The following is a 55,294-nucleotide window of genomic DNA, read 5'->3' on the forward strand; positions in this document are numbered from 1 at the left end:
GAGGCTGCGGGGCAGGACCGGACGTCCCTGAGTATGGCGGAGGCCATTGTGGACTTGTGCTACAACTATACCATAGCGGCCAGTATCCAGGGGCTGACCCGCAGCTATGGAAATGAGACGGCGTTTTGGCCGGATTTCCTCCGGCGCCTGCCGCCCTACTGGGAAGCGGGACAGCGGGGCATCCATCAATTTCTCAAGCCGGACAGCACTGAGCCGGCCCGGCTTCCCGCAGAAAAGGAACTGCCCAAATGGGACACCGCAGCGCGTCTGGTTCAGCATGTGCCCAACCGCGATGGGACAAGCTCTGTGCCCGGGGCCGGGAGGAAGAGAATGAGCTGGCCGTTCTGTGTGGCGTCCAGCCTCTTTGTTCAGATACGCAGCGCGGCCATGTATATTGCACTGTTTACCGCTGTCTCTCTGGTGCTGGATGCCATTGAGGAGTGGTTCGTGTCTCTGGGGCAGCAGGTGCTGAACCCATACATCCTTCCTCTGGTCACCATTGTCGTGTTTGGCGTTCTGGGCTCCCAGATCTCCCAGCGGTTCGGCCTACTGGATATCTGGGACAGCTTCAAGCAGTTTGGCGTGGCGGTGCGGGACGGCGCGGTCCTCCTGCGCGCGTGGTGGAAGGAACGGCGCGATTAAGCATTGCGGCACAGATACTTCAGGTAGGCGGCCAGGGTGATGCCGTCCGTAATGGTGCCGTCGGCTATCTCCTGAGCCATTTCCTGGGGGGTGACCCAGCGGATCCCGTGGATGCCTTCTCCATTGTCGGCCGGAATGGCGGTCTCGCCGATGTGGGCGCAGAATACCTGCACCATTCCGGCGCTCAGACCGCTGTCGGGCTGGACTTCGCCCAAATATTCCAGCTGGTCAGGGGAGAGCTGTACCCCCAGCTCCTCCCGGAGCTCCTTTACCCCGTTTTCCGCGGGAGACAGGTCCTCGGCGAAGCCGCGGGGAAATTCTCCGCCGCTCTCCTTCCTGGGGGGATGGCGGAAGATGGACAGCAGCCCAAACCGCCCGTCACGGCAGGGAATCACCACCACGCCGTTGCTGTCCCGGTAGGGGTAGATGACCCGGGCGTAGGGATAGAGTGCTCCGTCGCTGCGCACACACAGGTCGGCCACCACCAGGTAGTAGGGGGAGTTGTCGTATACAACGCCCAGCGGGGCGCCGGTGGAGCTGGAAAAGCTTCGGAGGGTGTTCTCATCCAGGCAGAGGGGAATCTGCTCCGAGGGCCGAAACAATTCGGGCCGTTGGGCGGCCAGTTGGAGATATTGGGTGATTGCGTCCATAGAGACCTCCTTGAACTAAAAAAGAAGCACCTGCAAAGCAGGTGCTTCTTTTTTTGGAGGTGCCACCCAGATTTGAACTGGGGAGTGGAGCTTTTGCAGAGCTCTGCCTTACCACTTGGCTATGGCACCGTAAAACGGGACGCAAGTCCCGGATAAAAAATGGAGCGAGTGACGAGGCTCGAACTCGCTACCTCCACCTTGGCAAGGTGGCGCTCTACCAGATGAGCTACACTCGCATTTTTTAGGGGTCCCCCGCAAGGTTTCCCTTGCGGGGGATGGTGCCTCCGGTCGGAATCGAACCAACGACACGAGGATTTTCAGTCCTCTGCTCTACCAACTGAGCTACAGAGGCAAATGGCGACTCGGAAGGGACTTGAACCCTCGACCTCCGGCGTGACAGGCCGGCGTTCTAACCAACTGAACTACCGAGCCAGGTAGTCATGGGGGAAGTGGTGGGAACAACAGGGCTCGAACCTGTGACCCCATGCTTGTAAGGCATGTGCTCTACCAGCTGAGCTATGCTCCCGAACAAAGCTGTCTGCTCTCGCGACGGCTTCGTTATTATACTAAACCCTGGGGGTGTTGTCAACAGGAAAATAAAAAATTTTCCCATAAATTTTTTCTGACTTTATTTTTGGCTCTCTGGCAAAAATAAACTGTCTTTTTTTCAGCGCCACAGGATTTCTTGACATTCCTTTTTTCCAGTGACATAATGAATCGACAAAGCTTCTCACAGAAGAGCCCAACAGGGCTCAGGAGAAAATAAGGAGGGTTCCAACCATGGAAAGTCAGGTAAAGCGGATCGGAGTCCTGACCAGCGGCGGCGATGCGCCCGGCATGAACGCAGCGGTGCGTGCTGTGGTCCGTACGGCGGTAAGCCGGGGAATTGAGTGCGTCGGCATTCGCAGAGGCTGGAGTGGACTGATTAACAGCGACTTCATTCCCATGAACAGCTCCAGCGTCAGCCATATTATCAATAAGGGAGGAACCATCCTCTATACAGCCCGCAGCGCAGAGTTCATGCAGCCGGAGGGCCGGGAGAAGGCCATTGCTACCTGTAAGCTGCTGGGCCTGGACGGAATTGTGGCCATCGGCGGCGACGGTACCTTCCGCGGGGCGCTGGCCCTGTCCCGGCAGGTGGCGGAGAGCGGCCACAAGCTGGAGGTAGTGGGCATCCCTGCCACCATCGACAACGACATCGGCTGTTCCCATTATACCATTGGCTTTGATACCGCCTGCAATACGGCCGTGGAGTGCATCGATAAGCTGCGTGACACCATGCAGTCCCACGAGCGCTGCTCCGTGGTGGAGGTCATGGGCCGGCACGCCGGCTATCTGGCCCTGTATGTGGGCATTGCGGTGGGTGCTACCGCCGTTCTCATCCCCGAGCGCCCCGTGAACTTTGAGGAGGACGTGGTGGAGAAAATCCGCCGGGCTCGTCTGGCGGGTACCACCCACTACATGGTGGTGGTGGCCGAGGGTGCGGGCAGCGCCTTCGATATTGCCAAGCAAATCCAGGAGGAGACCGGCATTGATCCCCGTGTCACCGTGCTGGGCCATATCCAGCGCGGCGGCTCCCCCACAGCGCGGGACCGGGAGACGGCCAGCCGCATGGGCTATGAGGCAGTTCTTTCCCTGCTGGAGGGCCGGGGCAATCGTATCATTGCCACCCAGGATGGCCGGATTGTGGATCTGGACATGGAGGCGGCGCTGGCCATGACCAAGCAGTTTGAAATGGAGCGCTACTCTGTGCTGGAGGCTCTGACCAACAGCGAGCGGTAAAGAGAAAAAGGAAACCGGGAGGCCGACAGGCCTCCCGGTTTTTTCTTGCCTAGATGGAAGAGCTTACGCCTGGCCCATGCCCGCCAGCAGCTCCTCCAGTTCCTCTTTTGTATAGTGATAGACCTTGTCGCAGAACTGGCAGGTCAGATCGGCCTGCCCCTGCTCGGCGATGAGAGAGGACAGCTCCTCCCGGCCCATGCTGATGAGGGCGCGGGTCACCCGATCCCGGGAGCAGTAGCAACGGTACTCCACCGGGTGCTTTTCCAGGATCTCCAGTTCAAAGCCCTCCAGCACGGCCCGCAGCAGCCCCTCGCCGTCGGTGCCGCCCTCCAGCACGTGGCTTACCGAGCCCACACGCTGTACTCCGGCCTCAATGCGGGAGATGACGTCCTCGCCTGCGCCGGGCAGCAGCTGAATGAGGTAGCCGCCGGCCACGGTGACGCTCTGGTCCGTGCCGATGAGTACGCCCAAAGCGCAGGCGGTGGGAATCTGCTCACTCTCCACAAAGTACATGGCCAGATCGTCGGCAATTTCCCCGGAGAACAGGCCGATGGACCCTACATAGGGTTCCTTGAGGCCGATGTCCTTGATGACCGTGAGGGTTCCGCTGGTGCCCACGGCTTTGCCTACGTCCAGCTTGCCGGGGTGCTTTTCCATGAGCTCCACATGGGGATTCTGGACATAGCCCCGTACGTTGCCCTCATAGTCGGACACGGACAGCACTGTGCCCAGAGGGCCGCCGCCCTTGATCTGGAGGGTGAGGGCGCCCTTTTCCTCCTTCAGCATGTCTCCCATCATGGAGGCGCCCAGAAGGGCGCGGCCCAGGGCCGCAGTGGCGTTGGGGAGGGTGGTGTGAATCTGACGGGCCCGCTCCACCAGGGCGGTTCCCGTAATGGCGACAGCCTTTACAAGGCCGTCCTGAGTTATCGCTCTGACAATTTCATCCTGCATAGGGTTAAGAATCCTTTCGTGCAACAAAAAAGACCCGCTCCTCCCCGGGGTGCGGGGGGCGCAGTTTTAGATTTCCATAGACCTGCACCTGGCTAAAGCCGGCCTGATGCAGAAATTCAGTCAATTCCTCCGTGGTATAGGCCCGCTCCTGGTGCAGCTCCTCGCCCCGATCCCACTGACCGGACTGGGGGTCCAGACGGAAAATATCCATGAAATAGGAGCACAGATGGCTGCGGTTAGAGTACTCCGCCCGCCAGACACAGTAGCTGTCCTCCGTCTCGTCCAAAAAGACCTGTCCGTCCAGTCCCTTCAGCTTTTCCGGGGTGTTGATATCAAAGAGGAACAATCCGCCGGGCATGAGGAACAGGTGGACCCGCTGGAAGGCACGGCGCAGCTTTTGGGGGTCGGTGACATAGTTGACGCTGTCCAAACAGCAGACGCAGGCGTCAATGGTGCCGTACAGATCCAGCTGCTCCATGCTCTGACACAGGAACATGGGAGGGATGGGGACATCGGTCCCGTCCTTTTCCGCAGCCTGAGCCAGCATTTCAGGGGAGCGGTCCACGCCGATCATCTCATAGCCCCGTCTGGCCAGCTCCCAGGTGAGGGAGCCGGTTCCACAGGCCAGATCCAGCACCGTCCGGCCGGGCAGGCCCCGGCGGGCAAAGTGCTTTTCCACATAGTCTGCCCAGGCGGAGTAATCCACGTCATAGGTCAGCTCGTCATAGCAGCCAGCCAGAAAGCCGTAACTGCTCACCGTTCGCCCTCCTTCAGGCGGGGGATGATGGTGCGATAGCCGTCAGAGCCATAATGAAGGCAGCGGTTGACACGGCTGATGGTCGCGCTGGAAGCGCCGGTGCGCTCCAGAATCTCGCTGTAAATCAGCCCGTCATCCAACAGCATGGCCACCTCCATACGCTGCTCCATGGCCTTCAGCTCTGAAACCGTACATAAATCCTGAAGAAACTTGCGGCACTCATCCTCGCTTTTCAGGGACATGATGGCGCGATACAGGGTATCGCTGGACGGCTTATCCAGAAATTTAGACATAGTAAACTCCTTCCATATTTGGGGTGGCGCAGCGGCCCCGTTTTCCTTATTTTAGCAGGCTAAAATGTGAAAGTAAACAGGAAAAGAACAAAGTCATAAAAAATTAAGGAATTTAGTAGGAATTTGGAGGGGCTGGAGGAGCCCGGCACCCCCTGGAAAACAGCGGCATAGGCTGGAAAAACGAAACAAGGGGGCGTTGAGATGGGAGAAAGGGGCGCGTGGGAGGTCGTTTGGCTGGAAGAGAAGAAAACGCTGGCCCTGGACGGAGAGACGGTGCTGGAATATCAGCTCCGGTGGCCTCAGGTGGAGGGAGGCCGGTCAGGGGCCAGGCGGCTGAGCCGGGGCTATGAGGCGCTGGCGGACCGCTGGCGGAAGCGCTGGCGCCGGGAGGTCTACTGCGAGGCTTGCCTGCAGCTGGCGGCCTGCCGGGAGCAGGCAAGGCCGTTTGCGCCCTGGCGGTGCGGGCTGGAGGGCGAGGTGACGGTGCAGGAGGAAAACTGCCTGGGTCTGAAGATGCAGGCACGGGAGGAGCGGGGCGCCGACGGGGTGTGCCGGGTATGCTGGGGGGATGTGTGGAAGGTGAAGGAGGGGGCACCGCTGCTGCTTCGGGAGGTGCTGCCACGGAAATGGGGCTGGAAAACGGCCCTCTGCCGTCAGCTCACAGAGCAGGGTGAGCAGCTGCAAAGGGCCGGTGGGTGCTTTTGGGATTCTGATTGGCAGAAAAAATTGAGAACATATCTGCCTGCAGGGGATTACTGCCTGTACGGCGACCGGGTGGAGTTTCCCTTCCCCCAGTGTACCCTGGCTCCGGCCGTGGAGGGAACACCCATTTTGTGGGTGCCCCGGCCGGGCGGGGAGGAGCAGGGAGCCTAAAATCCACGCTCGCTGCACATGGCTGCGATGTCCTGCCAGCGCATGCCCCGGGTAAAGTCAGCGGCATGTTCCACCGACATATCTTCCAGCAGCAGGCCGTAGACGCCCAGACGCTTGATGCGCCGTCCCAGACGGGTAAACGCCTTGTTCTCCTCTGCAATCATGGTCAGGTAGAGGATGGAGAATACCTGCTCCACCCGCAGTTCCCAGCCGGGATAGCCGGAGGCGATGTGGGCAATGAGAGAAAAGACCTTCTCGTCCACATGCTTTTCCGTTTTTTCATAAACCCGGACAAAGTCGTTATAGACCCGCTGGGGACCGAACTGCTCCGCCAGCCGTTTGAGAAAGGAGAAATAATTCCGGTCCAGGGGCGGGCGGCGCAGTCCCTTCGGAGTAGTGACATAGACGCACCACTCATCAAAGTTTCCCTGGGCAAATTCCAGATAGGAGCCGTCGGAAAAGCGCTTTACAATTCCCATAAAAGCCTCCTGTCAGATACGGTGAAGGAAACGAACAAGGGGCGCGGGCAAAATCCCGCGCCCCTTTCCGCTATTATAACGAAATTTGGTGGAAAAGACAATGTTTATGCCGGTGTCAGCAGTTCCCCGACCAGGGCCATCTGCTCCGCCGTCAGACCGTCCAGGTTGGGCTCAAAGACCACCAGCCGGTTATCCCAGCCGAGGATGTAGTTCTCCAGCGCCCGTCCCTCGGGGCTATATAGCTGCCAAGCCTCCTCTGCCCCCCAGGGAGCGGGGTCAGCGGCACGGTAGCCATAGCGGGAGGCCGGCTCCACGTCCTCGTCAAAGACGCCCAGATCGTCCTTCTCGTGGAGCAGCTGGTTGAGACAGGCGTCATAGAGCCAGGACAGATGCACGTCCACCACGGTGTAGGTCAGGGAGCTGTAATCCTCCGTGGCGGGCTGGGTGTGCATCCAGTACTGGGCACGGGAGCCCAGAGCGGAGCGGGAGACGCTGGAGGTTACCTCGCAGTCCTTTGCGGGGATGGAAGTGAGCTGGGAGAGCGTGACCGGCGGCGGGCCGTCGTCCAGGGAAAAGGCCCCACTGCGCACCCCTCGGACCATGCCGTACATGACGGCTCCCATGAGGAGGAAGGAGAGCACCAGGGTGAGCGCCCAGGTCACAGAGAGGTTGAGCCCCGCCGGGGCCTTCCGCCGCTTGAGCAGCTCCTTGGTGCGGTCTGCCACCACATACAGCAGCACCATAACCAGTACAAAGGGGACCAGGATATACCACAGTACCGGGGTCCGGTCGGTAAGCAGCCAGCCTGCAAGAGCCAGCAGCATCAGAACCATTCCCACCTGCATCACCCGGTGACAGCCGTGAGTGGGGACAAATTCCCCCAGCTGGGCTGCCGCTTTGGCCTTCCGCCGCCAGAGCAGGTAGGTGATGAGGTCGGCGGTGAAGTAGACAAACAGGAGCAGCCAGCAAACACCGGTAAATAGGTTCCCGGCACTGGACAACAGATCGATGGGCCGGTTTACCAGGGACCACAGCCAGGAGCACCCCATATAGAGGCCCAGCAGTAGGAAGACAATGTAGATAGGCAGCGCCCGCCGGAAGGCCTTTCCAATTTGAGCCAGCTCAATTTCCGGATCCGTCTGAATGGGGACGGGGTCCTCCTCCTTGTTGTAGTAGAACTGGTGGGGACCGAAGGCGGCGGCCAGCTCCCAGCCGGTGTGGGCGCAGAAGTCCTGAAAGGTGAGCTGCTCCTCTGAGGGCTCCGGGGCATACTGGGAGTTTTTGGGGTAGTAGGTGACGGCAAAGTGGAGCCTTTTGGGGTCAATCCGGCGGTAGTGCCAGCCCCAGGGAGATACCCGGTCCAGCAGCCAGCCCTGGGCCGCCCGTTTTTCCAGAAGAGCGGCCATGCCGGTGCGGTCATAGAGGGAAAAGGGAATGAAATCGCGCTTGCTGTCTTTCATTGGGGAGCCTCCTCTCCAAATATCCGGCGGTAGTCGGCGGTCTGCGTGCACAGGCGTCGGTACTCCTCCTCCAGGGTCTCACGCCCCTTCTCCGTAAGAATGTAGCTGCGCTTTCGACCCTCCGCCCTGGTTTCCCGGATCATCTCCGCCTGCACAAACTGTTCCAACAGGTTGTATAGGGTGCCGGAGCCCACCCGGACCCGGCCTCCCGTCATAGCGGGCACCTGATCCATGATGTCGATGCCGCAGCACTCCTGGCTCAGGCACAGAAGAATGTAAAACATCTGCTCGGTCAGCGTCTGAAATTTTGCCCGGGGCACAGCACGCACCTCCTTAATCTCGAATATCGATATTTCTGATTTGAGTATAATCTCGAATATCGATATTGTCAAGAGGGAAAAGAAAAAAGCAAGCCCTCCCGCCGTGTGGGAAGGCTTGCAGCAGATTGTGATTTTGGGTGTGAAACCGGAGCGGGACCGCGTCAAAACAGCAATCCGCGCCGCTTACAGTCCCGTACGGTACAGGGGGATGACGTTGATCACCGGCTCCTCATAGGGGTGTACCGCCTTGACGGCGGCGAGGGTCTCATCCAGCTGCACGGTGCGGCAGGTGACCTCTACCTTCAGCTCTGGCTGGGTGCATACCTCGCCCACCTGCCCCAGGTAGGGAGCGGCACCCTCCAGAGGACGCCAGCAGCTGGTGACCGGGCTGAAGGACAGGCAGCTGTCATAGCGGCCGATATGCCCCGCATCCACACGCTGGAGGGCCGCCCGCAGAGGCTCCAAATGGGATTGGGGAAGAAAGATTTCCAGCTTACAGAAGGAAGGCTCCATCACAGCTCCTCCAATCGGTCCTGAATGTCGTCGGCCAGATCCTCCAGCGCCTCATGGCGGTCGCCCCAGGCCTCGTACGCTTCACTCTCCATGTCCTCCGGCTCCTCCTCGTCCAGCCGGTCAATCCAGCCCCGGACGGTGTCCAGGTACTCTTCCAGCTCCTGGCGGTTCATGGAGCACAGGTCGGGCCCCTGCCCCAGAAAGGCGGTGTAGTCAATGGAATCCATGCCCATTCCTCCTTGTGCGGGCGTGTTGCGACGGGGTAATCAATGGGCCGCCCGCATCCTGATTTGCTGATAGAATAACACAAATGCCGGAGGGTTTCAAACGGATTCCATGGAGATGCCGCCTTGCCAGCCTGCCTCCGGTGCGCTATACTGAGGAGAAAGCAGGGGGGAGGTCCGGAAGCATGACCTGGTATGTCTATATTCTGCGCTGCGGGGACAACACGCTGTATACCGGTATCACCGATGATGTGGACCGCAGGCTGGCCGCCCACCGGGCGGGCAAGGGGGCCAAATATACCAGAGGGAGAGGGCCGCTGGAGCTGGCCTATCAGGAGGAGCAGCCGGACAAGTCCGCCGCCCTGCGCCGGGAGAGCCAGATCAAGCGGCTGTCCCGGAAAGACAAGCTGGCGCTGTGCGCCGGCTGGAAGACGGAAGGCTGAAAAATCCGCCCATCCACAAGGATGGGCGGATTTTTTGTTCTATAATGCGTTCAGCCTTCCGCTTCCTGAGGCGTCGCCACCGTGTCGGAGACAGAATTGCCCTCGGTCTGGGACGCTGTGGCCTGGGAAGCCCGGCCTTCCACCGTGAGGGAGTAGCCGTCCAGAATGGAGGACGTGCTGCCCTCGGCGGCAACGGCGTGCTCCACCGTGACGCGGTCGCCCACGTTCAGCGTGACCACCTCGCGGTCCTTGGCAGCGGAGATGGAGTAGAAGATCTCCTCTCCCTCCAGACGGATGAAGTAGTAGGTGTTTCCGTCCAGTACAGCGGTGCGGATTTCCGCCACGGTACCCTTGGCCTCTGTCTGAGGCAGCTCCTCAGTCTCCGTAATACCCTTGTCAGCGAGCTGGCGGATATATTCCTGCTCACACTGGGAGACCGTGGAGGCCACGGTGACCACCTGGTACTGGGCCACGTTTACCATGGCGTAGCTCTTGACCAGGTTGGTGGCGTCCTTCAGAGGAATGAAGTAGGTGGGCTCCCCGGCGATGTTCAGCAGCAGGGGAAAGGTGGCGGTGTAGCCCAAATCCTGCACTTCGCCCTGGGCCGAGCCCATGGCGGCGTACTCGGTGGCGCCGGGGGCGGCGTAGAACTTGGTCTCCTTGGTGCGCTGGTTGGAGAGCAGGAAGCCCAGGTTAGACTGGTCGGCGTTGGCGGAGGTGACGCCGGTATAGACGTACACATCGTCGTTGAGGGCGATGTAGTTATAGCCGTCGGTGGTCACGGTCACATCCCGCTGGCCCAGAATGGAGTTGAGGAAGCCGTTGACCAGAGTGCCGTGGTAGTCGTACTGCTCCATGATGAGGGAGGGAGTGTATACGTTGTCCACCCAGGAGGGCACATCGGAGATGTCGTAGTAGGTGCTTTCTCCGGTGATGGCGTCCACCAGCACGGCGCCCTGGATGTCCCGGCCGCCGAACAGGCCGATGGTCTTGACGACCCGGGGAGCAATCCAGTAGGGACGGCCCTCCTCGTTGATTTCAAACTGGGGAGTATCGAACATATAGGTGGGGTACTGGAAGCGCAGGTGGCGCATGATGTTCCGGTTGAGGGGCTCAGAGAAGGAGTACTTCATGCCCTCCTGCAGCCGTACCACGTTGGCCTCCTGGGTGACCATGTCCACCACCACGTAGGCAGGCAGACCCTCGCCCCGGTTGGTGAACCACTTGATGAGGTCGGCGTAATCAATGGGGGCGACCCGTACGGGGCGGCCCTGGTAATTGATCTGAGTGGAGTCGTTGGAGTACTCAAACTGGCTGACCATGTCGCTGAGGGTACCCATCTGGCGGTCACCCAGGTACTCGGCGCTGTCCCGGTCCAGCGTGGGGATCTTGTCGAAAGAAATCTGAGTGATCTCTTCGGAAAAGTTACCGTCCTCCACCGTCAGCAGATCCCGGTAGGAGCCCGCGCGGAAGATGGGCAGGGAGATAATCTGACCCACCAGCGCCACTACGATAACGGCGACAAACAGAATGCCCACGGGGAGGCAGCGGCTCTTTACAAAGCGCATCCATTCCCGGGCCTTTTCCTTGGGGGTGCGGACTACGTTGTCGGAGCTGCTGCCGGAGAGCAGGAAAATGCTGAGCGTATAGACAATGCACAGGAGGGCGAGAAAGCTGTAAAATTCGCCGGCCTGCAGATTCAGCGCGGGAAGGGAGACATAGAAGTAGAGGAAACCTATCACGGCCGTGATGACAATGCTGAGAAGTGTGCGGCCCAGGCGGCCCTTAGGCAGATGGCCGCGTTTGTTTGGCGTGTTCGGGTTCAAAATAATTCTCCTTCATTTCTGTAGTCGGGCGAGTAAGATGCGCCCAGGATACTAGTCAGCATATCCTATTTCCGGGAAAAAATCAACGGGAGAAAGATTAAAGTTCCATGAAAGGAAGGGCACGGAGGGGAGTACCTCTTGCCAAATAAGGGGAAATTCAATATAATAAGCACTGCGAACGACACCTGCGGAGGAAATTGACCTGCCGCAGGGATAACGGAGGGAACAGAATGACATTGGACATGAAGTATTTCGAGGAGATGGAGGCCAAGATTCCCAAGGGGAAGGTGCGGACCCGGTTTGCTCCGTCTCCCACGGGCTATATGCACGTAGGCAACCTGCGTACGGCCCTGTATACCTGGCTCATTGCCCGCAACGCGGGTGGGACCTTTATCCTGCGTATCGAGGATACCGACCAGGTGCGTGAGGTAAAGGGTGCCACCGAGGTGATCTATCGTACTCTGACGGAATGTCATCTGGACCATGATGAGGGACCGGATGTGGGCGGCCCTGTCGCGCCCTATATCCAGTCTCAGCGCCGGGACACCTATGGAAAGTACGCCCGTCTGCTGGTGGAAAAGGGACATGCCTACTACTGCTTCTGCGAGAAGACGGAGTCGGAGGAGGAGTCCGGAGAGTTTGACCGGGGGGACGATCCCTGCCGCAGCCTGTCCCTGGAGGAGGCCCAGGCCCGGGTGGACGCCGGAGAGCCCTATGTCATCCGCCAGAAGATTCCCCACGGCGGTACCACCACCTTCCATGACGCCATTTTCGGAGATATTACCGTGGAGAACGACACCCTGGATGACCAGGTGCTGATGAAGCGGGACGGACTGCCCACTTATAACTTTGCCAACGTGGTGGACGACCATCTGATGGGCATTACCCACGTGGTCCGGGGCAGCGAGTATCTCTCCTCCGCCCCCAAGTATAACCTCCTTTATCAGGCCTTCGGCTGGGAAGTGCCCACCTACGTCCACTGCTCCCCGGTGATGCGGGACGCTCAGAACAAGATGTCCAAGCGCCACGGGGATCCCTCCTATGAGGATCTGAAGGCCCAGGGCTTCCTCACCGAGGCCATTTTGAACTATGTGGCCCTGCTGGGCTGGTCGCCCCGGGGCGAGCTGGCGGAGCAGGAGGTTTTCTCCCTAGAAGAGCTGGCCCGTGCCTTTGACCTAGCCGGTATGTCCAAGTCCCCTGCCATCTTTGACATTGAGAAGCTGACCCACTTCAATGCCCTCTATCTGCGGGCCATGGCGCCGGAGGACTTTGCCAAGGTGGCGGAGCCCTATATCCGCCAGAGTGTCCAGAATCCCCAGATCTCTGTGGAAGAGATTGCGGGGCTGCTCCAGGCCCGGTGCGAGAAGCTGACGGACATCCCCGAGAAGGTGGACTTCTTCCAGAGCCTGCCTGAGTATGATGTGGAGCTCTTTACCAACAAGAAATCCAAGGCTAACCCCGAGGTGTCCAAACGGATGCTGGAGGCGGCCATCCCCATGCTGGAGGGGATGGAGGCCTGGACCACCGAGCAGATTCATGACGGTCTGGTGGCCCTGGCAGAGAAGCTGGAGGTCAAGAACGCCACCCTTATGTGGCCGGTTCGCATCGCGGCGGCAGGCAAGGCGGTCACTCCCGGCGGCGCCGTGGAGATCTGCCACATCCTGGGCCGGGAGGAGACGCTGCGGCGGCTCCGTCTGGGCCTGGACAAGCTGAACGCCCAGTAAGCCAAAACGGTACCAGAATCCTGAAGAGAAAAAGCCCGCGGCATCCATTGGATGCCGCGGGCTTTTTACGTGTGTGGGAAAGATACTGCGACGGAAGTAGATGTGAAAGGATGGGCGCACAGAGACGGAGCAGCTGCCATGCTTTAATGTGTCATTTAAGCATAGCCTATTGACATTAAAAGGACAAGGGCGGGATTGCACCCGCCCTATCTGATGATGCAGAAGTTACAGCCCCAGAAGCTGCTTTTTCTTTGCGTCAAATTCTTCTTGTGTGATAGCGCCCATGTCCAGCAGTTCTTTAAACTTTTTTAGTTCATCGGCGGCGGAAGGTTGACTTGCAACCGTGGTTGCACCAGCTTTGATTTTCCGTCTTGTTTGTTCGATATACTCTACAATTTCACGGGCTAATTCAAGATTTGTTTTACTAATTGGAATGGAGTTTTCATCATCTACTGCTTGAACAACACCGGCTTTTCCTTCTCCGCTTCCGGGATACGTAAATTGAATGAAACCATAGGTAGCAGCTACTGGTTCCATAAATTGGATTGATGTAATATCGGCAAAGGAAAGTCGTTTTCCACCAGTAGTGCCTCCCCGCAGAATATTTCCCATAAAACCACGAGTGGGGACATAGTAGAGGATGACGTAATCATCGTATACCTCCAACTTTGTACCAGTATGAGCCTGCAGACAATATTTGTAGTTTACTGCTTTGTTTTTAGCACCTCTGATTTTTTCATTAGCATACTCCATCACGGAAGCAAAACGCTCGCGCTCGGTCAAATTAAAATATATCGTAATCTCTTTATCGCCAACTTTTGCTCTTGCTTGACCTTGGACAAATGGTGTGGCTGGTTGAATAATTCTGATTTCATCGTCTAATTGAGAATAAGGGTATTCAGTTTTGCCGCGAAAAAAGAAGTATCAGTGAATCTTGTGCGGTATGCAGCCAATTTCCCTTTTGCAAATTCTTCATTCACAATACATTCCTCCCTAAAAAAGAATCTCTCATCTTTTATTTCTCACGGACAACCTCCGCAAAGGTGTGCTTGACAATCTGGGGTGTTCCCTTTGTTTTGATGTACCTTGCAGCCATGGAGCCGCTCCGCCCTATTTCGCGCTTTACTGTAATTGCTGATATTTCGGGGAAATTTTGTGCAGAGAAAGAGACGGCTGAGATTTCGAAGAATCCCTAAATTCCCCAATTTTCAGAAAGACGGATGAATCCGCCTGTGCATGGCCCCATATCTCTGAATTGTTCGGTTTGCAGGTACCTTTACCATTTTATACGTTTTAGAATGAAAAACAATATGCTGGCTGCATAGTATACTGCGATTTTAAGGATCCATTTGTGCTTTTCATCTGTACCCGTTTCACTTATGTTTCATGCGTTTGAGCTGAGAGCCGGAATTCCAGCCTGGGGGACAGAGGAGACTGCGGCCTGTTCTGCTTTCTTGGGCTCTTTGAAAAAATGAACGCGCTTGATTGTTTCAAATTACTTTGAAAATCAAGCGCGTTATCCAGCGAATTAAGAGTGAAAAGAGAATGAGAAAAATCCGCAACCCATTGTATTTCAATGGACTGCGGATTTTTGGTCCGAGTGACTGGATTCGAACCAGCGGCCTCTTGAACCCCATTCAAGCGCGATACCAAACTTCGCCACACCCGGAAGTATTTTGTTTTTGCTGTTCCGTATCTCAGACAGCTATAACATAATAGCATATGGAAAAGGAAAAAGCAAGTGGTTTTTTGAAAAAAATTTAATTTTTTGTATTTTGCAGAAATGGAAGAGGAAAATGAGAAAAAAGGCAAAAAGACGAAGAAAAAGTGATGGTATTCCCTTAAACGGAGTCTTACGTTCCGGAGAAAAGGCTCCGTTTAAAGAGAATAAGGCGATAAAAAGTGATTCCGCACGAAAAGAGAAGATCCCACTCAGGTGGTATTTTTTAAGAAATTGGCAGCCCAATTAAAATGTTCGGTTAGAGCCTTGGTTAGAGCGGGAATGTCGCGTTGACGAAGCAGAGAGAGAATGTTCAGATGCTGCAGTGTACTGTCCTTGATGTCGTTGCGCGCTTCAAAGGAGAGCAGCTGATAGCGCTTGATGTTAGAGTTGTTGTTACGCATGATAACTTTTAAATAATTGTTGGTGCAGTGCTCCACGATCAATTCATGGAGTTCCCAGTCCAACTGAGAGAAGTACTGGGGGCTGGGCAGCTTTCCATCGGCGTAATTCTTAAGCAGTTCCTGAAAACGACGAGCCAGGTCATCAATTTCCTGGTCGGAGATGGAGTAAACCGCTGTTTTAGCAGCCTGGACCTCCAAAAGACAGCGGATCTCATATAAATCTTCAATGTCCTTGGAGGAGAGGGGCTTTACGTATGCGCCTACACCGTTTTTAATCTCCAGCCAATTTTCGCTGGCCAGAGCACGCAGAGCCTCACGGACCGGTGTACGGCTCATTCCTAGTTCCTGAGCCAACTGATTTTCACTGAGAATATCGCCAGCGACGATTTTCCCTTCACACAGCGCATCCTTAATTTGATTATAAGCTTGTTGAGATAGACTTTCGCGAGTAGAACGGGTTCTGAGCATGGCGGCTGTGTTCACTCCATTTCTGATAGGTTCAGTAAAACTGGAGGCACGTCCGCCTTTCCGGGGCGTGCCTCCAGTTTTAAATTAGTTTTAAATAGTGGAGAACGTAATTTAATTATACCACAAAAGAGAGGGAAAAACAATTCATAAATTACGAATAACCAGCTCCAAGACGTCCACTTAGGTCAGCAGGAACAGGGTGAAGGCGGGCCAATAGGTGACCAGCATCAACACAACCAGCAGGGCTAAGATGAACCACAGCATGAACTTCATCATCTTGCCAATGGACACGCCGGAAATGGCGGAGGCCACAAACAGGTCGATGCCGTAAGGCGGTGTGCAGAAGCCGATGGCCAGGTTCATGGTCAGCATGATACCGAAGGTAATGGGGCTCATACCCAGGGCCTCTACCACAGGCAGCAGGATAGGAGCCAGAATGATAGTGGCGGGGATGTTGTCCACCAGGCAGCCGACAATCAGCAGGAAGATGTTGATGAGGATGAGCAGGATGTACTTATTGTCGGTAATGCCCAGCATGGTGTTGGCCAGGGTGCGGGGGATACCGGTCAGGCTCAGGTAAGCGGCAAAGGCGGAGGACAGACCTACCATGAAGGTGGTGGAACCGTTGACCACGATGGTGTCGCGCAGAGCCTTATAAGCACTCTTATTGTCCAACTCACGGTAGACGAAGCGGCCTACGATGAAGGAATAGACCACGCTGATAACAGCGGCTTCGGTGGGGGTGAAGTAGCCGGAATAGATGCCGCCCAAGATGATCACGGGAGAGAGCAGGGCCCAGATGGCGTGCCAGAAGCTGTGCAGCACGGCCTTGAAGCTGAACTTCTTGCTTTCACCTTTGAAGCCGTACTTCTTGCTCATGATGTAGCAGACGATCATCAGAGCCACGCCCATGGCGATTCCGGGAACCACGCCGGCCTTAAAGAGGTCGGTGATGGAGGTGCCAGTGGCCACGCCGTAGATGACAAAGGGCACGCTGGGGGGGATGATAACACCGATGGTGCCGGCAGCAGCGCAGATAGAAGCGCTGAAGCCCTCGTCATAGCCCTTATCCTTCATCGCGGGGATCATGAAGGAACCGACGGCAGAGGTGGTAGCGATAGCGGAGCCGGAGATGGCGGCGAAGAACATACAAGTGATGGTAGTCACCATGCTCAGGCCGCCGGTGATGAAGCCCATGAAGGTATCAAAGAAGTCAAGCATACGCTTGGCGATACCGCCGCCGCTCATCAGGTTGCCGGCCAGCATGAAGAAGGGAACGGCCATCAGGGGGAAGGAATCGCAGCCGGTGATGGCTTTCTGGGTGATCATCAGAAGAGGAATGGTGCCGTCACCACAGGTGACAATGGCGATAAGAGTGGCGATGCCAATGGAGTAACCGATGGGAACGGTTAAAAACAGCAGAATAAAAAAGCTGGCAAACAGTACAATAGTTTCCATTTATCCAACCTCCCCGCTTTTTCCGGCCATCTTCTTGCAGTCCTCCACCAGCTGGCCCAGAAGACGCAGCGTGAGGATGAAGGAGGAGACGGGAAGTGCAGCGTACACGTAATACATAGGCAGCCGCATGGCACCGGAGACGTTGCCGCGCTGGATCATCTGCTGGACCAACTCAGAACCCTTGGCTACCAGGAAAATATTGAAAGCGATCAAGATCAGAGTAGCGAATATATCCACCACCGCACGAACTTTTTCGTTTTTTACAAAGCTATTGAACAATTCAACCTTGATATGGGCCTTGTCGCGCTGGGCAATGCTGACGCCCAGCCAGATTTGCCAGATAAAGATGTAGCGGGTCAACTCTTCGCTCCAAGTCAGGGAACTATTGAATATGGAGCGCATAATCACTTGGGCAAAAACCACTAAAGTAGTAAATACCAGACTGGCACAGAGGACGTACTCCTCCAGCTTGTCGTAGCCGAAGATCAGCTTTCCTAGAAAGCTGTCCTTTTTCATACGAAACAACTCCTCTCGGGCAATAGACGGCCGGGCGGGCCGAGGATATGGTACTCATGCCCGCCCGGCAAGTTCTTTACATAGACGCAGAAAGGGGTAAATTACTGGTTGTAAGAGAGAGCCAGATCAAAGATCTCGTCGCCCCACTGGGCACGGTACTCATCGTACATGGGCTGAACGGCATCCACGAAGGCCTGATACTCCTCGTCGGTGAGGTAGTTGACCTCCATACCCTCGGCCTCCAGCTTCTCCACGATGGTCTCGTTGTCCTCCAGCTCGATGTTGCGCTGGTTGGTGACCATGTTGGCGGCACACTCGGTCAGGGCGGCCTGATCCTCTTCACTCAGGCTGTTGAACCAAGCCTCGTTGGTCAGGATAGGCAGGAAGTTATGAACGTGGTTATCAATGGTCAGATACTTCTGAACCTGCTGGAAACCAGAAGCGTAGATCAGAGTGGGGGGATTCTCCTGGCCGTTAACAGTGTTCTGCTGCAGGCCGGTGAACAGCTCGGAGAAGCTCATGGGAGTGGGGTTGGCGCCCAGCACTTCATACATACGGATGAACACGGGGGAGCTCATGACGCGGATCTTCAGACCAGCCAGGTCAGCGGGGGTGTGAATGGGACGGACGCTGTTGGTGGTGCAGCGGGGGCCGTTGTAGACATAACCCAGGCTGATGAAGCCGTTGCCGGCAATCCACTCGTCAATCTGCTCGCCCAGCTCGCCGTCCAGGGCATTGAAGGCGCTCTGAGAATCGGTGAACAGGTAGGGCATATCCAGGATACCGATGCGCTCGTTGTAAGCGGTCAGCACGGAGGTGGAGGGCAGGCACATCTGGATGGTGCCCATGGCGACGGACTCACACAGCTCCTCATCGCCGCCCAGCTCAGAGTTGGGGAAAATCTGGACCTCAATGCGGCCCTCGGTCTTCTCTTCCAGCTCTTCCTTGAACTGCAGCAGAGCCTTGTGGGTGGAGCGGTCTTCGGCCTCCACGTGGCCGACCTTCAGGATGGTGGCCTCGGTATTGCCGCCGCCGGACTGGCTGGCATCAGAACCGGAGCCGGAAGAAGAGCTGTTGCCGCAGGCGACCAGAGACAGGGCCATGGCAACGGCGAGGGCCAGAGATAGCGCTTTTTTCATTTCGATTCCTCCCAATATATGTTTGATGTTGGGGTTACCGCGCCGCGAATTCGGCGACGGTTTATGTCAACCGGAAACTCCGGTCAAACACAGGAACATGCAGCACACACTCGATTTTCCAAAAATCGACAAACGGACATGTCCGTTTGAAGCACATTCAATTAAATGGATGCCGGAGCTTAGTCAAGAATCTCGACGTAGCCCTCATCGGCGTTGACGGCTACCATGTCGCCGTCCTTGACCGTCTCATAGAAGGCGGGATCCACCTTGTCCACCATAGGCAGCTCCATAATAATGGCGCCAGCGACCAAAACAGGATCAGGATCCTGGATGATCAGAGCGGCGGGCATATTGTGGAAGCGGTCCAGGTGATACAGGCCGTCCTGCTGCACCACGGAGCTGCCCTTTCCGCCGGGGAAGAGGAGGATCTTTTGGGCAATGCTGCGGCCCTCCAGCTCGTGATTCTTTTCCTCCATCACGCCGTCCTCAGGGCGAACCTGATAGAACATGATGCGGTCCTTGGTGATGATGGCTTCGGCCTGAGCCTTACCCTCGGAAATCTTATGACAGGAAAATCTCTTAGCCATGTTATTTCACCTCTCCAGTCAGGGCGGCCTCGATGCAGGTGTCCAGGTCGCGGATCATAAAGTTGATGCCTCTGCGGCGGGGATAATAGGCGCACTTGGGGGACTCGGTGATACCAACCTTGCCCTTGAGGTAGTGCCAGCAGGGCTGGTCGGGGCAGGAGTCGGGGATGATCTCAGCGCCGGCGGCGGTGAGGATATCGGTCACGCCCATGCGGCGAGCCATCTCAGCGGCATCGCTGGAGACCAGGATGAACATGGGGATGGCCAGCTTCTTGCCCTCGATGTGCTTGGCGATATACATCGCTTCCTTCAGGGTGAAGTGGGGGCAGCCGAACATGGCGAAGTCCACCTTATTGCCGTCGTGGGCCTTGTCGCTGTACTCCTCCTGGAAGTCCATCAGATCCTTGTCGGTGATGACGACCTCGCGCTGAGGCTTCTTACCGCCGAAGGCAGCTTCCAGAGTGGGAGCCTCGGGAGTGAAGCCTACGATGTGATACATGCCGTAGGCACCAGAGGTGTTCAGCTGAGCACCCAGGTTGCGCAGAGCCTCGGAGGGAATGTGGGTGGGCAGGCCGGTAAAGACGGGAATACCCTCGCCGATTTTGGCGCCCATCATGCCCAGCAGATGGTACTCATAGTCGGACTTCATGTTGGCTTCCACGTGGACCAGAATGTCGCCCTTGCGGTTCTCGTCCAGCAGCAGGCCGTACTCGGGCACATAGCCGGTGATAGCGGCACACAGGGCGCTGTTAGCGCTTTCACGGTTGGAGCGGGCACCCCAGACGGAGTTGATGTAGGGGGTGGCGCTGGACTCGGAGAACGCACAGATTTCACCGAAATTGGGGACGTTGGAGGCGATGTAGGGGGTGCAGTTGTAAGACAGAACAGCACCCAGACCACGGTAGGCTGCATCGGTGCGGCGCATGTGGTCGGCATCCTCCTCGGTAACGGGGTGTGCGCAGGAGCCGGTGAAGTAGCCCAGGCAGAAGCCGGGGTTCACGGTGGGGGCCACGCGGCACTTGGCACCTGCCTTGAGCATCTTCTCGGCAAACCACAGGTCGCCGGCCTGATTGCTCAGGGCCACGTGGGCGCGGGTGATGGGGACCATGCGGGGGGCATCAAAGGCCTCGCCCAGGGCAAACTGGATTTTCATGGCGTAGGCAGCGCCCTCGCCGTACTTTCCGTCCAGCATAGCCTGTTGCTCTTCGTTGAGAATCATATGCTAGTTCCTCCCTTTATAAAATGTTGTGATGGGTTTCTTATTTTAAGATGGGTCCACCAGACTTAACTTGGGGTTGGCACGTACGTCATCCAGAAGGGCAGCAGATACTTCGATGTACTCCAGGTGCAAGGTGTTCTGGATGCGGATGATTTTCGGATTGTCCCGGTCAATGCCGCGGCAGCATTTCAGCGCCACCCGGATTGCGGTCTCCTCATCCTCGACGGTGCAGGGAATGGAGGCATCGCCCAAACAGTTGCAGGCGATGGCGTTGGCATACATGGCCTCCAGATCCAACTGCTGGGCCACCTGCTTGGTGATGACATCAAAGAGGCCCACGCCAATGCCGTTTCCGTGGCTGGCCTCTGTCACATTGGTGAGGACCAGCTTCTGATACTTCGGAATATGAAGGACAAAGGTTTTCAAGACGGAGCTGCGTCCCAGAATGTTGGGGTCAAAACCGGCTCCTGATACGTCCTTGCCGATTTCCCGGCAGACAATGACATCCGCCTGAGGAAGCATAATGTAGGGCATGTTGGCTCTGGCCTGGAGGACCAGCTCCTTCTCCCGGGCGATCAGGCCCTGAGCGGGGACGGCCTCCACATGACAGGTTTTGTCATAGGCATTTTCCAGAATCGCCACGCCAAATCCGATGGGAGCCTTCTCCAGAATAATGGAGGCGGTCTCCTCAATGATTTCTGCGAAGTGTTCCGGATCCTCTTCGTGAACGGCGGAACAGCCTTTGTGGTTGCCAAGACCAATAACCAGCATTTTGCAAAGTCCGCTCTGAAGGGGACCCACAAAGTCGGTGTGCAGCTTGACCCGGTTGATGGGGACTACCAGATCCGCCTCATAGGCAGCCCGGTCAAACCAGATGGGGCGTCCTGAGGCCGTGTGGCCCAGAAGGACAGTGTCCACCGTGGTTACCACAGGCACACCCAGGTTTTCCGGCGTAATGCCGTAACCGGCCAGCACCTCGCGCTGTCCCTCTTCGGTTCCGCCGCCGTGGCTGCCCATGGCGGAGACAACGAAGGGCTGGGCACCCAACTCCTTTAAAGAAGCAATGACCTGTTCCACGACCGTGTATAGGTCCCGGATGCCCCGGCTGCCTACAGCCACTGCCACGCGGGCTCCCGGCTTGACCAGTGAGGAGACCTCCAGCCGTGCCAGCTGGGCGCGGACCGTACCAGCCACATCCTCCAGCTGATGGTCATCAAACTGTTGACGGACCCGATAGAGTTTGGGAAGCGGACGATTGAGGTCCTCCTGCAGCAAAATTGGCATTGCATCGCTCCCTTTCCATTCGACAATGGTGGATACAACCTGCATACAGGTTACGGAATTTTTAGAGCGCTCGCCAAAAAATGTGGAGAGCGCCATTGCTTACCTGTATACAAACTATATATTCTTTACGCTGCTATTATACTGCTTTGCTGTTGGACATGTCAATGGAAAGTTCAAAATTTCTCTTGAAATTTTTCCGTTTTTTTGAGATGATGACGAAGAAAGGAGGAAAGGGGTTTTTTGGGACAAGCAGATGATGGGATTCACTTAACGAAACAAAGCCGAGATTTGAAAACGGAAAACAGAACTCGTTTACGAATCGGGGGTATTTGGACTACAATGAATCCATAGAAAGGCCTTGCTTGTCCTGCTGGTCAAACAAGGAAGGTTCATCAAAGACAAGACACATATTTTTTAGAGGAGGCGTCATTTATGAGTTTCAAGTCTGACATTGAGATCGCCCAGGAATCCACGATGCTGCCTATTGTTGAGGTTGCCAAGTCCATCGGTATTTCCGAGGATCAGCTGGAGAACTACGGCAAGTACAAGGCTAAGGTGGACATCCACGCCCTAAAGGACCTGCCCCGCAAGTCCAAGCTGGTTCTGGTGACCGCCATCAGCCCCACTCCCGCTGGCGAGGGCAAGACCACTACCTCTGTGGGTCTGGCCGACGCTCTGAACAAGATCGGCAAGAAGACCATCGTCTGCCTGCGTGAGCCCTCCCTGGGCCCCGTGTTCGGCGTGAAGGGCGGCGCTGCCGGCGGCGGCTACGCTCAGGTTGTTCCCATGGAGGACATCAACCTGCACTTCACCGGCGACTTCAATGCCATCGGCATCGCCAACAACCTGCTCTCCGCCCTCATTGATAACCACATTCAGCAGGGCAACGCTCTGGACATCGACACCCGCCAGATCACCTGGAAGCGCGTGGTGGACATGAACGACCGTCAGCTGCGTCACATCGTCTGCGGTCTGGGCGGCAAGGCCAGCGGCGTGCCCCGTGAGGACGGCTTCGACATCGTGGTTGCCTCCGAGATCATGGCTGTTCTGTGCCTGTCCACCGGCCTGGCCGACATGAAGCAGCGTCTGGCCAAGATGGTTGTGGCTTACAGCCGCGCTGGCAAGCCCATCACTGCTCATGACCTGAAGGCCGAGGGCGCCATGGCTGCCGTTCTGAAGGACGCCATCAAGCCCAACCTGGTCCAGACTCTGGAGCACACCCCCGCCTTCATCCACGGCGGCCCCTTCGCCAACATCGCTCACGGCTGTAACTCCATCCAGGCCACCGAGACTGCCATGAAGCTGGCTGATTACACCGTCACCGAGGCCGGCTTCGCTGCTGACCTGGGCGCTGAGAAGTTCCTGGACATCAAGTGCCGTGCCGGCGGCTTCCATCCCGATGCCGTTGTTATCGTTGCCACTGTCCGCGCCCTGAAGTATCACGGCGGCGTGCCCAAGGCTGAGCTGAACAACGAGAACCTGGAGGCTCTGGAGAAGGGCCTGCCCAACCTGCTGCAGCACGTGGACAACGTGAAGAACGTCTACGGCCTGCCCTGCGTGGTTGCCATCAACGCCTTCCCCACCGACACCGAGGCCGAGCTGAAGATGGTCGAGGAGAAGTGCAAGGAGCAGGGCGTCAACGTCCGTCTGTCCGAGGTTTGGGCCAAGGGCGGCGAGGGCGGCAAGGCCCTGGCTGAGGAGGTTGTCCGTCTGGCTGAGGACACCACCAACGACCACTTCCAGTACGTCTATGACGCTGAGGACACCATCGAGAACAAGCTCAAAGCCATTGCCACCAAGGTTTACCGCGCTGACGGCGTGACCATCACTGCCGCTGCCAAGAAGCAGATTCAGCAGCTGACCGACCTGGGCTTCGACAAGATGCCCATCTGCATGGCCAAGACTCAGTTCTCCTTCTCCGATGATCAGACCAAGCTGGGCGCTCCCCGCGGCTTCAAGATCACCATCCGTGAGGTCAAGGTCAACGCCGGCGCCGGCTTCCTGGTTGCCAAGACCGGTGACATCATGACCATGCCCGGCCTGCCCAAGGTGCCCGCTTCCGAGCGCATCGACATCGACGAGAACGGCAAGATCACCGGCCTGTTCTAAGAAAAAGCGTTACCATATCAGGATTATTTTCTTCGACCCCCCTCTATATGGACAAACCCCCTGTGGCTCACGCCACAGGGGGTTTGTCTTTGCTGTGAGGAAAAGGGGGGAGAGGATGGATAAAAAGAGGGCCCGCCCTGCTGGGCGGACCCTTGTTGTATGAAATTCCTTCCAGAGAATTTATACGGTGCAGTTTAGTCGGGCAGGGGGATTCCCTTGGTCTCGAAGTAGGTTTTAAGCTCCACCGAGGTCTGGGAATCTCCGTACCGCTTGATGGAGGAGAGAAGCTCATCCAGCTCGCGGGTGCCGCGTACTGCAAAGCGCAGCAGGGCATTAAATACTCCAATCACGTGGTAGTGACTGACAATGGCGGGGGTCTTTTGGCAGAAGTCGCAGAAGGTGCTGTACTTCTCCGGTTCCACCGCCACGAAGATGAAGCCGGTCATGCTGCAGTCCAGGCGTTCCCGGTCCACTTCGATGCGGAAATTCCGGATTACGCCCTTTTCCTCCATCCGACGCACCCGCTCGGAGACAGCGGGGGCGGTGAGGCCCACCTGGTCGCCGATATGCTTCAGGGTGGTCCGGCAATCCATCTGGAGAATGTTAAGGATCTGATAATCGGTCCGGTCCATGCCGGTTCCCTCCCTTGCCGGGGACGGCGTTAGACCAGCTCGCCCCGCTTAATTACAGTCTTGGCCAGGTTGCTGCCCACACGGTAGCAGATGTAGTCCAGGTCGGGAGCATCCCAAATGACCAGGTCGCCCTGCTTGCCCACTTCCACGGAGCCGACCTTGTCCGCCATGTCGATGGCGGCGGCGGCGTTGAGGGTGACAGCGGTGAGCACTTCCTCGGGGGTGAGCTTGTACTTCAGGCAGCCCAGATTGATGACAAACTGCAGGTTCAGGCAGGGGCAGGAGCCGGGGTTGAAGTCGGTGGCCATAGCCACAGGCACACCGGCGCTGACCATGTCACGGGCGGGGGCGAAGGTGGCACCCAGGTTGAAGCTGGTGGCGGGGAGGAGGCAGGCGATGACTCCGCCCTTGGCCATGCTGGCAATTCCCTCGGGAGGGCAGACGATGAGGTGCTCGGCGGAAATGGCGCCGATTTCACCGGCCAGCTGAGAGCCGCCGATGGCCTCGATCTCGTCAGCGTGAATCTTGGGACGCAGGCCGTACTTGAGACCGGCTTCCAGCACCTGACGGGACTCCTCCACGGTGAAGGTGTCCGCCTCGCAGAACACGTCGCAGAACTTGGCGATGCCCTGCTCCTTGACGGCGGGCATCATCTCCTCGCACACCAGACGGATGTACTCCTCGCGGTTCTGCTTGTACTCAGCAGGAACCAGGTGAGCACCCATAAAGGTGGCCACGATGTCCATGGGGTGGCGGTCGTTCAGGTTCTTAATGACCTGGAGGGCCTTCAGCTCGTGCTCGGTAGCCAGACCATAGCCGCTCTTGGCCTCACAGGTAGTGACGCCGAAGCCCATCATCTCGTCCAGAGCCTTGGCGGCCTTCTCCGTCAGCTCCTCAGTGGTAGCCTGACGGGTGGCGTTGGTGGTGGACTGGATGCCGCCGCCGGCATTCTGGATCTCCAGATAGGTCTTGCCGTGGAGCTTCATGCCCAGCTCGTTCTGACGCCAGCCGCCGAAAATGAGGTGGGTGTGGGCATCCACCAGGCCGGGGGTGACCAGGTTGCCGCCGGCATCCACCACCTTGGCATCAGCCACAGCGGGGGCAGCACCGGTGCCAACCTGAGCAATGACGCCGTCCTCCACCAGAACCCAGGCGTCCTTGAGGATCTGGATCGCGCCCTGCTCGGGGCCCTTCTTGGCGGAGCTGCCCTGAGGAGTGGCCAGCATACCGATGTTGGTCAGCAGTAATTTACTCATGCGATCGTATCCTTTCCAAAGGAGGGGGCGTGATGGCACGCCCCCTCCTTTTTCAGTTATTAATTTAGGTCAATTAGCCCTTCATGGTCTTGACAGCAGCCTCAACAATGGCGTCGTCAGCCACATAGGGGAGGGTGATGTGATCCTGGCCCTCATAGATCTTGTTGTACTCAGCAGCGGTGGACAGAGCGTTCTCGTTGCGAGCCCAGGCGCGGCGGGAAACGCCGACCATGGTGTCCCAAGGCATGGCCATCTTCAGGATGGTGTCCACACGTTCGGAGCCGTCCAGAACCATGCCGAAGCCGCCGTTGATGGAGTTGCCGATACCGGTGCCGCCGCCGTTGTGCAGAGCGATGTAGCTCATGCCGCGGGCCGCGTTGCCGGCGTAGCACTGGGTAGCCATCTCGGCCATGATGTTGGAGCCGTCCTTGATGTTGGAGGTCTCACGGAAGGGGGCGTCGGTTCCGCCGGTATCGTGGTGGTCACGGCCAAGGATGACGGGGCCGATCTCGCCGTTACGGACCATCTCGTTGAACTTCAGAGCGATGTTCATGCGGCCCAGAGCGTCCTGATACAGGATGCGGCACTGAGTGCCGACGACCAGCTTGTTCTTCTTGGCGTCGCGGACCCAGACATAGTTGTCGTAGTCCTGATAGCGACGGTTGTGCTCCTTGATGTACTCAGCAGCAGCAGCGTCGGTCTTGTCCAGATCCTCGGGATTCCGGGACAGGCAGCACCAACGGAAGGGACCGTAGCCGAAGTCGAACAGGCAGGGACCGAGGATATCTTCCACGTAGGAGGGGAAGATGAAGCCGTCCAGGTCGTTCTCGCCGTTCTTGCAGATGCTCTTGACGCCGGTGTCGTACACAGCCTTCAGGAAGCTGTTGCCGTAGTCGAAGAAGTAGGTGCCCCGGTCGTGCAGCTTGCAGATCATCTCATAGTGATGCTGCAGGGTCTTGTCAACCAGCTTGGCGAAGCCCTCGGGATCCTTGTCCAGCATCTCGGTGCGCTGCTCGAAGGTCAGGCCCTGGGGGCAGTAGCCGCCGTCATAAGGCACGTGGCAGGAAGTCTGGTCGGACAGCAGGTCGACATGGATGTTGTTGTCGTAGAGGTACTCCAGCAGGTCCACAACGTTGCCGTGATAGGCGACAGCGCAGGGCTCCTTGGCGTCCATGTGCTCCTTGGCGATCTTCCAGGCCTCTTCCAGGCTGTCGGTGCGGTGGCTGACCCAGCCCTGGGTGTAACGGGTCTCGATACGGGAGTCGTCCACCTCGGCGATGATGGAGGCAGCGCCGGCGATCTCAGCGGCCTTGCCCTGAGCACCAGACATGCCGCCCAGACCGGCGGAGACGAACAGACGGCCGGCCAGGTTGCCATCCTGAGGAATGCCCAGCTTCAGACGGCCGGCGTTCAGCAGGGTGTTGAAGGTGCCGTGCACGATGCCCTGAGGACCGATATACATCCAGCCGCCGGCGGTCATCTGGCCGTAGTTGGCAACGCCCAGAGCAGCAGCGCGGTTGAAGTTCTTCTGGTCATCGAAGGTACCGACCATCAGGCCGTTGGAGATGATGACACGGGGAGCCAGCTTGTGGCTGTGGAACAGGCCCAGGGGGTGACCGGACATGACCACCAGGGTCTGCTCGTCAGTCAGAACCTCCAGATACTTCTTGATGAGGCGATACTGCATCCAGTTCTGGCACACCTGACCGGTCTCGCCGTAGGTAACCAGCTCATAGGGATACAGAGCAACATCAAAGTCCAGGTTGTTGTCGATCATAACCTGGATAGCGCGGCCCTCAATGCACACGCCCTTGTACTCGTCAATGGGCTTGCCGTACAGCTTGCCGGCGGGACGGAAGCGGTAGCCGTAAATACGGCCGTGCTCCTCCAGCTCCTGGGCAAACTCCTTGGCCATCTGCTCATGATGGTCGGGATGGATGTAACGCAGAGCGTTCTTGATGGCCAAAGCCTTGTCGGACTCACTCAGGTGAGACTCACGACGGGGAGCGCGGCGGTACTGAGGATCAAACTCAGGGTACTCGGGCAGCTCGTAGTCCAGCTTGATGGTCATCGCATCGTTTACGTTGCCAATCATGGTACTTCCCCCTAAAAAATATTTTTTTGTGAGAAACGTAATTTGTGAAGCAAATTCGCTCTCCTTATGATTGTATTTTAACCGAAATATGCTATAATGAAAAGTACTTGTATTATATATTAGATATACAGAAAAGGTATGGCAACTTATGAACTTCAAACAGCTAGAGTATTTTTCCGCGGTGGCCGAGGCCAAGAGCATTTCCAAGGCCGCCCGTACCCTCCATGTGGCACAGCCTCCTATCAGCCGACAGATCGCTTTGTTGGAGGATGAACTGGGTGTTTGCCTGTTCCTGCGCAACAATAAGGGCGTGGAACTGACCGAGGCGGGGCGCAGCCTCTACCAGCAGAGTCAGCACATGTTCCAGAACTTTCAGATGATGATTGACAGCGTCCGGGACGTAAACGAGGGCTTCCGGGGCCTTTTGAAGATTGGAATCATCTACTCCAACATCCCTGTTGTGATGGACTATCTGCGGGAGTACCACGAAAAATACCCCCATGTGGAGCTGTATGTGCGTCTGGGCTCTCCCAAGGACCTGCTGGACGATTTGAACAAAGGAAACCTCCACGTGCTGTTTCTCCGCAACCCGACGGAGGAAATCTCGCAGCTCCACGAAAAAATTCTGGGCGAGGATCCGCTGGAGCTGGTCATGTCCCGGGAACTGGACCCGGCCCCGGAGCTGGATACCATCCCCATTGAGGCGCTGGAGGGAGTGCCTATGTGCCTTCTGCGCAGCGACGACATGTGGGGTTACAGCTCTCATTTAATTAATGAATGCCAGCGCAGAGGATTTACACCCAATACGGTCTGTCAGTGCTACGACACTCCTATGGCCATGCAGATGGTCCAGGCAGGCTTCGGAATCAGCTATCTTCCGCGGTCCATTGTGGAGACGCAGCCCCATTCCGACCTCTATACCAAGCCGTTGGTGGGCGTGAACGCCCGGTCCTATCCCATGCTCATTTGGAGCGGAAATATCTACTATGCAAACTGTGTAATGCAGTTTATTTCCATGTTTCAGGACAAGAAAACGACGGGAGACGAGGGCTAGATTGGCCAAAGTCCCCAAAAGCCCTTTCCTTCGTTAAGTGAAAAACCGCTATCCACTTAACGAAACAAAGCCCGGGCTGAAAAATGGGTAATAGAAGTCATTTACGAAACGGCTGGCTTGGACTAAAATGGGACTATAAAAAGCGTCTGGATGCTTGCCGGCTGGCAGCGGAATTCAGCAGCTTTTCAGTGAACACCTGGGAGTACCCCAGAAAAAACAATATAATGTATGGAGGAATCAGACATGGCTAAGCTCGTAGAGTGCATCCCCAACTTTAGCTGCAGCAAGGAAAAGGACGAGGCTACCTACAACGCCCTGGTGGAGGCTGCCAACAGCGTGCCCGGCTGTACCCTGTTCGATGCCCAGACCGACGGCAACCACAACCGCTGCGTGTTCACCCTCATCGGCGAACTCAGCGCCATTGAGGAAGTGGCTTTCCGCCTGACCAAGGTAGCCACCGAGCGCATCGACATGAACAAGCACAAGGGTGAGCACAAGCGTATGGGTGCCACCGACGTTATCCCCTTCGTACCCCAGTCCAAGGACGTCACCGTTGAGGAGTGCGTGGAGCTGTCCAAGCGCGTGGCCCAGCGTATCTGGGACGAGCTGAAGGTTCCCTCCTTCCTGTATGAGGACTCCGCTACCCGTCCTGAGCGCCGCAACCTGGCTACCTGCCGCAAGGGCGAGTTCGAGGGCATGCCCGAGAAGCTGCTGCAGCCCGACTGGGCTCCCGACTACGGCGAGCGGAAGATTCACCCCACTGCCGGTATCACTGCCATCGGCGCCCGTATGCCCCTGGTTGCCTTCAACATCAACCTGGCCACTTCCGACGTCGAGGTCGCCAAGAAGATCGCCAAGGTCATCCGTGGTTCCTCCGGCGGCTTCCGCAGCTGCAAGGCCATGGGCTTCATGATGGAGGACCGCGGCATCGCCCAGGTTTCCATGAACATGGTCAACTATGAGGACACCCCCCTGTACGTTGTCTATGAGATGGTTAAGTCCCTGGCTGAGCGCTACGGCACCTACATCATCGACAGCGAGATCGTGGGTCTGACCCCCGCCAAGGCCATGATCGACTGCGCTGAGTTCTATCTGAAGGCCAAGGACTTCGATTGCCACAACCAGATCATGGAGTATCACCTCCTGGACATGAAGTAAGAAAAGACGGAAACGAAAAGGAGAAGAACGACATGAAGAAATTAGCCGAGCTGCAGACTGCTGAGTTTGTTGACCTGCTGGCCTCCGACGCTCCCGCTCCTGGCGGCGGCTCTGCCGCTGCTCTGGAGGGTGCCCTGGGCGCCGCCCTCACCGCCATGGTGTGTGGCCTGACCACTGTGGGCAAGAGCAAGGAGAAGTATGCCGAGTATCAGGAGTTCGTGATTGAGAGCCAGAAGAAGGCCACCGACCTGAAGGTACGCTTTGTGGACGTGATGGACCGCGACACCGAGGCTTTCAACGTGGTTTCCGCCGCCTTCGGTATGCCCAAGGCTACCGACGAGGAGAAGGCTGCCCGCTCCGCCGCCATCCAGAAGGGCCTGGAGGGCTGCACCGCCACTCCCTTTGAGATGATGGAGCTGGCCACCGAGACCCTGGAGCTGACCGCTTCCCTGCTGGGCAAGACCAACGACAGCGCCGCCAGCGACCTGGGCGTGTCCGCCCTGTCCCTGCGCGCCGCCATCCAGGGCGCCTGGCTGAACGTCCTCATCAACATCGGCTCCCTGAAGAACAAGGAGCTGGCCGAGGACTACCGCAAGAAGGGCGAGGCCATGCTGGCCAAGGCTCTGCCCCTGGCCGATCAGATTTACCAGAACGTTCTGGAGCAGATGTAATTTTTTCGGGGTGAGCGTCGGCAGGTCGCCTGTCGGCGCCGCCCCTTTTTTAATTGAATAAGAATTGACAGAGTAGATGCAGTGCGTTAAGTGCCATCGGATGGGAGGTTGCCGGTGGACGAAGGGACGAAAAGCCCGCGTTGCTGTGTCGCGTCCGCTGCCATGGGGAGCTTGCTCCTTTCATGGCAACACGCCATGAAAGGAGTATTTTTATGAAAAAAGTGAATAGTAAGGTCCTGTGTCAGATGGCCATTTTGACCGCGGTGTACGTGCTGCTGAGCATGACGCTGGTCATCCGCCTGGCAAACTGGAAGCTGACCTTTGTGGCTCTGCCCGTGGTGGTGGCCGTTCTGCTGCTGGGCACTGGGGGAGCCTGCGTGGTGGCCCTGGTGGGTGAATTCCTCAGCCAGCTGCTCACCATGGGTCTGATGCACACCACCATCATCTGGATCTGGCCTCCTATCGGCTGGGCCCTGGTGGTTGGTATTGTTGCGGGCCGCGTGAAGCGTCAGGGCGGACATCTGGAGGACAAAATTGGCCTTTGCTACGGCGCGTGCATTGGGGGTGCCCTGGTCAGCGGGTGCATGAATACCCTGGCCCTGTGGCTGGACAGCCTCATCAACCACTACTATACCTTTGCTATGGTTTTTGGAAGTGTGGTGTTCCGCCTGCCCAAGGATATTGTGGTCGCCCTGATTGTAGCCGCCCTCGCCATCCCCCTGATGAAGGTGCTGCGCCGGAATGGAATGGCCGTGAACTAAACGCTGAGGGAAGGAAGTCTTAATATGGAATGGACCCTGCTTACCCAAGAAGACTATATCACCACCAGCTGGTCGGGTGGAACCACCACCCAGCTGGCCATTGCGCCGGAGGGGGCGGTATACGCCGACCGGGATTTCCTGTGGCGCTTCAGCTCCGCCGGAGTGGATCTGGAGCACTCGGATTTCACCCCCCTGCCCGACTATAACCGCCTCATCGCCACCTTGAAGGGCGGCCTGGATATGAAGGTGGGGGAGGGGGAGCGCTTCTCCCTGGTGCCCTATCAGGTGTACTCCTTTGACGGCGGCGTGCCCGTGGAGTCCTGGGGCCGGTGCACCGATTTCAATCTGATGCTGCGCAAGGGCCAGTGCGAGGGTACCCTCCAGGCGCTGACGCTGGCGGCGGGAGCGGCCCTCAGCTGGACGGCTCCGGTTTCCGCGCCTCAGAGCTTTTCCAATCGCACCCTTGCCATCTACTGCGGCGAGGGCGAGGTAACCCTGCCCGAGGAAGGAAAGACCGTGAAGGCCGGCCAGTTCCTGCTGTGCCGCCAGGCGGAGGACAAGCCCGTCCGGCTGGAGAGCGCCCAGGGTGCTCAGCTGATGACGGCCGTGATCTATACCCGCTGAAGAGCGGGAAAGGGGAAAGGAGCGGAAAGCCCATGGCAAAGCTGTTGTCCGGCGTGCCGGTGAGCGAGGATCTCTGTACGCGAATTGCCCGGGGGGTAGCCCTGCTGCGGGAACGGGAGGTGACTCCCACCCTGGGGATTGTGCGGGTGGGCGCCCGACCCGCCGATGTGAGCTATGAGCGGGGCGCCACCAAGCGGGCCCAGGCCCTGGGGGTTGCGGTGTCCCGGACACTCCTCCCGGAGGACGTGAGCGCCCATGAGCTGACTCAGGTCCTGGAGGAGATCAACGGGAACAGCCGCATCCACGGCTGCCTGCTGTTCCGCCCCTTGCCTCCCCATCTGAATATTCCCGAGGTGCTGGGGATTCTGACCACGGAGAAGGACATTGACGCCATGACCGGCGCCTCCATGGGCGGGCTGGTGTTCCAGGGAATGGCGGGCTTCCCGCCCTGCACTGCCTCCGCCTGCCTGGAGCTTCTGCGCTACTACCAGGTGGCACTGAAGGGAAAAAATGTAGTCATTGTAGGCACGGGCGTCACCGTGGGGATGCCCACTGCCATTTTGCTGATGAATCAGGGGGCCACCGTGTCTGCCTGTAACATCTTCACCGACCCGGAGCGGCTTCGTGAGCTGTGTCAGGGGGCGGACGTGATCATTTCCGCCGCCGGTAAGGCGGGCCTCATCGGTCGGGAGCATGTGCGTCCCGGCCAGGTTGTGGTGGACGTGGGCGTCAGCCCGGGACCGGACGGGAAGCTCCACGGAGATGTGGACTTTGAGGCGGTGGAGCCCATTGTGGCCGCCATTACCCCCGTGCCCGGGGGCGTGGGAGCCGTAACCTCCACGGTTCTCTCCGCCCACACGGTGGAGGCAGCCCTGCGGTCTCAGGGTATTTTGGAGAAGCTGCTGTAAGGATAAGCGGCACAGAGAAGGAGCAGATTTCTATGACAGGTCAGGAAGCGGTTGATCTCATTCATGAGCGTGCATGGACCGGACGCAAGCCGGGACTGAGCCGCACGTTCGCGCTGCTGGAGCTGCTGGGCAATCCCCAGGAGCGGCTGAAGTTTGTCCACATTACCGGCACCAACGGCAAGGGGTCCACGGCGGCCATGGTGTCCTCGGTTCTCACCCAGGCGGGGCTGCGGACCGGACTTTATACCTCGCCCCATCTCTGGACCTTCCATGAGCGGTTTCAGGTGGATGGCGTGCCAATCTCCGACGAGCTGCTGGGCGAGCTGGGGGAGCTGGTGCTGAAGGCCGGCGAGGGCATGGAGGATCCCCCCACGGAGTTTGAATTGATGACAGCCCTGGGCATGGAATTTTTCCTGCGGGCGGGCTGTGACATCGTGGTGCTGGAGGTGGGCCTGGGCGGCCGCCTGGATTCCACCAACGTGATTCCCGCCCCCGAGGTTGCGGTGATCACCAACATCGGCCTGGAGCACACCCAGGAGCTGGGCAACACCTGTGCCCTCATCGCCCACGAGAAGGCCGGTATCATCAAGCCGGGCAGCTCCGCGGTTCTCTACCACCAGAGCCGTGAGGTGGAGGAAGTGGTGGAGGAGGCCTGCAAAGCGGCAGGCTGCCCCCTCACCATCACCGCCCCCGACACTTTGGAGGTGCTGGAGACCGGCCGGGACGGCCATACCTTCCGCTACCGCGGAAAGGGGCCCTACCACATTTCTCTGCTGGGCCGTCACCAGCTCTATAACGCCACTGTGGCCTTGGATACGGTGTGGGCCATGGAGGCCCGGGGCTGGAAAATTGATGAGCAGGCGGTCACGCAGGGCCTTCAGAAGGCGGTGTGGCCTGCACGCATGGAGCTGGCCCGCCGCAGCCCTGACGTGCTGCTGGACGGCGGCCACAATCCCCAGTGCATGGCCGCCCTCCATATCGCTCTGGAGGAGCTGTACCCGGAGAAGAAGATTATCTTCCTCACCGGTGTCCTGGGGGATAAGGACTACCCGGATATGGTGGGGGAGATGCTGCCCCTGGCCAAGTCCTTTGTCACCATCACCCCGGACAGCCCCCGGGCCCTCACCGCGCAGGAGCTTGCAGACTATCTGAAAAGTCTGGGTGCCCAGGCCCAGCCCTGCGAGACCACAGCCCAGGGCCTGGAACAGGCCCTGGCTCTGGCGGGACCGGAGGATGTGGTGTGCGCCTGCGGATCCCTCTATATGATTGGTGAGGTGCGCCATCTGCTGGGTCTGTGCTGAGCCTGAACCATTCCGAACGAAAAAAGCCTCCGGCCTGCTGGCCGGAGGCTTTTTTTCAGGATTTGCCCATTCGCTGGGAGCGGAACATCAGACCGAATGCAGTCAGCAGGGGAATGCAGGCCAACAGCACGGTGCGTCCCTTCATCCAGGGGGAGAAGAGGCCGCTGAGAATGGCGCCGGTGACGAAGGAGAGGATCAGACCGTAATAGAGCATGGCCTTGGGAGCGGACTGGCTGTCCGGCACGGTGAGGTGGCGGAAGAGGTGCTCAGTCCCGCTGCGCAGGTTGCCGGTGCACATGGTGGTGGCACAGGCGCAGCCATGGAATTTCCGGAAGCTCTCGATCTGCACCGCGCTGGTGAAGGAGATGAGCATGTTGGCCACGGGGTCCAGGCCGCCCTGAGGCAGGAAGGAGACCAGCACCAGCACACCGCACTCCACCAGCAGTATGGGCTGCCGCCAGTGGAGGTGTCCGGCATTGGGCCCCATCTGACGGCGGAGCAGCTCTGTGGCCAGGACGCCGGCGGCAAAGGCCAGAATAGGCAGCAGATAGTGGAGCACCTGCTGCCAGTTTCCCTGGGACAGGTTGATGCCCAGCAGGACCAGGTTGCCCGTCTCAGCGGTGGCAAAGACCTGTCCCCGGTTCAAGTAGCTGTATGAGTCCAGAATTCCCCCGGCCAGAGCCAGCAGCAGGCCCACGGGGAGGGATTCTGAAGTCTGGTATTTTCTCATGTGGTCTGTCCCCTCTCAGGCAAAAATCAGGGCGCCGCGCTGCGGCGCCCTGATTTCGTTTTATGCAGGACCGATTACTCAGCCTTGGGGCCGGCGGCGACCAGAGCCTTGCCGGCGTCGTTGGTGGTGTACTTGGCGAAGTTCTTCACGAAGCGGGAAGCCAGGTCCTTGGCCTTGGTGTCCCACTCGGTGGGATCGGCGTAAGTATTGCGGGGGTCGAGGATGTTGGTGTCCACACCGGGCAGAGCGGTGGGAACCTCGAAGTTGAAGTAGGGGATGGTCTTGGTCTCGGCCTTCAGGATGGAGCCATCCAGAATGGCGTCGATGATGCCGCGGGTGTCCTTGATGGAGATGCGCTTGCCGGTGCCGTTCCAGCCGGTGTTCACCAGGTAGGCCTTGGCGCCGCTCTTCTGCATCTTCTTGACCAGCTCCTCACCGTACTTGGTGGGGTGCAGCTCCAGGAAGGCCTGGCCGAAGCAGGCAGAGAAGGTGGGGGTGGGCTCGGTGATGCCGCGCTCGGTGCCGGCCAGCTTGGAGGTGAAGCCGGACAGGAAGTAGTACTGGGTCTGCTCCGGGGTCAGGATGGACACGGGGGGCAGCACGCCGAAGGCGTCGGCGGACAGGAAGATGACGTTCTTGGCGTCGGGGCCGGCGGACACGGGACGGACAATCTTCTCAATGTGATCGATGGGGTAGGACACACGGGTGTTCTCGGTCACAGAGCTGTCGGCAAAGTCACAGTGGCCGTTCTCGTCCACGGTGACGTTCTCCAGCAGAGCGTTGCGCTTGATGGCGTTGTAGATGTCGGGCTCGGCGTCCTTGTCCAGGTTGATGACCTTGGCATAGCAGCCGCCCTCGAAGTTGAAGACGCCGTTGTCGTCCCAGCCGTGCTCGTCATCGCCGATGAGCAGACGCTTGGGGTCGGTGGACAGGGTGGTCTTGCCGGTGCCGCTGAGGCCGAAGAACAGAGCGGTGTTCTCGCCGTTCATGTCGGTGTTGGCGGAGCAGTGCATGGAGGCCATGCCCTTCAGGGGCAGGTAGTAGTTCATCATGGAGAACATGCCCTTCTTCATCTCACCGCCGTACCAGGTGTTCAGAATGACCTGCTCACGGGAGGTGAGGTTGAAGATGGCAGCGGTCTCGGAATTGAGGCCCAGCTCCTTGTAGTTGGTGACCCTGGCCTTGGCGGCGTTGTAGGAAATGAAGTCAGGCTCGAAGTTCTCCAGCTCCTCAGCGGTGGGCTCGATGAACATGTTCTTCACGAAGTGAGCCTGCCAAGCCACCTCCATGATGAAGCGGATGGCCATGCGGGAGTCGTGGTTGGCGCCGCAGAAGACGTCCATAACGTACAGCTTCTTGTTGGACAGCTGCTCCTGAGCCAGCTTCTTGCAGGCATTCCAGGCCTCCTGGGAGGCGGGCTTGTTGTCGTTCTTGAACTCGTCGGAGGTCCACCACACGGTGTCCTTAGAGATGTCATCGAGAACGATGAACTTGTCCTTGGGGGAGCGGCCGGTGTAGATGCCGGTCATAACATTGACGGCGCCCAGGTCGGTGACCTGTCCCTTGTCATAGCCCTCCAGACCGGGTTTGGTCTCTTCCTCAAACAGAGTTTCGTAGGAGGGGTTGTGGACGATCTCGGTGGCACCGGTGATACCGTACTTGCTCAGATCGATGGTTGCCATTTTGCATGACCTCTTTTCTAATGATGATCTTCCAGCCACAGGCAACAGCCTGCACAGAAACGGGAAGTCCCAAAAACATAACAACACTATAATACACGGCGGCTGAAACAAAGTCAATTGCTGGAACTACTGGAATTTAGTTATGGAATGTATTGCTTTTTGCTATCGGAGTGAAGTATTACTCCATCGGTGCGGAGAAATTTCCCTCGGCCCGGCGCAGCTCACGGGACAGGGCGGCGAAGTTGGACAGGGACAACCGCTCCCCGCGGACACTCTCCGGAAGGCCGCAGGCGGCAATGGCTCCAGCCAGTTCCTCCTTGCTCAGGGAGGAGCCCAGAGCGGAGCTGAGGCTGTTTACCAGCGTCTTCCGGCGCTGGGCAAAGGCGGCCCGCACCACCCGGAAGAAGTGCTGAGGGTCGTCCACCTCCGCCGGGGCGGGGCGGGGGGTGAGCCGCAGAACCGAGGAGGTCACCTTGGGGGCGGGGATAAAGCACTCCGGCCCCACGTCAAAAAGCAGCTCTGTTTTGGCATAGTACTGGCACAGCACGGAGAAGGCGCCGTAATCTGCCGTGCCCGGCTGGGCGCAGATGCGCTGGGCCACCTCACGCTGAATCATCACGGTGATGGCGGAGAAGCATCCAGCCTCCAGAAAGGTGGTGATGACCGGAGTGGTGATGTTGTAGGGCAGGTTGGCGCACACCATGGGACGAAGACCGGGCAGCTTTTCCGCCACCAGGGCGGGGAGGTCCAGCTTCATCACGTCTCCGGGAACAATTTCCACGTTGTTCCGGTCGGCCAGAGTTTCGGCCAGAATGGGCAGCAGGGAGCGGTCCAGCTCCACCGCAGCCACCCGATCAGCCAGCAGGGACAGCTCCCGGGTCAGAGGGCCGATGCCGGGGCCGATTTCCAGTACCCCGGTGCCGGGTCCCGCACCGGAGGCCTTGGCAATCTCCCTGGGTACCCAGGACTGGATGAGAAAATTCTGTCCCATCGATTTGGAGAAGCGAAAGCCGTGTCGGGCCAGCAGAGCTTTAATGTCGTTGATGTTGCACAGATCCATGGTCGGTCCCCCGTTTGTCAGTGGTGTCCCATATACTATAAAGGAAAAGGGCGGAGCGCGTCAATAGAAGGGGCGGAAGAATAGAAGAAATGGGGCCTATATGCAATATTTTCTGCCATTTTATGTCCGAAAGAGTAGCAGAGTCGAAAGCCACATGTTAAAATGAAATCAGAACAATCACCCATGTTTGCCGCCGTGTTGATTTTGATGCGAGGAGGGAGTGGAATGAAGCAGAGAAGTATGTGGATCAAAACGGTTTGCCTTTTGTGTCTGCTGCTGCCCCTGTTTTGCCTGCCCGTCCATGCCGATGTGGGGCCAAAGCCTTCAGTGACCATTACCCTGGAGGGAGTGGAAGGGCGGGAGTGCTGGGGAACCCTGCTGACGCCCCAGCGCTCCACCGGGCCTTACAGCGCATCAGGCAGTCTGGATTTATCGGAAGAGCTGGGAGCGGGAGAGCGGGAGGCCTGGGAGCAGTTTTTTAAACTGGGACAGGAGAACGGAGAGGAGCTCTCCTTTCTCAGCTATGTGGATGACTGCTCCGACGGGCAGTTCAGCTGGACCTACCGCCCGCCCTCGGAATTCCAACTGGCCCTTTGGTTTCCTGAGACCGAGACCCTGCTGGTCAGCGAGCGGGAGGGGCGTTACGCCTTTGACAGCTATTTCACCCTCTCCCTGAAGGGGATCCTTCTGGCGGAGGGGGAACAGACCGGGTTGCCCCTGGCCCACAGCTACCCCTATGGAAGGGAGCTTCTGGCCTTCCTGGGCCGGGTGGCTCTCACCGTTGGCATCGAGCTGCTGATCGCCTGGGGCGTGGGGTTCCGGAGCCGCCGACAGCTGAACATCATTCTGATTGCAAACCTGATTACCCAAGGGCTTCTGAATTTGGGGCTCAATCTTTACACCTACTTCTGCGGGGCACTGATCGGGATGGCCGGCATCCTCATGCTGCCGGTGTATCTGTTGGCCGAGCTGATGGTGGTGGCAGTGGAACTGAGCATTTACCGCCGCCTGCTGGCCGGGCGGGATGGGATGTCCCGGGAACGGGTGACGGCCTATACCTGGGCGGCCAATCTGCTGTCCCTGCTTGTGGGATATATCCTGTCTTTCCTGCTGCCCGGCCTGTTTTGAGCCCATGAGGGCTGTGCTGATAATATCTCGTACACAACAAGGGGGAACCTGCCAGAAAAAGAGCGGAAGAAGTTCATCGTATTTGCTGCCTTACGGACGACGATACTGTGAGGAGGAATTGGAATGAAAGAAAAAAGGAACCGCCTGAAAAAGTTTTGCCTTGTGTGCCTGCTGCTGTCCCTGTTCTGCCTGCCTGTCCACGCCGATGTGGCTCCCAAGCCCTCCATAACCGTGGAGCTGAAGGGCCTGGAGGGCCGAACCTGCTGGGGAACACTCCTCTCTGCCCAGGAGTCCACCGGCCGCTTCGGGGTGGTCGATTCCCTGGACCATCTTGAAAGGTATCCGGAGGAGGAGCGGGAGGCCAAAGAGCAGTTTTTCCGGCTGGGGCAGGAGAACGAGGAGGGGCTTTATTTTCTCAACTACATGTATGAATGCTCCGACGGTCAGTTTATCTGGTACTCCTACCCGCCCTCGGAATTTCAGTTGGCCCTGTGGTTTCCCGATACCAAGACTCTGCTGGTCAGCGAGACGGAGAAGCGCTACGCTTTTGACAGCTACTTTACCCTGTCTCTGGAGGAACTCACATTGACGCAGGGGGAGCAGACCGGACTGCCCCTGGCCCACAGCTACCCCTATGGGAAGGAGCTTTTGGCCTTTCTGGGGCGGGTGGCCCTTACCGTTGGAATCGAGGTGTTGGCGCCGCTGCGTTTATAACAGATAACAGAGTATAGATCAGTTTGCCTGAGGCAGGGAGACAGTAGCTTTGAAGAGGTCTCCGTCCACCGCCAGGTCGAAGGTGCCCCCCTGGAGCTCCGTAAGGCTGCGGGCGATGGAAAGGCCCAGGCCGGAGCCCTCGGTGGTACGGGACTCATCGCCCCGGACAAAGCGCTCCATCAGCCGCTCGGGCGGCACGTTCAGTGCCTCCCGGGAGATGTTTTTCACCGACAGGGACACCTGCCCCTTGCCGCGGACCAGGTCCAGATAGACCCGGGTGCCCTCCATGGCGTACTTGGCGCAGTTGGACAGCAGATTGTCAATGACCCGCCACAGGTGCCGGCCGTCGGCGTACACCCAGGTCTCACCCTCGGGCAGGTTGGACACTACGGTCAGCTTGCGCTCCTCCAGCTTTTCGGTCCACTCGCCCAGGGCCTGGTCCAGAAGCTGCCCCATGCTGATTTTTTCCCGGTTGACGCTCAGCGCGCCGGTGGACGCCTTGCTGGCCTCCACCAGGTCTTCGGTGAGCTTTTTCAGCCGCTGGGACTTGCGATCCAGCACCTCAATGTATTGCAGTGCCTTAGGGTCCTCCTGGCGGGTGGCCTTCAGGAGATTGACATAGTTTATAATGGAGGTAAGGGGCGTCTTCAGGTCGTGGGAGACGTTGGTGATGAGCTCGGCCTTGAACCGCTCGCTCTTCATCTGTTCGTCCACGGCGCTGGCCATGCCCGCGGAGATGTTGTTCAGATCCTCGGCGTAGAGCTTCAGATCTCGGGGCATATGCTGGGTTTCAATTTGGTGATTCAAATTGCCCGAGGCGATGGCCTGGCTGCCCTTGCGCAGACGGCGGAAATTAACGGTCCACCAACAGAGTGCCAGCAGAACGGCCAGATTAAGACACAGCCAGAGCCCGGTATAGAATTCGTTGTACTGTCCTTGGGTAAACAGGGTCAGGTTCAGGAAAAAGTAGATTAGAAACGCCATAATGACTCTCCAGGTCAGGGGAATACTAAGAATAAAATCACGGATGGTTAGAGCCAGCCACCGGACGACCAGACAAATCACAGAGGTTTTCACAAAAGAATGTGCTTTGCAGCGCACAGAAATGGTGCGCAGGAGAAGGGCTACACCACCGACTGCAAGAGCGGTCAGAAGAGAGACTGCGTAAATCACCAGGTTGGTTTCGGTTGTTGCCGAGTCAGCGACCGCAGAATAATAGGCATTGAGCAGAGACAGGAAGGTATCCGTTGCATGGAGGATCCCAAGAACCAGGAAATATATATAGACGAGGGTGGAGAGAAGGTAGATCTCCAGGAAAATACGCTCCTGCCAGGAGAAAACAATCTCCTCCTGTCCGGCCTTGTGTCCGGCAGTCCACAGAATATAGCCCAGAGCAACCAAAGCCAGAATTCCGCATACGCCGGCGCCGATTACCAAGGGGAGAAACTGGGCACTGGCGGTGGAGCAGCGCTGATACAGGGCGGAAAATTCGTCAGAGACTGTGTCCGGCGGCACGGAAGGTACGCCGTAAGCCAGAATATAGACGGGGGCAGAACTGGTCAAGGTTCCCAGAGTGCCCCGTCCCCCCCATATATCGTAGAGGGACAGGGAGCCCCATTCCATGGAGGAAGTACTCCATTGAAAGGAGCCATCCAGCTCAGAGATATTTTGAGTGGAGAGAATGGAATAATAGACCTGGTCCACGACCTGAGAAAGCCGTTCACCTTCGCCCAGATTAGACCGAAAAACATTGCCGTCTGAGGTGCGAAGCTGGTACCGGAAGGCAGTGGCCTCCGCGCTTAGATCCGTTTCGGCGGTCTGGATGTCATCCTGCAGCTGCATCAGATCCATCTCATCCTGGGTGTACGCAAGATCATTGGTCTGCAGGAAATCCCAATCGATAGAGTCAATAAAGTACTGAGCCAGCTGATCCCGCCGCTCCTGAAGCAGGGCAGAAAAGGCGGAGGTGCTCTGCCAGTCTCCCACCGCCAGAATGGCGGAAGAGGCGGCGGACAGTCCCATCTGTACTCCGGCGAAGGTAAAGACCAGAAGCAGAGCCCAGGACAACAGCTTGCCCACCGGGCTGCCCTGAATGCGCTTCATCACACCGTCCCCTTTTCCATCTTATAGCCCAGACCCCACACCACCTTCAGCCAGCGGGGATCGGCGGGATTGATTTCAATTTTCTCACGCAGGTGGCGGATGTGGACGGCCACGGTATTTTCCGAGCCGTAGGCCGGGTCGTTCCACACCTGCTCATAAATCTGGGCGGAGGAGAACACTTGACCCGGGTGGGACATGAGCAGCTTTAAAATATTGTACTCGATGGGGGTGAGGGCCACAGGCTCCCCATCGACACTGACCTGCTTGGCGCTGTCATCCATGGAGATGGGGCCAACCGTAAGAAGGCCGGGGCCCTTGTCTGCACCGCCCAGGCTGGTGTACCGGCGCAGCTGGGACTTGACCCGGGCAATGACCTCCAGGGGATTGAAGGGCTTTGTGATATAGTCGTCCGCCCCGATGTTTAGACCCAGAATCTTGTCCGAGTCCTCACTCTTTGCGGTGAGGAGGATGATGGGAACATTGCTGTCCTCACGGAGCTTGGCAGTGGCGCGGATGCCGTCCAGCTCCGGCATCATGATATCCATTAAAATCAGATGAATTTCGTTTTGTTCCACCGCCCGGATGGCTTCCCGGCCATTATAGGCTTTGATGGTGCGGTAGCCCTCGCTGGTCAGATAGATGTCCAGGGCGGAAACGATATCCTTGTCGTCGTCACAAATTAAAATGGTATACATGATTGTTTTTCCCCTGTCCCTTATAATTTCTTATTTGTAGCATAGCACAGACACTTTAAGTTGCAAGTGAGAAAATATTAAGAAGGATTTAAGATGCCAATGCCTTGGATTTAATCCACTATATCATGTTTTATGCCCACCCGCAACCGCGGCAAAAGGGGGAGTCACAGCCGGAGAAAAAATCAGAAAAGAAAAAACAAGAAAAATGAAAAAACCTCTTGCATTTTGAATTTAGGTGTGCTACAATAACTGAGCTGTCAGGGAGAACGGTTCTCCAAGCAGTATGCGGCTGTAGCTCAGTTGGATAGAGTGTTTGGCTACGAACCAAAAGGTCGGGGGTTCGAATCCCTTCAGCCGTACCAAAAGAAAGACACGACGAAAGTCGTGTCTTTCTTTTTTATACATGAACGAGAGACTCCTGCCGCTGCCTGAATTCCGAATTGGACGTGGTATAGCGGCCCCGGAATTATTTTTTACCATTTTGCGCTGTTTTTGGCTTGGCCGGGAGGGTACTTTGCAATCGGAAGAACTTGTGATAGAATAGCCCATATCCCAAAAGCAGCATGATGCTGCGTTTCTCTCTGTCCGAGAAAGGAGGACACTCTTGCTGGATTCTCTGTTTTTTCCCCAGGAGCTGCTGACGGCACTGGGGGAGGTCCTGGAGCAGAATCAATCGGCGCTGTGGTGGTACACCGCGCTGGTTCGATTTGTGTTTCCTATATTGGCTCTTTTGATTTTGGTGCGGGCCTTCCGGGGGCTCCTTCGGATGCGCCATACGCCGGAGTGCTGGGGCCAGCTGGCCCTGCCTGGGGGCGGCTCCATTCCGATTTGTCACTGGGAAAATATTTTAGGGCGGGCGCCCTTGGCGGACATCCGTCTGGATTTTCCCACCGTGTCCCGGCAGCATGCGGTGCTGGTGCGGAACGAGTCCGGAGCGTGGCAGATTACAGATCTGGGTTCCAAGGGCGGCACACAGGTCAACGGAACAGCTGTGGAGGGGACTGTACCCATTCAAATGGGCGACACCCTGTCCATGGGCGGCATTGAGCTGCTGTTTCTGCCCCTGTCCCGGGAGGAAGAGAGCAAGCTGCTTAGCCGGCGCCGCTCAGAGGGGCCGGTGTCCATGTGGCCCTCACTGCTGCTTCTGACGCTGTTTCAGATCCTGGCTGCGGTCCAGCTCCTTATCGGCAATCTGGAGGAGCGTGGACTGTATCCGCTGATGATGCTGGCGCTGACTGCCGTTATGTGGATTTATGTGCTGGTGATGCGGGGGCTGGGCAGCCGGGGCTTTGAGTTGGAGACCATCGCCTTTTTCCTGTCTACGCTGTCTCTGGCGGTGACCCTGTCCTCCTCTCCGGCGTCCGTGGTAAAGCAGCTGGTGGCGCTGGTGCTGGGACTGATTTTTCTGGTGGTTCTGGGTGTCTGGCTGCGGGATACCGCCCGGATTCAGAAGCTGCGCTGGCTTATGGCCGGACTGGCCATCGGCCTTTTGCTGGCCACGGTGGTGCTGGGCCAGACCAAATACGGGGCATCCAACTGGATTATCCTGGGCCCATTTTCCTTCCAGCCCTCGGAAATTGCCAAGATCTTTTACATTTTTGCCGGTGCGGCGGGACTGGAGCGCCTGTTCCGCAGACGGAACCTGTGGCTCTTTATGGTGATGACCGGGGCCTGCCTGCTGTGTCTGGCCAAAATGAGTGACTTTGGCACGGCAAGTATTTTCTTTGCCACTTTCCTGGTTATCGCATATCTGCGCTCGGGAGATTTTGCTACCCTGTCCCTCATCTGCGGCGGAGCGGTGTTTGCCGGGGCACTCATTCTCCAATTTAAACCCTATATTTTGCGCCGTTTTGCCTCCTGGGGGCACGCCTGGGAGGCGGCCTCCACCACCGGTTACCAGCAGACCCGGGCCATGTCGGCGGCGGCCTCCGGCGGTCTCGTGGGTATGGGGCCGGGGGAGGGCTGGCTGAAGAACATCGCGGCGGCGGATACCGATCTGGTGTTCGGTGTGCTGTGCGAGGAGTGGGGCCTTATCATTGCTCTGCTGGCGGTGCTGTCCATCCTGGTGCTGGCGCTGTTTGCCACCCGGGCCTGCCGCATGGGGCGGTGTGCCTTCCCCACCATTGCGGCCTGTGCGGCGGGATCGCTGTTTGTAGTTCAAACCATGCTCAATGTCTTTGGAGCCATGGACCTGCTGCCCCTCACGGGGGTTACCTTCCCCTTTGTGTCCAATGGCGGATCCGCCATGATTGCATCCTGGGGCCTGTTGGCCTTCTTAAAGGCGGCAGACACCCGGGAACGGGCCAGCTTTGCCATAGAGGGCGGCTTGCGTAAGGGGAAAGGAGGTGCCCGGACATGAAAAAACTGGAACGTCGGGCCCTGCTGTGCCTGGTCCTTGCCGGCTGTCTGCTGGCGGGCCTGGTGCTGTTTGTGGTGCTGTGGACGGTGCGGGGAGAACACTGGGCGTCCTCCGCCTTCAACCGCCACCTCTATAACAATCAGGGTATTTTGATGAGCGGTACGGTGCTGGACCGAAATGGTGAGGTGCTTACCACGGTGGACGAGGATGGAAACCGCGTCTATGTGGGGGATAAAACCAGAAGAACCTCCACGCTGCATGCGGTGGGCGACCTCTATGGTAACATCAGCACCGGGGCGCTCAGCGCCTTTGCCCAGAAGCTGACGGGCTATAACCTGTTTTTTGGTGCCTTTGGAGCGGAGCAAGGGGGCAATAACCTCTATCTCACCATAGATGCCGGGCTCAATGAGGTGGCCTATCAGGCTCTGAACGGGAAGAAGGGGACCGTGGCCGTCTACAACTACAAGACGGGGGAGATTCTCTGTATGGTTTCCTCTCCCGCCTACGACCCCATGAATATTCCCTCGGATCTGGAGGAGAATGAGAAATATGAAGGGGCCTACTTAAACCGCTTTTTGTCCTCCACCTTCACTCCGGGCTCTGTGTTCAAGACGGTGACACTGGCTGCTGCCCTGGAAGAAATCCCAGACCTGGAGAGTCGGACCTGGACCTGTGAGGGATCCACCCAGATTGGGGAAGGCGTGGTCACCTGTACCGCAGCCCACGGAGAGCAGGACATCTGGGATGCCCTGGCCAATTCCTGCAATGGGGTGTTTGGCCAGCTGGCGGTAGAGCTGGGCGGCGATACCCTGGAGCGCTACGCGGAGAAGGCGGGACTTACCAGCTCCTATTCCATCAACGGGATTTCCACCGCCAAAGGAAGCTTTTCCTTCGGTGACGATGTGTCCACCACCGACCTGGCCTGGGCAGGCGTGGGGCAATACCACGACAGCGTCAATCCCTGCGCCCTGATGATCTATATGGGGGCCATTGCCAATGGCGGCAAGGCAGCGGTGCCCTGCCTCATTCAGAAGGTGGAGAGCCCCGGCCTGCCCTCGCTGCCTCAGTTTACCCATAAGACCAAAACCCTGATTGATTCGGACACGGCGGAAAAGGTGTCGGAGATGATGATGAACAACGTACAGACCGCCTATGGGACCAAGCGCTTCCCCAATATGGAGCTGGGTGCAAAGTCGGGCACTGCGGAGGTTGGGTCGGAGGAGAAGCCCCACGCCTGGTTTGCCGGCTTTCTGGAAAATGAGGATGCTCCCTACGCCTTTGTGGTCCTTGTGGAGAACGGAGGCAGCGGAGCGGATGTGGCCGGTACTGTGGCCTCCAAGGTGCTGAAAGCGGCTCTGGAGCTGAACTGACGGACAAAGAAAACGAGCATGTTAAATATCAGAGGTAGAGTTGAACCTGTGTACGGCAAGTACGGGCAGAAAGACAGGGGGTGGAGAGGATGATGATTTCCACGAAAGGGCGCTACGCCCTTCGGGTGATGATTGAACTGGCTTCCCGGGAAAACGATGAGCTGGTATCCCTGAAGGAGGTTGCCCAAAGCCAGGAGATTTCCGAAAAGTATCTGGAGTCCATTGTAAAAAATCTGGTGAAAGCGGGTTTTGTCACCGGGCTGCGGGGCAAAGGCGGCGGATACCGCCTGGCCTGTCCGGCGGCTCAGTGTACGGTGGGAGATATTCTGCGGGCGGCAGAGGGGTCGGTGGCTCCGGTGGCCTGCCTGGAGGGGGACGCAGAGCCCTGTCCCCGCCGAAAGCGCTGCGCCGCTCTGCCGGTCTGGACCGAGCTGAACCGGAGAATTGACGAATATCTGGACAGCGTCACGCTGGAGCAGGTAGTGCGGCAGGCTCTGGAACAGGCGGGGGAGACCGCTGAGGTCCGGAACTGATGCTGGAACCGATTGTTTAGACAAAAAAATCCTCGCCCATTGGGCGAGGATTTTTTTGCCCCGGCAGACCCGAAGGTCCGCCGGGGCACAATTCAGGGAGGGGAAAAGACAGCCGAAATTACTCCAGATCGGGCAGAATCTGGTCAGCAATCTCCAGCAGTTCACCGCTGCGCACCATGGCCTCAACAGCCTTGATGTCGGGCCAAATCTCGCGGTCGATCTCGAAGAAGGCGACCTTCTCACGCACGTGCTTGTAGAGGGCCTCGTGCAGAGGAGTGATGCCCTGGCCGTGGGTGTTGAGCTGGCGACGGATGTCGATGGCCTGGCAGGCAGTCAGCAGCTCGTCAGCGAGGACAGACAGGGTGTTCTGGACAATCCAGCCAGCCTTGCGGGCGGCGGTGGTGCCCATGGAGACGATATCCTCCTGGTTGGCGGAGGAGGGGATGGAGTCCACGGAAGCGGGGTGAGCCAGCACCTTGTTCTCGGACACCATGGAAGCGGCGGCATACTGAACGATCATGAAACCGGAGTTGACGCCGGGCTTGGTGGTGAGGAAGGGGGTCAGGCCGTTGGACAGAGCGGCGTTAACCATACGCTCGGTACGGCGCTCGGAAGCGTTGGCGATCTCAGAGCAGGCAATGCCCAGAGCGTCGAAGGGGATAGCCATGGGCTCGCCATGGAAGTTGCCGCCGGAGATAACGGCCTCGTCCTCCAGGAACATGAGGGGGTTATCGGTCACGGCATTGAGCTCGTTGGCCACAATGGCGCTCACATAGTCCAGAGCGTCGCGGACGGCGCCGTGCAGCTGAGGAATGCAGCGCAGAGCATAAGCGTCCTGCACGCGGTCCTTCTGGCAGTTGTCCAGAATCTCGGAGCCCTCCAGCAGCTTGGCCATGTTGCGGGCGACCAGCATCTGGCCCTTCTGGCCACGAACCTCGTGAATACGGGGATCGAAGGCATTGCGCAGGCCGGTGAGGCCCTCGAAGGTCATGGAACCGATGATATCGGCCAGACGAGCGGCACACATGGTGTCATAGAGAGCCAGGGAGCCGACGGAGGTCATGGCGCAGGTGCCGTTGGTCAGGCCCAGGCCTTCCTTGCTGACCAGAGTGTCCAGAGTCTTGATGCCGGCCTTGGCCATAGCCTCGCCGCCGGACATCTCCACGCCCTGATAGCGGGCCAGGCCCTTGCCCAGCAGGGGCAGAGACATGTGAGCCAGAGGAGCCAGGTCGCCGGAGGAACCCAGGGAACCCTTCTGGGGAACAACGGGGGTGACGCCCTTGTTCAGCATCTCGGCCATCATCTCGACCAGGATGGGACGGACACCGGACACGCCCACGCACAGAGCGTTGGCACGCAGCAGCAGCATGCCGCGAACAACCTCGTCGGCATAGGGCTCGCCAGTGCCGGTGCAGTGGCTGAGGATCAGGTTGGTGGACAGCTGGTTGCTCATCTCCTCGGGAACGGCGACCTTCTGGAAGTCACCGAAACCGGTGGTGATGCCGTAGGCCACGCGGCCCTCGTTGGCGATCTTCTCAGCCAGAGCACGGGACTTCTTCATGGCCTCGATGGCGCTGGGAGCGATTTCCACGGTGGCGTTGTAGCGGGCGACAGCGACAAAGTCCTCCAGAGTGAGGCTATGACCGTCCACTACCACATGAGTGATATTCTTGGGATTTTTCATATTCGCATCTCCTTTTATTGCACCGACGATCGGTTTGTCTTGTGATGCTATCATAGCACGATTATTAGTGAATTTCAATCAAAATTCCTAAAAAAATAAAGCGTTCTTTATGCAGTGTTGATATATTGAATTAGTGAAGCAGAGTAAAAAAGTATAAACTGCTAAAAAATGAAGATGGAAAAGCATGTAAACAAGGCAAAATGACCGGGAAATTGCAATTGAAAGTAACCGGTACTACAAACGAAAAATGCCGGAAACCGGAAGAAAATTCTCCCGGTTTCCGGCAAAAAAGACAAAAGAGGAAAAGACAGAATTTAGTTTTCAGCGAGGATTTCCGCCTTGCGCTGGAGCAGATCGTCGGACATAAGCATATCCTGAACCTTCTCAAAGCCCAGGCGTGTGATGGTGTCGGCGAAGCGTTCCTTGGGCTGTCCGTAAGCTTTGAAGAGCAGCAGACACTTCTCAATGAGGGAGAGGACCTCCTCCTTGTCGGTGAGAATCTTGTCCAAAGAGCGGCCCATGGCAGTACGCTTGCCCCAACGGCCGCCCAAATAAATCTGGTAGCCGGTGCTCTGGGCCTCGATGGCCTGGAAAGGACACTTCTTGATGCAGCGGCCGCAGTGGTTGCACTGGGTATCGTCAATCACGGCCTTGCCCTCTTCCATGGAGATCACATGGATGGGACACTCCTTATAACACAGCTGGCAGCCCTTGCACAGGTCGGGGTGGATGAGGGGGAAACGCTGACCCACAATGCCAATGTCGTTCAGATCGGGCTTGACGCAGTTGTTGGGACAGCCACCCACAGCGATCTTAAATTTGTGGGGCAGCTTCACGTCCCGATAGCCCACATAGAAACGCTGGTGGATTTCCTCGGACAGGGCATAGGTGTCGATAAGGCCGTACTGGCAGGTGGTACCCTTACAGGAGACCACAGGGCGGACCTTGGCGCCGGTTCCGCCGGTCTCCAGACCGGCTTCCTGGCGGAGGAACTCCCGCATGGGCTCAATATTCTCAAAGGGGACACCCTGGATTTCCATGGTCATACGGGTGGTAAGCGTGACCTCACCGCTGCCGAAGCGCTCGGCAGCCTGGGCAATGGCAGCGCACTCCTTGGCAGTAATCTTTCCATTGCGCGTAATCACGCGGCCATTGAATTTATCAGGGGTACGCTTGTCCCACAGAAAGCCCAGTCCCTTGACACGGGTAACTTCGCTTTGGGGAATGGAAGTTCCGCTGTTGTTGGTTTGACTCATGATGAAAACCTCCCTATCTTGTGGTGTATCAAGACAGTACACCGGAAACAGTACGGAGCTTGTACCGTTAACATACATTACATTAGAATACGAAACTTGGAAGGGGATGTCAATCAGGAATCACCGAAACCGGAGAAAAAGGGGACGGGAAAGTTGACAAAATTCTGCGCAAAGGAAATGAATTTTTTTGCCAGTTTTTCTTGCATTTAAGAAAACGCTTTGCTATAATAAACCTCGAACTTGCTACGTGGACATCTGTCCGCAAAATAAGAACAAGCTCCGGCTGAACCGGAGCAGAAATGGGAGGAAACAAGAATGAAGCGAATCCTTGCGCTTGCCATGTCCTGCGTGCTGGTCCTGGGTACTCTGGCCGGCTGTGGCAACTCCAATTCCGGTGGTTCGGACGGCTCTGCCTCCGGCGGTTCCGGCGAGAAGGTTGTAAAAGTGGGTATTTATGAGCCCTCCTCCGGTGCCAACGGTGCCGGCGGCAAGAAGGAAATTCTGGGCATTGAATACGCCAACTCTGTGGCGCCTACCGTGGAAATCGGCGGCGAGGAGTATAAGGTAGAGCTGGTGGCCGTGGATAACCAGTCTGAGAACGACAAGGGTGTTTCCGCTGCTCAGCAGCTGGTTCAGGAGGGCGTGTCCATCGCTCTGGGTTCCTATGGTTCCGGTGTGTCCATGGCTGCTGCTCCCATTTTTGAGGATGCCGGCATCCCCGCCATTGGCTGCTCCTGCACTAACCCCGGCGTGACCCTGGGCAATCCCTATTACTTCCGTGTGTGCTACCTGGATCCCTTCCAGGGCAGCGTGCTGGCCAACCTGGCAGTGGATGAGTTTGGCGCCGATGTGGCCTACGTGTTCACCGAGCTGGGTGATGACTACTCCGTGGGTCTGGGCGAGTACTTCACTCAGGAGTTTGAGCGCCTGGGCGGCACCGTAGTGGCCGACCAGAACCCCGCCGGCAACACCGATATGTCCGGCTTTGTCAACGCGGCCAAGGCAGCCAACGCTGACGTTATCTTCGCGCCCAGCTCCACCACCGTGGCCTCTCTGCTCATTGACCAGGCCGCCTCTGCCGGCATCCCCCTCATCGCCGGCGACACCTGGGACGACGCCGTTATTCTGCAGGCTGCCACTAAGTCCGGCGCTGACGTGTATTTTTCCACCTTCTATGACGAGGGTGCCTCTGAGCAGGCCGCTCAGTTCATGACCGGCTTCAAGGAGTGGCTTAATGCCAACAGCGACAAGCTGAACAACAATGGCGGTACCGATACTGTCTCCGCCGTTTCCGCTCTGGGCTATGACGCCTACATGGTGGCCCTGGAGGCCATCAAGGCCGCCGGCAGCACCGACGGCGAGGCTATCTGCCAGGCTCTGGCTGGTGTTTCCTACACCGGCGTCACCGGCGACGTGGTCTTTGACGAAGAGGGCGATGTGGATAAGAACATCATCTTCATCAAGGGCGTGGACACCGAGAACGGCACCTTCTACTCCGTGAAGGAGCAGGGCCTTGCTGATTAACTTAAGGTAAGCTAGAAAAGAAGGCCACGGCGAGGGGAAACCCTCGCCGGGCTTTCTTTCCCCTACCTGTTGCGCCGGTCTGAAAAGCAGTACCCTGAGTGCTGCCTTTCCGATCGGCACAAGCTGAGGGATAGAGAGGTATAGAGGAGAGCGAACAATGGAACTGATCCAAAAAATCCTGCCAACCCTGCTTTCGGGTATCTCCGCGGGAGGACAGTACGCCCTGATTGCCCTGGGCTACACCATGGTTTACGGCATTCTGCGGCTGATTAACTTCGCCCACGGCGACATCTTTACTGTGGCCGGCTTCGTGATGTTTTATGCCATCACCGCCATGCCGCTGTATCTGGCCATTCCCTTCACCATCCTGGTAACGGTCCTGCTGGGCTTTACCGTGGAGCGGGTGGCCTATAAGCCCCTGCGATCCGCACCCCGGATGAGCGTGATGATTTCCGCCATCGGTGTCAGCTACCTGTTGCAGAATCTGATGTGGTATGTCACCGGCGGCCAGGCGCAGCAGTATCCCAGCCTGCCCTGGATTTCCGAGAAGGTCATGGTCGCCGGCGTGGAGACCAAGGTAGTCACGATTATTACCCCCTTCCTGGCGGTGATTCTCATCTGGATGCTGGTTTTCCTGACCAAGCGCACCAAGGTGGGTCTGGCCATGCGGGCGGCCGCCAAGGACTTTGAGGCGGCCCGGCTCATGGGCATCAAGATTGACCGGGTGATTTCGGCCACCTTCGTCATCGGCTCCTTCCTGGCTGCGGTGGGATCCATGCTGTTTTTCACCAACTACTCCACCGTGTCGCCAACCGTCGGCATGATGCCCGGCCTGAAGGCCTTTGTGGCGGCTGTGTTCGGCGGCATTGGCTCCATCCCCGGCGCGGTGGTGGGTGCCTTTATTATCGGTATCTGCGAAAACATTATCCGCAGCCTTGGCTGGTCCACCTTCAGCGACGCCTTTACCTTTGCGCTGCTGATTGTGGTGCTGTGCGTCAAGCCCACCGGTCTGTTCGGTGAGAATCTGGAAGAGAAGGTGTAAGCGATGATCAAGAAACAAAGTAATGTGCGCACCCTTCTCATTACCGTGGCTACCATCGCCGTGTTTGCGGCGCTGTCGGTGGTGGCAGAGTCTGTGGGAAGCAATGTAAAGGGCATGTCCATGCTGGTGCCGGTGTTGAAAAAGACGGCGGTGTATGGTTTGATTGCCGTGTCCATGAACTTGCTCAATGGCTTTACCGGTCTGTTTTCTCTGGGCCACGCCGGATTTATGCTGGTGGGTGCCTATACTTACGCGATTTTGTCCATCCCAGTGGCCAAGCGGGCCGGAGTGTATCAGTACTATGACGGCGGCATCGTTCAGTTCTCCATCCCTGAGATCTTTGGAAAACTGTTTGGAGACACGGTGGGAACCGTCATCGGTATGATGATTACCCTAATCATCGCCGGACTGGTCGCGGCTTTCCTGGCCTGGCTTATCGGCCTGCCTGTGCTGCGCCTCAAGAGCGACTATCTGGCCATTGCCACCCTGGGATTTGCGGAGATTATCCGTACCTTCATCCAGTATGAAGGCTTCGCTCCGCTCACCAACGGCTCCAATACCCTGCGCCAGTACGCCTCCTTTGATAGCCTTTACGCCTATGTGATTGTGGCAGGACTGTGCATCGCGGTCATTGTGCTGCTGGTGAACTCCACCTATGGCCGGGCCTTCAAGGCCATCCGGGACGATGAGATCGCCGCCGAGGCCATGGGAATCAACCTGGCCAAGCACAAGATGATGTCCTTTATTATCAGCTCCTTCTTTGCCGGCTTCGGCGGCGGGCTGATGGCCATGTATATGGCCAGTGTCCAGGCAAAGAGCTTTACAGTCTCCATGACCTATGAGATTCTGCTCATTGTGGTCATCGGCGGCATTGGATCCATCACCGGCTCCCTCATTGGTACCTTCCTCTTTGTGGGGTGCAGCGAGTGGTGGCTGCGTTTCCTGGACGAGAGCGCCAACAACATCGGCGGCCTGAAGCTGCTGGCCCCCGGCTTCCGCATGGTGGTCTTCTCCATCTTTATCATGGTGATTGTGCTGTTCTTCCGCCGGGGCCTCATGGGCACCAAGGAACTGCCCGATCTCTTTAAGCGGCGGAAAAAGCTCAGCGCGAAGGAGGCGAAGACCAATGAGTGAGAATGTGCTGCGGGTCGAAAACGCCACCATGCAGTTTGGCGGCGTGGTGGCCGTGGATAACCTGTCCCTGGAGGTCAACAAGGGGGAGATCGTCTCCCTCATCGGTCCCAACGGAGCCGGTAAGACCACTGCCTTCAATGTCATCACCGGCGTGTACCAGCCCACCAACGGCTGTGTCTGGTTTGATGGGAAGAAAATCATTGAAAACCACCCCCGGGGCAAAATGAAAAAGCTCTATCAGGGGCAGAATAACGGGAAATATACCCAGGTTCTGGCGCCTACACCGGACAAAATTACCCAGCTGGGCATGGCCCGTACCTTCCAGAACATCCGTCTCTGGAAGGAGCAGAGCGTGCTGGACAACGTGCGGATCGCCATGCACTGCCGCCGCAGCAGCAACCTGTTTTCCGCTACTTTCCGGCTCAATGCCAAGGAGGAGGCGGAGCAGACCCGGGAGGCCATGGAGCTTCTGGAACTTTTGGGTCTGGCCCATGTCAAGGATGAGCTGTCCACTTCGCTGCCCTACGGCCAGCAGCGGCATCTGGAGATTGCACGGGCACTGGCCACCCATCCCAAGCTTCTTCTGTTGGACGAGCCTGCGGCGGGCATGAACCCCCAGGAGACCCAGGAGCTGACCGACTTTATCAAACGCATCCGGGATGAGTTCAAGCTCACCGTGCTGATGATCGAGCACCATATGGATCTGGTCATGCAGATCTCTGAGCGCATTTACGTCCTGGACTTCGGAAAACTCATCGCCCAGGGAACGCCGGGCGAGGTACAGAACAATCCTCGGGTCATCGAGGCGTATTTGGGGGTGGCAGACGATGCTGAAGATTGATGATTTGAAGGTCAGCTACGGCGGCATCGAGGCTGTAAAGGGAATCACCTTTGAGGTGCCTGAGCGGAAGATAGTCACCCTCATCGGGGCCAACGGAGCGGGTAAATCCACCACACTGCGAACCATTGCGGGACTGGTCAAGCCCTCCCACGGCCGTATCCACCTGCAGGGTGAGGACATCACTGGCCTCTCCTCGGACCGGATTGTGTCCAAGGGAATTACGCTGGTTCCGGAAGGACGGCGGGTATTTCCTGACCTGACCGTGCTGGAGAACCTGAAGATCGGCGCCTATCTGCGCCGGGACAGCATTGAGGACGATCTGGCCTGGGTCTATGAGCTCTTCCCTCGATTGAAAGAGCGCTCCTGGCAGGCTGCGGGTACGCTGTCCGGCGGTGAGCAGCAGATGCTGGCTGTGGGCCGTGCCCTCATGTCCCGTCCCAAGATTATTATGATGGATGAGCCTTCCCTGGGTCTGGCGCCTCTGGTGGTAAAGGGAATCTTTGAGATTATTCAGGAGATCAACCAGCAGGGAGTCACCGTTCTGCTTATCGAGCAGAACGCCAACATGGCTCTGCGTATTGCCGACATCGGCTATGTGCTGGAGACCGGCAATCTCACTCTGTCCGGCACAGGCCGGGAGCTGCTGGTCAATGAGCAGGTGAAAAAGGCCTACCTGGGCTAAAAATCGAAAAAGAGTGTCCGCAGGGATGCGGACACTCTTTTTTGTTGGAAAAGGGATGGGATGGAAGCGCCGGTGGATAAAGAAAATCCTGAACATCAGCTGTTTGGAGCAGAGGGGATGGAGCGCGCCGGTGGGTATTTATTCAGCAGCCGGACAATCTGACAGCACAGAGAGAGCAGCTCCTCCCGGTCCTGGGGCTCCCAAGAGGAGTACCAGTCCAGCTTCAGCAGCAGCTGGATGGCGTGGTCGTTCTGATCCGGGGAGAAGGCGTCTGAGAGCAGAATGGAGACGGGGATGTTCAGACTCCGTGCAATGCATTCCACTGTGTCCAGATGGGGCGGATGGCCGTGCTCAATTTCCTGGAGGGTAGACTTGGAGATGTTGAGCAGCTTGGCGTAGTGGACCAGCGAGCAGCCCTGAATGGCCCGCAGGGCCCGTAGATTTTTGGCCAGATTT

At 57.8% G+C, this 55,294-nt stretch carries 52 protein-coding genes, 7 tRNA genes and 1 riboswitch (2 of these 60 only partly in view); of the genes, 24 read left to right on the forward strand and 35 right to left on the reverse strand.

The window, feature by feature from the left end; genetic code table 11:
• A protein-coding gene (locus tag AC3YUO_RS06835) for a hypothetical protein (RefSeq protein WP_489962289.1) crosses the window boundary here: on the forward strand, positions 1 to 642 show its end. Its footprint begins 864 nt before the window's first position; the window shows 642 of its 1,506 coding nt (coding positions 865-1,506); the start codon falls outside the window, past its left edge; its stop codon occupies positions 640 to 642.
• Here AC3YUO_RS06835 and AC3YUO_RS06840 read toward each other — a convergent pair.
• The 6 genes from AC3YUO_RS06840 to AC3YUO_RS06865 all read right to left on the reverse strand — a co-directional run bounded on the left by AC3YUO_RS06840 (position 639) and on the right by AC3YUO_RS06865 (position 1,818).
• Complete coding sequence (locus AC3YUO_RS06840) at positions 639 to 1,292, reverse strand: NUDIX hydrolase (protein WP_489962290.1); 654 nt, start codon at positions 1,290 to 1,292, stop codon at positions 639 to 641. The genes AC3YUO_RS06835 and AC3YUO_RS06840 overlap by 4 nt on opposite strands.
• A 54-nt stretch (positions 1,293 to 1,346) precedes the next feature.
• Positions 1,347 to 1,421 (reverse strand) — tRNA-Cys (locus tag AC3YUO_RS06845).
• 31 nt (positions 1,422 to 1,452) lie between these two features.
• A tRNA-Gly gene (locus AC3YUO_RS06850) sits at positions 1,453 to 1,528 on the reverse strand.
• Between the two features lie 40 nt (positions 1,529 to 1,568).
• Positions 1,569 to 1,644: transfer RNA gene (locus tag AC3YUO_RS06855), tRNA-Phe, on the reverse strand.
• Positions 1,645 to 1,647: 3 nt separating this feature from the next.
• Positions 1,648 to 1,724 (reverse strand) — tRNA-Asp (locus AC3YUO_RS06860).
• Between the two features lie 18 nt (positions 1,725 to 1,742).
• A tRNA-Val gene (locus AC3YUO_RS06865) sits at positions 1,743 to 1,818 on the reverse strand.
• Positions 1,819 to 2,072: 254 nt separating this feature from the next.
• On the opposite strand from AC3YUO_RS06865, the gene pfkA reads away from it, so the two are divergent.
• Positions 2,073 to 3,074 (forward strand): 6-phosphofructokinase, encoded by a 1,002-nt coding sequence (gene pfkA, locus AC3YUO_RS06870; RefSeq protein ID WP_489962291.1) that lies wholly within the window; start codon positions 2,073 to 2,075, stop codon positions 3,072 to 3,074.
• A 63-nt stretch (positions 3,075 to 3,137) separates the two neighbouring features.
• On the opposite strand, the gene hslO is transcribed toward pfkA, so the two are convergent.
• Genes hslO through AC3YUO_RS06885 form a run of 3 tightly spaced genes read right to left on the reverse strand, consistent with a single transcriptional unit; the run spans position 3,138 to position 5,075 of the window.
• Positions 3,138 to 4,025, reverse strand: coding sequence for an Hsp33 family molecular chaperone HslO (gene hslO / locus AC3YUO_RS06875; protein ID WP_489962292.1), 888 nt, complete (start codon positions 4,023 to 4,025; stop codon positions 3,138 to 3,140).
• 4 nt (positions 4,026 to 4,029) lie between these two features.
• Complete coding sequence (locus tag AC3YUO_RS06880; protein WP_489962293.1) at positions 4,030 to 4,782, reverse strand: class I SAM-dependent DNA methyltransferase; 753 nt, start codon at positions 4,780 to 4,782, stop codon at positions 4,030 to 4,032.
• Complete coding sequence (locus AC3YUO_RS06885; protein ID WP_489962294.1) at positions 4,779 to 5,075, reverse strand: YerC/YecD family TrpR-related protein; 297 nt, start codon at positions 5,073 to 5,075, stop codon at positions 4,779 to 4,781. The genes AC3YUO_RS06880 and AC3YUO_RS06885 overlap by 4 nt, the downstream gene beginning before the upstream one ends.
• A 201-nt stretch (positions 5,076 to 5,276) precedes the next feature.
• Between AC3YUO_RS06885 and AC3YUO_RS06890 the strand changes: the two genes are divergently transcribed.
• Positions 5,277 to 5,948: a hypothetical protein gene (locus tag AC3YUO_RS06890; protein WP_489962295.1), complete on the forward strand. Its 672-nt coding sequence runs from the start codon at positions 5,277 to 5,279 to the stop codon at positions 5,946 to 5,948.
• Here AC3YUO_RS06890 and AC3YUO_RS06895 read toward each other — a convergent pair.
• From AC3YUO_RS06895 to AC3YUO_RS06915, 5 genes are all read right to left on the reverse strand, one after another.
• Complete coding sequence (locus AC3YUO_RS06895; RefSeq protein ID WP_489962296.1) at positions 5,945 to 6,427, reverse strand: DUF7004 family protein; 483 nt, start codon at positions 6,425 to 6,427, stop codon at positions 5,945 to 5,947. The two genes, AC3YUO_RS06890 and AC3YUO_RS06895, sit on opposite strands and share 4 nt — an antisense overlap.
• 104 nt (positions 6,428 to 6,531) lie before the next feature.
• A complete protein-coding gene (locus tag AC3YUO_RS06900) occupies positions 6,532 to 7,887 on the reverse strand; it encodes a DUF2812 domain-containing protein (RefSeq protein WP_489962297.1) in 1,356 nt (451 codons plus the stop codon).
• Positions 7,884 to 8,207 (reverse strand): PadR family transcriptional regulator, encoded by a 324-nt coding sequence (locus AC3YUO_RS06905; protein WP_489962298.1) that lies wholly within the window; start codon positions 8,205 to 8,207, stop codon positions 7,884 to 7,886. Before AC3YUO_RS06905 ends, AC3YUO_RS06900 begins: the two co-directional genes overlap by 4 nt.
• 183 nt (positions 8,208 to 8,390) lie before the next feature.
• Positions 8,391 to 8,720, reverse strand: coding sequence for a cytochrome C biogenesis protein (locus tag AC3YUO_RS06910; RefSeq protein ID WP_489962299.1), 330 nt, complete (start codon positions 8,718 to 8,720; stop codon positions 8,391 to 8,393).
• A complete protein-coding gene (locus tag AC3YUO_RS06915) occupies positions 8,720 to 8,947 on the reverse strand; it encodes a hypothetical protein (protein WP_489962300.1) in 228 nt (75 codons plus the stop codon). Before AC3YUO_RS06915 ends, AC3YUO_RS06910 begins: the two co-directional genes overlap by 1 nt.
• Before the next feature lie 182 nt (positions 8,948 to 9,129).
• Here AC3YUO_RS06915 and AC3YUO_RS06920 point away from each other — a divergent pair, with 182 nt between their 5' ends.
• A complete protein-coding gene (locus AC3YUO_RS06920; protein WP_489962301.1) occupies positions 9,130 to 9,387 on the forward strand; it encodes a GIY-YIG nuclease family protein in 258 nt (85 codons plus the stop codon).
• 50 nt (positions 9,388 to 9,437) lie between these two features.
• On the opposite strand, the gene AC3YUO_RS06925 is transcribed toward AC3YUO_RS06920, so the two are convergent.
• Positions 9,438 to 11,213 (reverse strand): CvpA family protein, encoded by a 1,776-nt coding sequence (locus AC3YUO_RS06925; RefSeq protein ID WP_489962302.1) that lies wholly within the window; start codon positions 11,211 to 11,213, stop codon positions 9,438 to 9,440.
• Positions 11,214 to 11,443: 230 nt separating this feature from the next.
• Between AC3YUO_RS06925 and gltX the strand changes: the two genes are divergently transcribed.
• Complete coding sequence (gene gltX, locus AC3YUO_RS06930) at positions 11,444 to 12,937, forward strand: glutamate--tRNA ligase (protein ID WP_489962303.1); 1,494 nt, start codon at positions 11,444 to 11,446, stop codon at positions 12,935 to 12,937.
• 225 nt (positions 12,938 to 13,162) lie between these two features.
• Here the strand turns inward: gltX and AC3YUO_RS06935 are convergent, their stop codons facing one another.
• The 9 genes from AC3YUO_RS06935 to AC3YUO_RS06975 form a co-directional block, all read right to left on the reverse strand.
• Entirely contained in the window at positions 13,163 to 13,720 is a 558-nt protein-coding gene (locus AC3YUO_RS06935; RefSeq protein ID WP_489962304.1) for an SHOCT domain-containing protein, read from the reverse strand.
• Between the two features lie 809 nt (positions 13,721 to 14,529).
• Positions 14,530 to 14,606 (reverse strand) — tRNA-Pro (locus AC3YUO_RS06940).
• Positions 14,607 to 14,869: 263 nt separating this feature from the next.
• Positions 14,870 to 15,529 (reverse strand): GntR family transcriptional regulator, encoded by a 660-nt coding sequence (locus AC3YUO_RS06945; RefSeq protein ID WP_489962305.1) that lies wholly within the window; start codon positions 15,527 to 15,529, stop codon positions 14,870 to 14,872.
• Between the two features lie 180 nt (positions 15,530 to 15,709).
• Positions 15,710 to 16,987, reverse strand: a complete 1,278-nt coding sequence (locus tag AC3YUO_RS06950) for a TRAP transporter large permease (RefSeq protein ID WP_489962306.1) — start codon at positions 16,985 to 16,987, stop codon at positions 15,710 to 15,712.
• The gene (locus AC3YUO_RS06955; RefSeq protein ID WP_489962307.1) at positions 16,988 to 17,503 is read right to left on the reverse strand and encodes a TRAP transporter small permease; all 516 of its coding nucleotides are present in this window, start codon (positions 17,501 to 17,503) and stop codon (positions 16,988 to 16,990) included.
• 101 nt (positions 17,504 to 17,604) lie between these two features.
• Positions 17,605 to 18,642 (reverse strand): TRAP transporter substrate-binding protein, encoded by a 1,038-nt coding sequence (locus AC3YUO_RS06960; RefSeq protein ID WP_489962308.1) that lies wholly within the window; start codon positions 18,640 to 18,642, stop codon positions 17,605 to 17,607.
• A 179-nt stretch (positions 18,643 to 18,821) separates the two neighbouring features.
• Positions 18,822 to 19,229 (reverse strand): aconitase X swivel domain-containing protein, encoded by a 408-nt coding sequence (locus AC3YUO_RS06965; protein WP_489962309.1) that lies wholly within the window; start codon positions 19,227 to 19,229, stop codon positions 18,822 to 18,824.
• Between the two features lies 1 nt (position 19,230).
• The gene (locus AC3YUO_RS06970) at positions 19,231 to 20,448 is read right to left on the reverse strand and encodes an aconitase X catalytic domain-containing protein (RefSeq protein ID WP_489962310.1); all 1,218 of its coding nucleotides are present in this window, start codon (positions 20,446 to 20,448) and stop codon (positions 19,231 to 19,233) included.
• Between the two features lie 45 nt (positions 20,449 to 20,493).
• Entirely contained in the window at positions 20,494 to 21,732 is a 1,239-nt protein-coding gene (locus AC3YUO_RS06975) for a nickel pincer cofactor-dependent isomerase, group 22 (protein ID WP_489962311.1), read from the reverse strand.
• A 432-nt stretch (positions 21,733 to 22,164) separates the two neighbouring features.
• On the opposite strand from AC3YUO_RS06975, the gene AC3YUO_RS06980 reads away from it, so the two are divergent.
• Positions 22,165 to 23,841: a formate--tetrahydrofolate ligase gene (locus AC3YUO_RS06980; protein ID WP_489962312.1), complete on the forward strand. Its 1,677-nt coding sequence runs from the start codon at positions 22,165 to 22,167 to the stop codon at positions 23,839 to 23,841.
• Positions 23,842 to 24,035: 194 nt separating this feature from the next.
• Here the strand turns inward: AC3YUO_RS06980 and AC3YUO_RS06985 are convergent, their stop codons facing one another.
• From AC3YUO_RS06985 to hutU, 3 genes are all read right to left on the reverse strand, one after another.
• Positions 24,036 to 24,473 carry an Lrp/AsnC family transcriptional regulator gene (locus AC3YUO_RS06985; protein ID WP_489962313.1) on the reverse strand — a complete coding sequence of 146 codons (438 nt, stop codon included), beginning with the start codon at positions 24,471 to 24,473 and terminating at the stop codon, positions 24,036 to 24,038.
• A 29-nt stretch (positions 24,474 to 24,502) separates the two neighbouring features.
• Positions 24,503 to 25,729 (reverse strand): imidazolonepropionase, encoded by a 1,227-nt coding sequence (gene hutI, locus AC3YUO_RS06990; RefSeq protein ID WP_489962314.1) that lies wholly within the window; start codon positions 25,727 to 25,729, stop codon positions 24,503 to 24,505.
• Between the two features lie 73 nt (positions 25,730 to 25,802).
• On the reverse strand, positions 25,803 to 27,824 hold the full coding sequence (hutU, locus tag AC3YUO_RS06995; RefSeq protein WP_489962315.1) for a urocanate hydratase: 2,022 nt from the start codon (positions 27,822 to 27,824) through the stop codon (positions 25,803 to 25,805).
• A 148-nt stretch (positions 27,825 to 27,972) separates the two neighbouring features.
• Here hutU and AC3YUO_RS07000 point away from each other — a divergent pair, with 148 nt between their 5' ends.
• The 7 genes from AC3YUO_RS07000 to AC3YUO_RS07030 all read left to right on the forward strand — a co-directional run bounded on the left by AC3YUO_RS07000 (position 27,973) and on the right by AC3YUO_RS07030 (position 34,301).
• The gene (locus tag AC3YUO_RS07000) at positions 27,973 to 28,878 is read left to right on the forward strand and encodes a LysR family transcriptional regulator (RefSeq protein ID WP_489962316.1); all 906 of its coding nucleotides are present in this window, start codon (positions 27,973 to 27,975) and stop codon (positions 28,876 to 28,878) included.
• 243 nt (positions 28,879 to 29,121) lie between these two features.
• Positions 29,122 to 30,036 (forward strand): glutamate formimidoyltransferase, encoded by a 915-nt coding sequence (gene ftcD, locus AC3YUO_RS07005; protein WP_118642259.1) that lies wholly within the window; start codon positions 29,122 to 29,124, stop codon positions 30,034 to 30,036.
• A gap of 32 nt (positions 30,037 to 30,068) precedes the next feature.
• A complete protein-coding gene (locus AC3YUO_RS07010) occupies positions 30,069 to 30,707 on the forward strand; it encodes a cyclodeaminase/cyclohydrolase family protein (protein WP_118642257.1) in 639 nt (212 codons plus the stop codon).
• Positions 30,708 to 30,773: 66 nt separating this feature from the next.
• A riboswitch (THF riboswitch) is annotated at positions 30,774 to 30,869 on the forward strand.
• A gap of 50 nt (positions 30,870 to 30,919) precedes the next feature.
• Positions 30,920 to 31,468 carry a folate family ECF transporter S component gene (locus tag AC3YUO_RS07015; RefSeq protein ID WP_489962317.1) on the forward strand — a complete coding sequence of 183 codons (549 nt, stop codon included), beginning with the start codon at positions 30,920 to 30,922 and terminating at the stop codon, positions 31,466 to 31,468.
• 24 nt (positions 31,469 to 31,492) lie between these two features.
• Positions 31,493 to 32,092 carry a HutD family protein gene (locus AC3YUO_RS07020; RefSeq protein WP_489962318.1) on the forward strand — a complete coding sequence of 200 codons (600 nt, stop codon included), beginning with the start codon at positions 31,493 to 31,495 and terminating at the stop codon, positions 32,090 to 32,092.
• Positions 32,093 to 32,124: 32 nt separating this feature from the next.
• Positions 32,125 to 33,000 (forward strand): bifunctional 5,10-methylenetetrahydrofolate dehydrogenase/5,10-methenyltetrahydrofolate cyclohydrolase, encoded by an 876-nt coding sequence (locus AC3YUO_RS07025; RefSeq protein ID WP_489962319.1) that lies wholly within the window; start codon positions 32,125 to 32,127, stop codon positions 32,998 to 33,000.
• A 32-nt stretch (positions 33,001 to 33,032) separates the two neighbouring features.
• The gene (locus AC3YUO_RS07030; RefSeq protein ID WP_489962320.1) at positions 33,033 to 34,301 is read left to right on the forward strand and encodes a bifunctional folylpolyglutamate synthase/dihydrofolate synthase; all 1,269 of its coding nucleotides are present in this window, start codon (positions 33,033 to 33,035) and stop codon (positions 34,299 to 34,301) included.
• A 55-nt stretch (positions 34,302 to 34,356) separates the two neighbouring features.
• On the opposite strand, the gene AC3YUO_RS07035 is transcribed toward AC3YUO_RS07030, so the two are convergent.
• The 3 genes from AC3YUO_RS07035 to rsmA form a co-directional block, all read right to left on the reverse strand.
• Complete coding sequence (locus AC3YUO_RS07035; protein ID WP_489962321.1) at positions 34,357 to 35,031, reverse strand: YoaK family protein; 675 nt, start codon at positions 35,029 to 35,031, stop codon at positions 34,357 to 34,359.
• Between the two features lie 74 nt (positions 35,032 to 35,105).
• Positions 35,106 to 36,713: a phosphoenolpyruvate carboxykinase (ATP) gene (gene pckA / locus AC3YUO_RS07040; protein WP_489962322.1), complete on the reverse strand. Its 1,608-nt coding sequence runs from the start codon at positions 36,711 to 36,713 to the stop codon at positions 35,106 to 35,108.
• Between the two features lie 178 nt (positions 36,714 to 36,891).
• Positions 36,892 to 37,773 (reverse strand): 16S rRNA (adenine(1518)-N(6)/adenine(1519)-N(6))-dimethyltransferase RsmA, encoded by an 882-nt coding sequence (gene rsmA, locus AC3YUO_RS07045; RefSeq protein ID WP_489962323.1) that lies wholly within the window; start codon positions 37,771 to 37,773, stop codon positions 36,892 to 36,894.
• Between the two features lie 225 nt (positions 37,774 to 37,998).
• On the opposite strand from rsmA, the gene AC3YUO_RS07050 reads away from it, so the two are divergent.
• Both AC3YUO_RS07050 and AC3YUO_RS07055 read left to right on the forward strand, forming a co-directional pair.
• Positions 37,999 to 38,901 (forward strand): hypothetical protein, encoded by a 903-nt coding sequence (locus tag AC3YUO_RS07050; RefSeq protein ID WP_489962324.1) that lies wholly within the window; start codon positions 37,999 to 38,001, stop codon positions 38,899 to 38,901.
• Between the two features lie 123 nt (positions 38,902 to 39,024).
• Complete coding sequence (locus AC3YUO_RS07055; RefSeq protein ID WP_489962325.1) at positions 39,025 to 39,615, forward strand: hypothetical protein; 591 nt, start codon at positions 39,025 to 39,027, stop codon at positions 39,613 to 39,615.
• A gap of 18 nt (positions 39,616 to 39,633) precedes the next feature.
• Here AC3YUO_RS07055 and AC3YUO_RS07060 read toward each other — a convergent pair whose 3' ends face one another.
• The gene (locus AC3YUO_RS07060) at positions 39,634 to 41,718 is read right to left on the reverse strand and encodes a histidine kinase dimerization/phospho-acceptor domain-containing protein (RefSeq protein ID WP_489962326.1); all 2,085 of its coding nucleotides are present in this window, start codon (positions 41,716 to 41,718) and stop codon (positions 39,634 to 39,636) included.
• A complete protein-coding gene (locus AC3YUO_RS07065; RefSeq protein WP_489962327.1) occupies positions 41,718 to 42,413 on the reverse strand; it encodes a response regulator transcription factor in 696 nt (231 codons plus the stop codon). Before AC3YUO_RS07065 ends, AC3YUO_RS07060 begins: the two co-directional genes overlap by 1 nt.
• Positions 42,414 to 42,698: 285 nt before the next feature.
• Between AC3YUO_RS07065 and AC3YUO_RS07070 the strand changes: the two genes are divergently transcribed.
• The 4 genes from AC3YUO_RS07070 (at position 42,699) to AC3YUO_RS07085 (ending at position 46,675) form a co-directional block, all read left to right on the forward strand.
• A tRNA-Arg gene (locus AC3YUO_RS07070) sits at positions 42,699 to 42,775 on the forward strand.
• 242 nt (positions 42,776 to 43,017) lie between these two features.
• Positions 43,018 to 44,772, forward strand: coding sequence for an FtsW/RodA/SpoVE family cell cycle protein (locus tag AC3YUO_RS07075; protein WP_489962328.1), 1,755 nt, complete (start codon positions 43,018 to 43,020; stop codon positions 44,770 to 44,772).
• Positions 44,769 to 46,142 carry a penicillin-binding transpeptidase domain-containing protein gene (locus tag AC3YUO_RS07080; RefSeq protein WP_489962329.1) on the forward strand — a complete coding sequence of 458 codons (1,374 nt, stop codon included), beginning with the start codon at positions 44,769 to 44,771 and terminating at the stop codon, positions 46,140 to 46,142. Before AC3YUO_RS07075 ends, AC3YUO_RS07080 begins: the two co-directional genes overlap by 4 nt.
• 89 nt (positions 46,143 to 46,231) lie before the next feature.
• Positions 46,232 to 46,675 (forward strand): RrF2 family transcriptional regulator, encoded by a 444-nt coding sequence (locus AC3YUO_RS07085; RefSeq protein ID WP_489962330.1) that lies wholly within the window; start codon positions 46,232 to 46,234, stop codon positions 46,673 to 46,675.
• A gap of 118 nt (positions 46,676 to 46,793) precedes the next feature.
• Here AC3YUO_RS07085 and hutH read toward each other — a convergent pair whose 3' ends face one another.
• Entirely contained in the window at positions 46,794 to 48,359 is a 1,566-nt protein-coding gene (gene hutH / locus AC3YUO_RS07090; RefSeq protein WP_489962331.1) for a histidine ammonia-lyase, read from the reverse strand.
• 314 nt (positions 48,360 to 48,673) lie between these two features.
• Positions 48,674 to 49,615 (reverse strand): 4Fe-4S dicluster domain-containing protein, encoded by a 942-nt coding sequence (locus tag AC3YUO_RS07095; RefSeq protein ID WP_489962332.1) that lies wholly within the window; start codon positions 49,613 to 49,615, stop codon positions 48,674 to 48,676.
• Between the two features lie 315 nt (positions 49,616 to 49,930).
• Between AC3YUO_RS07095 and AC3YUO_RS07100 the strand changes: the two genes are divergently transcribed.
• The 5 genes from AC3YUO_RS07100 to AC3YUO_RS07120 all read left to right on the forward strand — a co-directional run bounded on the left by AC3YUO_RS07100 (position 49,931) and on the right by AC3YUO_RS07120 (position 54,838).
• Positions 49,931 to 51,139: an ABC transporter substrate-binding protein gene (locus AC3YUO_RS07100; RefSeq protein WP_489962333.1), complete on the forward strand. Its 1,209-nt coding sequence runs from the start codon at positions 49,931 to 49,933 to the stop codon at positions 51,137 to 51,139.
• Between the two features lie 157 nt (positions 51,140 to 51,296).
• The gene (locus AC3YUO_RS07105) at positions 51,297 to 52,181 is read left to right on the forward strand and encodes a branched-chain amino acid ABC transporter permease (protein ID WP_489962334.1); all 885 of its coding nucleotides are present in this window, start codon (positions 51,297 to 51,299) and stop codon (positions 52,179 to 52,181) included.
• Between the two features lie 3 nt (positions 52,182 to 52,184).
• Positions 52,185 to 53,315, forward strand: a complete 1,131-nt coding sequence (locus AC3YUO_RS07110) for a branched-chain amino acid ABC transporter permease (protein WP_489962335.1) — start codon at positions 52,185 to 52,187, stop codon at positions 53,313 to 53,315.
• The gene (locus AC3YUO_RS07115) at positions 53,308 to 54,156 is read left to right on the forward strand and encodes an ABC transporter ATP-binding protein (RefSeq protein WP_489962336.1); all 849 of its coding nucleotides are present in this window, start codon (positions 53,308 to 53,310) and stop codon (positions 54,154 to 54,156) included. The genes AC3YUO_RS07110 and AC3YUO_RS07115 overlap by 8 nt, the downstream gene beginning before the upstream one ends.
• A complete protein-coding gene (locus AC3YUO_RS07120) occupies positions 54,143 to 54,838 on the forward strand; it encodes an ABC transporter ATP-binding protein (RefSeq protein ID WP_489962337.1) in 696 nt (231 codons plus the stop codon). The genes AC3YUO_RS07115 and AC3YUO_RS07120 overlap by 14 nt, the downstream gene beginning before the upstream one ends.
• A gap of 95 nt (positions 54,839 to 54,933) precedes the next feature.
• On the opposite strand, the gene AC3YUO_RS07125 is transcribed toward AC3YUO_RS07120, so the two are convergent.
• Positions 54,934 to 55,294, reverse strand: the 3' portion of a protein-coding gene (locus AC3YUO_RS07125) for a helix-turn-helix domain-containing protein (RefSeq protein WP_489962338.1). It continues 14 nt past the right edge of the window; only the last 361 of its 375 coding nucleotides appear in the window; its start codon lies beyond the right edge, outside the window; the stop codon is at positions 54,934 to 54,936.

The sequence above is a fragment of the Pseudoflavonifractor sp. HNCC25GI2 genome (genome assembly GCF_058136395.1).

Excerpts from the sequence above, each read along its gene's own strand:
- pfkA (WP_489962291.1), top strand. The coding sequence starts at position 2,073 with ATGGAAAGTCAGGTAAAGCGGATCGGAGTCCTGACCAGCGGCGGCGAT.
- AC3YUO_RS06920 (WP_489962301.1), top strand. The coding sequence starts at position 9,130 with ATGACCTGGTATGTCTATATTCTGCGCTGCGGGGACAACACGCTGTAT.
- AC3YUO_RS06885 (WP_489962294.1), bottom strand. The coding sequence starts at position 5,075 with ATGTCTAAATTTCTGGATAAGCCGTCCAGCGATACCCTGTATCGCGCC.
- ftcD (WP_118642259.1), top strand. The coding sequence starts at position 29,122 with ATGGCTAAGCTCGTAGAGTGCATCCCCAACTTTAGCTGCAGCAAGGAA.
- AC3YUO_RS06985 (WP_489962313.1), bottom strand. The coding sequence starts at position 24,473 with ATGGACCGGACCGATTATCAGATCCTTAACATTCTCCAGATGGATTGC.
- AC3YUO_RS07120 (WP_489962337.1), top strand. The coding sequence starts at position 54,143 with ATGCTGAAGATTGATGATTTGAAGGTCAGCTACGGCGGCATCGAGGCT.
- AC3YUO_RS06955 (WP_489962307.1), bottom strand. The coding sequence starts at position 17,503 with ATGAAAAAGGACAGCTTTCTAGGAAAGCTGATCTTCGGCTACGACAAG.
- AC3YUO_RS07110 (WP_489962335.1), top strand. The coding sequence starts at position 52,185 with ATGATCAAGAAACAAAGTAATGTGCGCACCCTTCTCATTACCGTGGCT.
- AC3YUO_RS07015 (WP_489962317.1), top strand. The coding sequence starts at position 30,920 with ATGAAAAAAGTGAATAGTAAGGTCCTGTGTCAGATGGCCATTTTGACC.
- AC3YUO_RS06840 (WP_489962290.1), bottom strand. The coding sequence starts at position 1,292 with ATGGACGCAATCACCCAATATCTCCAACTGGCCGCCCAACGGCCCGAA.
- AC3YUO_RS07025 (WP_489962319.1), top strand. The coding sequence starts at position 32,125 with ATGGCAAAGCTGTTGTCCGGCGTGCCGGTGAGCGAGGATCTCTGTACG.
- AC3YUO_RS06970 (WP_489962310.1), bottom strand. The coding sequence starts at position 20,448 with ATGATTCTCAACGAAGAGCAACAGGCTATGCTGGACGGAAAGTACGGC.
- AC3YUO_RS06900 (WP_489962297.1), bottom strand. The coding sequence starts at position 7,887 with ATGAAAGACAGCAAGCGCGATTTCATTCCCTTTTCCCTCTATGACCGC.
- AC3YUO_RS07010 (WP_118642257.1), top strand. The coding sequence starts at position 30,069 with ATGAAGAAATTAGCCGAGCTGCAGACTGCTGAGTTTGTTGACCTGCTG.
- hutH (WP_489962331.1), bottom strand. The coding sequence starts at position 48,359 with ATGAAAAATCCCAAGAATATCACTCATGTGGTAGTGGACGGTCATAGC.
- AC3YUO_RS06915 (WP_489962300.1), bottom strand. The coding sequence starts at position 8,947 with ATGGATTCCATTGACTACACCGCCTTTCTGGGGCAGGGGCCCGACCTG.
- AC3YUO_RS07080 (WP_489962329.1), top strand. The coding sequence starts at position 44,769 with ATGAAAAAACTGGAACGTCGGGCCCTGCTGTGCCTGGTCCTTGCCGGC.
- AC3YUO_RS06945 (WP_489962305.1), bottom strand. The coding sequence starts at position 15,529 with ATGCTCAGAACCCGTTCTACTCGCGAAAGTCTATCTCAACAAGCTTAT.
- AC3YUO_RS06890 (WP_489962295.1), top strand. The coding sequence starts at position 5,277 with ATGGGAGAAAGGGGCGCGTGGGAGGTCGTTTGGCTGGAAGAGAAGAAA.
- AC3YUO_RS06980 (WP_489962312.1), top strand. The coding sequence starts at position 22,165 with ATGAGTTTCAAGTCTGACATTGAGATCGCCCAGGAATCCACGATGCTG.
- AC3YUO_RS06895 (WP_489962296.1), bottom strand. The coding sequence starts at position 6,427 with ATGGGAATTGTAAAGCGCTTTTCCGACGGCTCCTATCTGGAATTTGCC.
- AC3YUO_RS06910 (WP_489962299.1), bottom strand. The coding sequence starts at position 8,720 with ATGGAGCCTTCCTTCTGTAAGCTGGAAATCTTTCTTCCCCAATCCCAT.
- AC3YUO_RS07020 (WP_489962318.1), top strand. The coding sequence starts at position 31,493 with ATGGAATGGACCCTGCTTACCCAAGAAGACTATATCACCACCAGCTGG.
- AC3YUO_RS06950 (WP_489962306.1), bottom strand. The coding sequence starts at position 16,987 with ATGGAAACTATTGTACTGTTTGCCAGCTTTTTTATTCTGCTGTTTTTA.
- AC3YUO_RS07115 (WP_489962336.1), top strand. The coding sequence starts at position 53,308 with ATGAGTGAGAATGTGCTGCGGGTCGAAAACGCCACCATGCAGTTTGGC.
- AC3YUO_RS07100 (WP_489962333.1), top strand. The coding sequence starts at position 49,931 with ATGAAGCGAATCCTTGCGCTTGCCATGTCCTGCGTGCTGGTCCTGGGT.
- AC3YUO_RS07085 (WP_489962330.1), top strand. The coding sequence starts at position 46,232 with ATGATGATTTCCACGAAAGGGCGCTACGCCCTTCGGGTGATGATTGAA.
- AC3YUO_RS07095 (WP_489962332.1), bottom strand. The coding sequence starts at position 49,615 with ATGAGTCAAACCAACAACAGCGGAACTTCCATTCCCCAAAGCGAAGTT.
- hutU (WP_489962315.1), bottom strand. The coding sequence starts at position 27,824 with ATGATTGGCAACGTAAACGATGCGATGACCATCAAGCTGGACTACGAG.
- rsmA (WP_489962323.1), bottom strand. The coding sequence starts at position 37,773 with ATGGATCTGTGCAACATCAACGACATTAAAGCTCTGCTGGCCCGACAC.
- pckA (WP_489962322.1), bottom strand. The coding sequence starts at position 36,713 with ATGGCAACCATCGATCTGAGCAAGTACGGTATCACCGGTGCCACCGAG.
- AC3YUO_RS07065 (WP_489962327.1), bottom strand. The coding sequence starts at position 42,413 with ATGTATACCATTTTAATTTGTGACGACGACAAGGATATCGTTTCCGCC.
- hutI (WP_489962314.1), bottom strand. The coding sequence starts at position 25,729 with ATGAGTAAATTACTGCTGACCAACATCGGTATGCTGGCCACTCCTCAG.
- AC3YUO_RS07055 (WP_489962325.1), top strand. The coding sequence starts at position 39,025 with ATGAAAGAAAAAAGGAACCGCCTGAAAAAGTTTTGCCTTGTGTGCCTG.
- AC3YUO_RS06960 (WP_489962308.1), bottom strand. The coding sequence starts at position 18,642 with ATGAAAAAAGCGCTATCTCTGGCCCTCGCCGTTGCCATGGCCCTGTCT.
- AC3YUO_RS07000 (WP_489962316.1), top strand. The coding sequence starts at position 27,973 with ATGAACTTCAAACAGCTAGAGTATTTTTCCGCGGTGGCCGAGGCCAAG.
- AC3YUO_RS07060 (WP_489962326.1), bottom strand. The coding sequence starts at position 41,718 with ATGAAGCGCATTCAGGGCAGCCCGGTGGGCAAGCTGTTGTCCTGGGCT.
- gltX (WP_489962303.1), top strand. The coding sequence starts at position 11,444 with ATGACATTGGACATGAAGTATTTCGAGGAGATGGAGGCCAAGATTCCC.
- AC3YUO_RS07030 (WP_489962320.1), top strand. The coding sequence starts at position 33,033 with ATGACAGGTCAGGAAGCGGTTGATCTCATTCATGAGCGTGCATGGACC.
- AC3YUO_RS07105 (WP_489962334.1), top strand. The coding sequence starts at position 51,297 with ATGGAACTGATCCAAAAAATCCTGCCAACCCTGCTTTCGGGTATCTCC.
- AC3YUO_RS06975 (WP_489962311.1), bottom strand. The coding sequence starts at position 21,732 with ATGCCAATTTTGCTGCAGGAGGACCTCAATCGTCCGCTTCCCAAACTC.
- hslO (WP_489962292.1), bottom strand. The coding sequence starts at position 4,025 with ATGCAGGATGAAATTGTCAGAGCGATAACTCAGGACGGCCTTGTAAAG.
- AC3YUO_RS06965 (WP_489962309.1), bottom strand. The coding sequence starts at position 19,229 with ATGGCTAAGAGATTTTCCTGTCATAAGATTTCCGAGGGTAAGGCTCAG.
- AC3YUO_RS07050 (WP_489962324.1), top strand. The coding sequence starts at position 37,999 with ATGAAGCAGAGAAGTATGTGGATCAAAACGGTTTGCCTTTTGTGTCTG.
- AC3YUO_RS07035 (WP_489962321.1), bottom strand. The coding sequence starts at position 35,031 with ATGAGAAAATACCAGACTTCAGAATCCCTCCCCGTGGGCCTGCTGCTG.